Below are 57,671 nucleotides of genomic sequence, written 5' to 3'. Positions count from 1 at the left end.
GAATTGAACATGTTGCAGAGCAAGGTGGCCTCCGCCTAAATCTCGTAGAAATTCCTGCTGGGTTTCCGAAAGAAAACTCACCAAATGCCCATGAGGGGGAAGAGTGTCACCTCGTATTACGCGGAAAACTAGAAGTTCAACACGGAGAAGATATTGCAATTGTAGAAGAAGGTGATTCTTTCTCTTGGAATGCATGTGTTCCTCATATCGTGCGTAATATAGGAGAAGAAACGGCATTATTACTCATCTCTAGTCATGCAGAAAATCGAAAACGTGTTTATTAAATAAAAAAGAAGCCTGTAAATTAGGCTTCTTTTTTATCCCCTTATAACTCCATAGCTTGTCCCAACTAGTACAGTCTTTTCGTGTTGATTGCGATAAACCGACTCGATTGAAACCTTTTTGTATCCTTCCATCTGTTCAACATTTGTTAAAGTCAATTCACAAGTGATCGTATCCCCTGTAAAAACCGGTCTAATAAACTCACTTACTAATTCTCTTGCTATGTAATGTAATTCTTCGCCTACTTTCGTTCCAATACTAGCAGTCAATAAACCATGAACCATTAAACGTCCATTTTCATCATATTCCATATGATGCCTACCTTTATCTCCTGTAATATTTGCAAATTCAAAAACCTCTTCCTCAGTAAATCTTCTTTCGTATTTAAATACATCCCCAACTTTTATACTCATTTTTATCCCCCTAATAATAAACAGAATTTTCTTTTATTTTATCATAAAATGCGTCTTAGTTCAGTTTATATTATTAGAATATCGAGCCTTTTTCTCTTTATCGATGCCCATCTTTTTTTGCTATTTGATACCCATAATACGCACATGTTCCATTGCTCGATAGCTCTCTCACCTCAAAACCACAACTTCTATAAAAATCAAAATTACTCGCGGATGTATGTGCAAACCAGTCGCCATGTGGTAGCTTTTGCAAACAAAGAGCGACAAGTTTCTTGCCTAACCCCTTCCCTCTATATTCATATTTCACAACTAAATTTACTATGTTCGCGACCATGATTCCATCAGAAATGACCCTAACCATTGCAACCATCTCTTCTTCATCCCAAATTGTGAACGCCCATGTTGAATTTTCAAATGCTAGCGTGAATTTTTCAATTTGCCAGGAAGGGATATTATCATTGCTCCAACCGGCATCTTCGAATAAAGTTTTAATTGCATATGCAGGTACACCATTCGTTCCCTCACGAATAATAAGTCCATTATGATAAATATACATGTAATCCCCCCTTTATTTTTATATACCATTCTTCAAAAGATGCAATTTACCCTTTTTCATCCAACATGCTTAATGGAATAAACGAGAACATCCATCCCATGAAATGAAGTTGTTTTCTCATAACTAAGTCCTGTTTTTCTAGCAACAAAGATGGAGGCAGGGTGGTCCGGATTAATAAGAGAAATTAATTTATTCATTCGTAACGCTTGGAAGCCATAGTCTCTAAATGCTGCCGCTGCTTCTTTCGCATACCCTTTTCCCCAATACTGAGGTAGTAGCCAATACCCAATTTCAATTTCCTCTTTTCCATCTATCTGCTGCTTTACTAATCCTGCATGACCAATTCGTATTCCCGTTTCCTTTTCAATCAATACAAATAAACCGAGGCCGTTTTTATAGCTAGGAATCACCCACTCCTCCAAACTTTTTTTACATTGCATATATGTTTTTAACGTCCCATTTCCAATATAGCGCATTACCTTCTCATTTCCCCATAGCGAAGCGTAGAACTGTAAATCATCCATTGTATATTTACGAATTTGTAAACGATCTGTATGAAACATCTCTGCACTCCTTCCCACTCGTTTGTACTTAACTACACGACCATGTTTTGAATATATACTAAATGTTACTGTCTATTATAAAGGAACCAACAATAAAATACAGAATATTCAATCCCGGAAGAATTAAAAAAGGCAGTAGACAAATATTGTCTACTGCATCCATATCATAACTAGCATAAAGAAAACTACAATTGAGGGGGGTGTAGGATTTTCAAATATACTAGATACTTATCCCGTTCTAACGGGCGGTAAACTTTTCAATTATATGAAAGTGAAAAGTTTACCGCACATAAGAACCTTTGCGGTCATTAGGAGAGCACCGTTAAGTACTCAAATACACGCTGTGCTTTTTCTCCACCCATTCGTGCATGTTGAAGCAGAGAAATACCATGTGGACCCGATGCACGCAATGCCTCTGGTTGTGCTACTAAAATAGCTTGTACAACTTCTAATTCCCCAAGCATAGCGGCCGCGAAAATATCCATTCGAGCACCCTTTTCTAGTAAATAGAGAGCAATATCCTTACGACCTACATGTGCCGCTGCTCCTAATGCACTTTCCCAATCTGATCCACCCCAATTGTAAGAGGCATGAAGTAAGCTTGGCGATTCAGCCAACAGTTCTTGTACTTTTTCTAAATCTCCGTGAGCTACCATAACAAATTCCCTTACTAACTCAGTGGTAATACGTTCTTCTGTTCGCATCGCGCCTCTCTCCTTTTAGAAATTCTTTTCGGTGTAAAAAATGGCTTGTCGCTTCCTTGAAAAATATCTACCTCGATGCCGAACACACGTTGAAACATTTCATGACATAACACTTCTTCTGGTATACCGTCATACTGAAGCTGCCCTTGCTTTAATACAAGTAAACGATCGCTATATTGAGCCGCTTGGTTAATATCATGTAAAACCATTACAATTGTCATGCCAAACTCCTCGTTTAATCGTTTCACAAGTTCCATTACTTCCAATTGGTGAACGATATCCAAAAAAGTTGTTGGCTCATCTAATAATAAAACATTTGTACGCTGTGCTAGCGTCATTGCAATCCAGGCACGTTGTCTTTCTCCTCCTGATAAAGATTGTAAAAGACGATATTCATACCCTTCAAGATTTGTAACAGACAATGCCCAATCAACAATTTCTTCATCTTCTTTATTTAAGCGACTGCTCCATGATTTATGAGGGCCTCTTCCAAATTCGATTAATTCTTTCACTGTTAAATCTAATTGATGATCATGCATTTGTGGTAACATCGCTAATTGCTTCGCTACATCGGCACTTTTCATCGTATGAATATTTTTTCCATCTAGAATGATATCACCTTCGCTTTGTTTAAGTAGTCTTGCCACTAAACGAAGCAAAGTAGATTTCCCAGATCCATTCGGCCCAATTAAACTAACGACCTCTCCAGCTTTAATATGTACATTCATATTTTGCATTTGAAATCTTTCAGAATGTGCGTAAAACACTTTGTTAACGGAAATCACTTCGTTTTCCTCCTCTATGAATTAAATATAAGAAGAACGGACCGCCTAAGAAGGATAATAAAATACCAACAGGCAATTCAATTGGATCGAACCAACTTCGAGCTATCGCATCCGCGAAAACAAGTAATATCCCTCCGCCAAGACATGATAATGGCAATAAATATTTATAATCATTTCCAACTAATAAACGTAACATATGTGGTACGACAAGACCGACAAATCCAATAAGACCAGAAACACTAACCGCAATTCCAGCTAATAATGTACTTACGACTATTAAATAAAACCGGCTTCTCTCCACGTTATGACCTAATAATTTCGCCATTTCATCTCCAAGCATTAATACTCGAATATGTTTAATACCAAAGAAGGCTAATATAATAGCGAATATTGCATAATAAATAATCATGTTTAAATGTGCCCAACTTACACCACCAATGCCACCTGCTAACCATGGCAACACGGATTGTACTTTATCACTATGTAATAACATTAACGCTGACGTGGCTGCACCAATTAATGCATTGATTGACACACCTACTAAGACAATCCTTGAAGGTGGTGCCCCCTTTTGCCATGATAAAGCATAAATGACCATCGCCGTTATGAAAGCTCCTAAAAACGCTCCGAGCGGTAAAAAAGCCATATGCTGAGGGAATAAAATCATAATTACAATTGCTACAAGGCCTGCTCCAGATGAAACCCCAATTATACCAGGGTCTGCAAGAGGGTTTCTCATAACCCCTTGTAGCAGGGCACCAGATGCTGCTAAACACGTTCCTACTATAAATCCAACTAGCACTCTCGGTATACGAAGGTCCCATACAATTCGATGAACCGTCGAACCTTCATCTTGTATCCCTGTTAGAATATCTCGTAATGAAAAGGATAAACTTCCTGCGAAAAGGCCGTAAAAAAGACCTAAAATCGTTAATACTACTAAGGTAACTGCTATTATCCATCTTTTTTTCGCAAAAGGATGTTCCTTTTCCCTTACCACTTCACTACTTTCCATACGTATCATTTCCTTACATCTTGTATACTTTTATACATAAAGTCCATCGCTTCTGTAACTTTTGTTCCAGGATTTGATCCAAATAAGTCTGGTGGCAAAATCACTACACGATTTTGTTTTACTGCATCTAAATTTTTCCACGCTTCATTTTTCATCATTTCGCCTTCAAATGCTTTTTTAACGCTATTTGGATCTCCATGTGTAATTAAATAAATCACATCTGGATTTGCCTCAATAATACGTTCTACACTTAGCTGCGCATATTGCGGATATTCCTTCATTTCCGGAAAATCAGCTGCAATATTTTTCCCGCCTGTTTTTTCTAAAATATCACCTGATAAAGATGTTGGTAATGCTGCTAAATACGTACCTGGTGCCCCATACACTAGCAATGCTTTTACATCGCTTTTTTTCTCATATGTCTTCATTTGATCATTAATTTTTTGGTTAAGTTCTTTTGCTTTATCTTCTTTCTTCATAATCGTTCCGTATAGTTCAATATTCTTTTGAATATCTAGTACAGAATTTGCAGAAGAAATCATTACTTTCGTTCCTTGTCTTTCCACCGTTGGAACATTCTTTTGAAACCCATTATTAGCAATAAGTACATCCGGCTTTAAGCTAGCAATTTGCTCAAAATTCGGCTGATGCGCATTCCCGATTACTTGTACTTTCTTTATATCCTCTGGAAGCGTTATTTTTGCATCCGGACGACCTACTATTTTTCCGCCTAACGCATGAATAATATTCATGTCTCCCATACTTAATGTTGCAAAACTCTCTGGCACTTTATCGAATGTTACCTTTCTTCCTGACAGGTCGGTAACTTCGATTTTCTCTTTTCCTTTTTCTGTTTTTGTTGCAGATGCTTTTTCGTTTTCCTTTGCATTGCAACCTATTAACAAGAAAAAAATAGATAAAATCGCTGTGAATAGCGTAATAGATTTTTTCATTCTTCCACCTCTAACTGATAATGATAATCATTAACTACTATTCTACTTTAATTGATAAGGATTATCATTGTCAATATAAAACGCATACATTTTCTAGAAAAAACAAAAAGCGTTACAAAAAAAATTCCTTCTTTTTGTAACGCTCTATTTATCAATATTATTCACATTCGTTTCCCTCTAACTCGTCTCGCATCACTTTCACACGCTGGAAGAAAAAGAAGGATAAACTTAAAAATATAACGATGCTCCCCATCATAACAAAAGATTGTATTGCTTCTTTTGCTCCATTCGGAATCAACAAGCCAACCATTAACAATGTACTTACAGCGAGAAGAATTTGTCCAAACCGAGTATAATCTGCTATTTTTTCTTGTAATTCTTTCATCATATTCTCACTCCTCCATTTCACTGTATCATATTCTATTACACTTAAAGACAAGTAAATACAGACATTCTGGGAGATGTTTTCCAAAAGAAAAAGAGCCGCTTTATTGCGACTCTTTCATAAGCATTACTCTCCTTTATATGCTTCCATATAAATTTCTTTCAGCTCTGAAATAAGAGGTAATTTTGGATTAGCTGTTGTACATTGATCTTCAAAAGCTCTTTCTGCTAATAATCCAACAACCTCTTCAAACTGGTCCTTAGCAACTCCTTGTCCCGCAATACTCATATTAATATTTAAACTTTTTCCAAGTTCAATGATTGCTTGGACGAGTGATTCCACGCCTTCTGTTGTTGAGCCTGCTGGAAGCCCAAGCATTCTCGCAATATGTGCATAGCGTTCATCAGCTACAAAGTACTCATATTTTGGGAACAATGCGTGTTTTCTTGGCTTAATAGCATTATAGCGAACTACGTGCGGCATAAGAATTGCATTCGCACGCCCATGCGGAATATGAAATTCTGGTCCAATTTTATGTGCTAAGCTATGATTAATACCTAGGAAAGCATTTGCAAATGCCATCCCTGCGATTGCAGAAGCATTATGCATTTTTTCTCGTGCTTCTTCGTCATTTCCATCTTTAAATGCTCTTGGTAAATATTTGAATACGAGATCAATGGCCTTTAATGCTAATCCATCTGTATAGTCATTTGCTAGAACAGACACATACGCCTCGATTGCATGCGTTAAAACGTCCATACCAGTGTCTGCTGTTACATGTGGTGGTACTGTCATTACAAACTGTGGATCAACAATTGCTACATCTGGTGTTAATTCATAATCTGCGAGTGGATACTTTATATTATTTTTCTTATCTGTAATAACCGCGAATGGCGTCACTTCTGATCCTGTTCCTGATGTTGTTGGAATAGCAACAAACTGTGCCTTACTTCCTAATTTCGGATATTTACATGTACGTTTTCTTATATCTAAAAACTTCTGTTTAATTCCATAGAATGTTGTTTCTGGGTGCTCATAGAAAAGCCACATCCCTTTCGCTGCATCCATCGCTGAACCACCACCAAGTGCAATAATTACATCTGGCTTAAAACTTCTCATCATTTCCGCACCTTTAAAGACAGTTTCATCTGATGGATCTGGCTCGACCTCAAAGAAAACTTCAACTTTTACATCATTTGCATGTTTACGTAAATAATGCGTAACCGTATCTACATATCCGTGCTCAACCATTCCTGGATCCGTTACAATAAATGCACGTGAAATGTTAGGCATATTTGCTAAATATGCTGTCGCATGTTTTTCAAAATAAATTTTTGGTGGTAATTTGAACCACTGCATATTCTTTTTTCTATTTGCCAACCTTTTTATATTTAATAAATGCGTCGCTGTTACGTTTTGAGAAACTGAGTTTTTCCCATACGAACCGCAACCAAGCGTAAGTGATGGAATAAATCCATTATATATGTCACCGATTCCACCTTGTGATGAAGGGGCGTTTACAATAAGACGGCAAGCTTTCATACGTAATCCAAACTGCTTTTGTACTTCTTTATTTGTAGAATGAATAACTGCTGAATGTCCTAAACCACCAAGGTCTAACATGTCTTCGCAATATGTAAGTCCCTCTTCTAGTGAATTTGCTTTTACACAAGCTAATACTGGACTCAGTTTCTCACGAGATAGTGGATATGCTGCTCCGATACCTTGTATTTCAGCTACAAGCATTTTTGTATTTTCAGGCACAGTAATTCCAACTAATGCGGCAATGTACTGTGCTGATTTCCCTACAATATCACTATTTACTGCACATGTATTTTCATTAATAACAAGCTTTTCTAATTTTCTTCTCTCTTCTTCTGTTACAAAGTAACAATTGTTTGCAATCATTTCTGTTTTCACATCATCATAAATTTCCTTGTCTACAATGATTGCTTGTTCTGATGCACAAATCATACCGTTATCAAATGTTTTTGATAAAATTAAATCATTAACAGCCCGTTTTATATGCGCTGATTTCTCTATATAGCATGGTACATTACCAGGACCTACACCTAGCGCTGGTTTTCCAGTAGAATAAGCTGATTTCACCATACCTGCTCCTCCAGTTGCCAAAACAAGCGCAACACCTTCATGGTTCATTAATTGTTTCGTAGCTTCTACAGAAGGTTTTTCAATCCACTGAATACAATGTTTTGGTGCACCCGCCTTCACCGCTGCATCATATACTGTTTTCGCCGCTGCAATGGAACAGTTTTGTGCTGAAGGATGAAATGCGAAAATAATTGGATTTCTCGTTTTTATCGCGATTAATGCTTTAAACATTGTTGTCGACGTTGGATTCGTTACTGGCGTTACCCCAGCTACTACACCGACAGGTTCTGCAATTTCTATTATTTCTTCATGAGGATCTTCGTGAATAATCCCTACTGTTTTATCTTTCTTTATGCTATGCCAAATATATTCAGTAGCAAAAATATTTTTAATACATTTATCTTCATATACACCACGACCCGTTTCTTCAACAGCCAACTTGGCAAGCGGCATATGTTGATCAACTCCTGCTAACGCCATTTCATGAACAATGTTGTCAATTTGCTCTTGTGTAAAACTTTCTAATGCTTGTAAGGCCTTTTGACCGTTATTCACTAACGTATCAATCATCTCTTTTACTTCCTGCATTTCATTTACAACTTTCTCTTTGACTACCATGTAAATTCCTCCTATTCTGCTATCGTGGACTAAATAAGACCCTATAGGTCATAATAAGTCCCGATTAGCGCAAAAAAAATAGAGTTGCTTTCCTACATGAACCTCATTGTTTGTGAAACATTTCACAAGATTGTTCGTGAGTAACGTTTCATGAACTTAATATACATGAAATTATTTCGTTTGTGTATGTCTATTTTGTGAAATATTTCACAAAACAATATAATAAAAATGCACTGCTCTATATTAGCAGTGCATTTTTATTATGCTAGCGCTTGTGCTAAATCTTCAATTAAATCTTCACCGTCTTCAATACCGACAGAAATACGAATTAATGTATCTGTAATTCCTAATTCTTTGCGGCGATCTGCTGGGATTGATGCATGTGTCATTTGAGATGGGATAGAAATTAAACTTTCTACTGCTCCTAAACTTTCAGCAAGTGTAAAGTATTGTAATTTCTCTAGTACTTCATTTAATGTTTCTTCACTATCTACATCAAATGAGATAATAGCACCAAATCCACTTGCTTGTTCTGTTGCTAATTCATGGTTTTGATGTGATGCAAGACCTGGATAATATACTTTATTTACTTTTGGATGGTTATTTAAAAACTCAGCAATTGCACGTGAATTCGTTTCATGCTCTTCCATTCGAATTCCTAATGTTTTTAAACCACGAAGTAGTAAGAAGCTATCTTGCGGGCCAAGAATGCCTCCTGTTGAGTTTTGTACAAAGTGAAGGTCTTCTGCTAATTGCGGGCTATTTACAACTACTAGGCCTGCAACTACGTCACTGTGACCTCCTAAATATTTCGTTGCACTATGAAGTACAATGTCTGCTCCTAAAGAAATCGGCGACTGCCAATATGGCGTCATGAATGTGTTATCGATAATTGTTAATAAATCTTTCTCTTTAGCAAGAGTAGATATTTTCTTAATATCAGTAATTTTCAGTAATGGGTTCGTTGGTGTTTCCACATAAATCGCTTTCGTATTTGGACGAATTGCTTCTACAACTTCCTCTAAGTTTGTTGTATCTACAAATGTATGCTCAATACCGAAGCGGTTTAATACTTTTGTGATAACGCGGTACGTTCCACCATACACATCATCTGTTAAAATAACGTGGTCACCTTTTGAGAACAACATAATTGTAGCTGTAATAGCAGCCATTCCTGAACCAAATGCAAAACCAGCATGACCGTTTTCTAATACAGCAATCATTTCTTCTAAAGCTGCACGTGTTGGGTTACCTGTACGTGAATATTCATATCCTTGATGCTTACCAACTGCTTCTTGTTTGTACGTACTTGTTTGATAAATCGGTACATTTACAGATCCATTTGAAGGTTCTCCTATGCGAATACCATGAATTAACTTTGTCTTTGCTCTCATTTTTTATTCCCATCCTTTATATATGTCTTTACTTAAATAGCGCTCACTACTGTCTGGAAAAATCGTTACAATATTTGTACCTGGCGCCGCTTTCTCTGCTTCAAGTAAGCTTGCATGAAATGCTGCTCCTGACGAGCTCCCAACAAGCAGTCCTTCTTTTTGGGCTAATTCCTTCACTCGTAAAAATGCATTTCGATCAGAAATTGTATGAATTTCATCAAAATAAGATGTTTTCAAAAATGGTGGGATGAATTCAAGGCCAATCCCTTCTGTTTCATGCGAACCAGCTTTACCACCATTTAAAATGGATCCTTCTGGTTCCACAATAACCGTTTTTATACCTATATTTTTTTCTTTCAAATAAGATGCAGTCCCCATGAATGTACCACCAGTTCCTGCTCCAGCAACAAATATGTTAATCTCTCCGTTCAGTGCATCCCAAAGTTCAGGACCTAGTGTTTTGAAATAAGCACGTGGGTTTGCTTCATTCGCAAACTGACTTGGAGAGTATGAATTCGGTATTTCATTTACTAATTCTTTTGCTTTTGCAATTGCACCGGTCATTCCTTGCTCAGTTGGTGTATGCACGACCGTTGCACCTAGTGCTTTCATTAGTTCTTGCTTTTCAATACTAAATTTCTCTGGTACACAAACAATAACGCGTAAATCATGTTGTAACGCTGCAAGTGCCAGTCCAATACCAGTATTTCCAGCAGTCGGTTCAATAATTGTTCCACCCTGGGTAACAAGCCCTTTTTCTAGAGCATCTTCGATTAATTCTCTTCCTAAACGGTCCTTAACGCTTCCACCTGGGTTATAAAATTCAAGCTTTGCAAATAAACGGACCCCTTCCGGAAGTGAAAAACGAGTAATTTCTACAATTGGTGTATGACCAATCAACTCATGAACTCCACGATATACATTCATCGTGTTCTCCCCCTTATTTGCCAATAAAGAAAAGGCAACTGTATGTATTTTCTTTATATGAGACAGTTGCCTTTTTGTTACATTACTTTAACTCTTCTAGTACTTTTACGATAAAGTTTGTAGAATGAAGAGCTGCTTGATCTAAAAATTGATCAAATGAAACATTTGATTCTTTACCAGCAATATCAGAAAGTGCACGAATAATAACAAACGGAACTTCGTATTGGTGGCATACTTGTGCAACAGCTGCTGCTTCCATTTCTACTGCATAAAGATCTTCAAATTTATCACGAATTGCTGCAACGCGGTTCGGATCACTCATAAATGAATCACCTGTTGCGATCATACCTTTTACAACTTGAATATTTTCTTCTGCCTGCATACATTTCTCAGCTAATGCAACTAATGCTTCATCAGCCTTGAATCCAGGCGGCATTCCTGGTACTTGACCATACTCATAGTTAAATGCTGTTACATCTACGTCATGATGACGAACTTCTGTTGAAATAACTACATCTCCAACATTTAGAGAATGATGGAAGCCACCAGCTGAACCAGTATTAATTACTTTTTCAGGCTTATATCTTTCTAATAAAATTGTCGTTGACATCGCTGCATTTACTTTACCAATACCAGACTTTAACAAGATTACTTCATGTCCTGCTAATTGTCCTTTCGTAAATTCACAACCCGCAACCGTTTCTGTTTCTGCTTGTTCTAATTTGTCACGTAAAATACGTACTTCTTCTTCCATTGCTCCAATTACAGCAATTCTCAATCTAATCCCTCTTTCTATTGCTTAGTTGCCTCCATTACCCAAACGAAATGATTTAATCTCGTAAACGTTACATGGAAGCCATTGTTTTCAAAAATAGACTGCATGACTGGAATACGTGTATAGTATTCCGTTTGCAAATCGTTTGCTAACTGATGAAAACCTCTTTGTTTTGCTGTTTCAACAGTTTTATCATATGCATCTTGATCTGCAAATATCGTATCAGCAAACACTATTTTACCACCTTTGTTTAGCAATTGACTATACTTCGCAATCGCTACATTTTTTTCATCATCTGTTAAATGATGAAATGCATAGGTGCTTACTATGGTATCAATTGAATTTGGGACTTCAAACGAAAGAAAATCACCTTCTGTAATGGAAAACTCTTGCGGTAATTTCTCTTTTGCAATCATACGCATTTCACGTGACGGTTCTATACCGTAAACTGTGCGGCCAGCAAGTAATAATTTATTTGTTAAATTACCTGTACCAACACCAAATTCTAATACATTACCAAATGACTTGTTAACTACATCCTCTAGAATGTCCTCATAACGGGCGAAAACTTCTTTATATTGTATATCTTCGCCTTGTACAAATGAGTCGTACGTATGAGCCCACTCATCAAATAAACCATTAAATTCTGTACCCATAAAAATTCCCCTTTTTCTTATCGGTTTTATCAGTATAATATGCCCTCTTTCCAAAAATGTCAATTGAAATGTACATGGTATTTCCTTCTTTTCTTTGTTACACTATAGTTGATTACATAGGAGAGGGGTCGTCTTCGTGTCATTTACCTTTGAAATGTTAGAAGATAAAGTAGAGTTTTTCGAAGCAGGAGACTTAGCTTCTTTGGAACGAAAAATTAGTGAACAAATCGATAATAATAAAGCACTTATGCTTGAAGTTCATCACATCTCGCATCAAATGGTTATGGATCCGGAAAGCAAAAGACCATATTATAGCGCGGTTGTTCATTTTAAATTAAAGAAATTACGCTAACTAAAAAAGAGAAGCCCCTAAGGAGCTTCTCTTTTTTAGTTTAGAGTTTGAACAAGTACTGGTTTCCAGCCCTCATTGTCTACCCAATCAATATTCACATAATATTTTTTGCCTGATTGTTTATCTTGTACGTTACCGTAAGCTTTATTCTTACCGTTATTTCCAATTCTATGGATAACTAATTGCTCTACTGGAACGTCAATTGCAGCTGAAATAGCTTGATTCATCTCATTCCAATCTGCTGTACCTTTTTTAAACGTCATCGCAGGTGTTGCACCTTGCTCTGTACCTACTGGCTTCCAAGAAGGTTTCGTATAAGCATCAGTTGCCTTTGGCTGTGTTTTTTCAGCTGATACTTTCTCGTTAGCTTTCGCTTCTTCTTCAGCTTTTTTCTGTTCTTCTTCAGCCTTTTGCTTCTCTTCTTCCTGCTTCTTAGCATCTGCCTTATCTTGCTCGTTCTTCTTCGTCTCTTCTTTACCTTTAGCTTTCTCAGCCTTATTCTCTTTCGTTGTTTGCTGAGCTACTTTTTTATCACTAGAAGACGCTTGTTCTTTTCTTTCAGGAACAAACAATTGATATGATACAATAGCTACTAATATTAATACAATTGCAATTGCAATATTTAAAACACCGTTTTGACGACGTTTTTGTTGTTTCTGTTGGAATCTAGATCCTCCTGCCATTCTTCAAACCTCCATGCAGTTTTTCATACTTGCTATTGTAACATTAAATCTAGAAAGGTTGAACATTTACAATAATATTTTCACGAAATGAAAACATTTCACTATGAATTGCAAGATTACTTTTCATTCTCTAATCGATAGATTGATTCTACGATAGCTTTGAAAATAGGTGTAACTTTATTTTCACTACTATTCGTTTCTATATCCACGACAACTAAAGCATATCTTGGATTTTCATACGGAAAATAACCTGCAAACCACCGATTCACTTTCGTCCCTTTTCCTGTTTGCGCTGTCCCAGATTTTCCTGCGACACTTAGTGGCAACGACCTGAATGCTGCTCCTGTTCCTTTCTCCGTTGTTACAACGCCCCTTAATAACTCTTGTAATGTTTTCACCGCTTCATACGAAAGCTGTTTTCCACCTAATGTATGGTCTTCAAAAGTATAAAAGTCCGTTCCATTTTTATACTTTATTTTTTCCACAGCTTTCACTTCCATCTTTTCTCCATCCCTAGCAATCGTCGCCATCATATTTGCAATCGCTAGAGGTGACATACGTACATCTTTCTGTCCAATTGCTGTTTGCGCTACCGCCTTTTTACTATTCTTATTTCCTTCACTATCCCAAATCGTAACCTTCTTCTCCTCTGGCATTTGCTCAAAATGAGTTGTATGAAATACAGAACCTTTCCATCCAATCTTACCAGCGGCTCCTAAAGCTGCTACGTAAGTTTCTAACACCATCTTATCCTTTTGTATTAGCTCATTACCTAACTCTGAAAACGTCCTGTTACAGCTTCTAGCAAAGCTCTCTTTAAAACTAAGTGTACCCATCATAACTTGCGGGTGGTCTTCACCATATAAATCTTGATTACAATTAAATGTACGATTTAACACATTTTCATTTTGATCAATCACTGCCGCTGCAACTATTGTTTTAAAAACAGAACCGGGAAAATGTGGTGTTAACATTTGATTTTCAAGTGTAGTTGTATATAAGCGCTCATCCTTCACCTGCACAGATGGTTTACTGACCATCGCTAAAATTTCATTTTTCTTTACATCAAGTAATACTAGTCCTCCCTTCTTTATTTCGCTTGCTTCAACCACTTCTTCTGCTTTTTGCTGTAACCCGTTATGTAAAGTAGTTTGAATCGTCACTGGATAAAATGGATTTCCTGGCGCAGTATATTTCGCTTGTTTTCCAAAAATCGGTTCTCCTTGTCGGTCCACTTGATACAATACTTTTGCCTCTCCATCGGTCAAAAGAAATTCATCAAATGATTGCTGCAATCCTGAAATGCCAATTGGCGTTTTCCTTGAAATTCTTCTTACTTCTCCGTATCGTTTTTGAAATTCTCTTTCATTCTCCCCTACATTGCCAATTAAATGATTCATCGCGTCAGTTTGCCGTAAACGAACTTCAGCTGCTACAATACCTAATACATTTAATTGATTCACCTTCTCCATCTGCTCTCGTGCCAAGTGAAATGGTCCATCTCCCCTTTGCACGATAAATGCACTTTTCTTGTCTTTCATTTGACTTTCAATCTCTTGTCTCGACACACCAATGATATGCGCAATTTTCTCTAACATGTCATTTTTTATTTGTAGAAATGGAAAAACAATTAAAACAGGATACTTTTTCTCACCTATTTCCTTACCGTTCCGATCTATAAAATGGCCTCGTCCATCATCTACCGTAATGGACTGCGTCCGTTGTGTAACACTTTTTTCAATTAAATTTATCTTACGATCTGTAAATGATTCTGTATCTATAATTTGTATTTGAATTAAACGACAAAGTAAAATAAACATGATACATATAAAACAAATTAAAACAATTGTGATTCTCCGTTTTATTTTCATAAAAAAACACCTCGTCTATTATAGTTTGGACGGAGTGTTTCATCTTTTATACAAATAAAAAAATCACTCGCTTTTACACGAGTGATTTTTTATTATTTTACAGAGATAATCTCTACTTGCATTTCTCCACCTGGAGTTTGGATTGCTACCTTCTCACCAATTTGCTTACCTAATAAGCTTTTTGCAATTGGAGAATCGTTAGAAATTCTTCCTTCAAATGGATCTGCTTCTGCGCTACCTACGATTGTGTAAGATTCTTCATCTCCACCTGGTAACTCTTTAAATGTTACTGTTTTACCTAATGTAACAACTGTAGATTCTTCACCGTTATCTGTGATGATAACTGCGTTACGAATCATGTTTTCTAATTGTGTAATACGTCCTTCTACGAACGCTTGCTCATCTTTCGCTGCATCGTACTCAGAGTTCTCAGAAAGATCCCCGAAGCTACGTGCAATCTTAATGCGCTCTACAACCTCTTTACGTTTTACCGTTTTTAAATCTTCAAGTTCGTTCTCTAGCTTTTGCTTACCCTCTTGCGTCATAGGGTATGTTTTTTCTGTTGCCATATTTTCCACTCCTTTTATATACCAATCCCCCGAAAAAAAGAGGAGTTCCATATGAAAACTCCCCCACTTATATGTATAGCGGAGGTTTCTAGCACGCCTGTACTAGCGGAGTTGTCACATACAACCCCGTATTCCCAATTCTTCTTTATATAAAGAAGATATGTATGGAAAGTTGATATAAATATGCCCTCACCTATATATAGATGAGGTTGCATGTTTCATTGTATTCGATAGGAAGGGAAAAAATCCCTTCCTATCGTATATCTTTTACTATGCTATTACAAATTTACTTTTTGTTCAAGAATTGTTGCAATTTTTGTCACCATAATATCAATTGCAACATGGTTTTGTCCACCTTCAGGGATAATAATATCCGCAAATTTCTTAGAAGGCTCAATAAATTGATTGTGCATTGGACGTACAACACTTACGTATTGATCAATAACTGAATCCATCGTACGACCGCGCTCTTTAATGTCACGCTGCATGCGGCGTAAAATACGAAGATCTGCATCTGTATCAACGAATAGTTTAATGTCCATTAACTCACAAAGACGTGGGTCTTCTAAAATAAGAATTCCTTCTAAAATGATTACATCTTTCGGCTCAACTGGAATAACTTCTTCTGAACGCGTATGCAATGTATAGTCATATACAGGCTTATCAATTTGCTCATATGCAAGCAACTGCTGCAAATGTTCAATTAACAGATCATTATCAAATGCAAGCGGATGATCATAATTTGTTTTTAAACGCTCTTCCATTGGTAAATGGCTTTGATCTTTGTAATAATAATCTTGCTCTAAGATTAAAATAGAATGACCTTTAAAATGGTCAAAAATCGCTTTCGTTACACTCGTTTTACCTGATCCCGAACCACCAGCAATTCCAATTACAACAGGCTTATTCGTCCCCATTCGACTATCAACTCTTTCTTATTGAAGTATGCTTTTGCGCATCATATTATTCACATACACTGGTTGATCCACTTTGAATTTCACGATTTGCAGCGGATGTCTCGCTGCATCTAATTCGTTTCCATCCTCATCCCAAATTTTCTCCACCGTCTGCGTAAAGTTTTCTATTTCTGGTCCAAAGAACTCCACTTCGTGTCCTGGTTTGAAATGATTACGTTGCTCAATCGTTACGATGCCCGTTTCTTCATTATAATCTAACACTAAACCAGCGAAATCATACGTTGTTTTCTTACTATGATTTCCAAACATTTGCTCTTGATGTCCTGGAACCCCTTCAAAGAATGCCGGAGCTGTATCACGATTTGCACATTTATCAAGCTCATCTAACCATTCTTGTTTAAACTCAAAATTATCCGGATCCGCACAATACGCATCAATTACTTTACGGTATACCGTTGCTACAGTCGCTACGTAATGGATTGATTTCATACGTCCTTCAACTTTTAAGCTATCAATTCCAATTTCAATCATTTTCGGAATTGATAAAATTAAATTTAAGTCTTTTGGACTCATTGCAAAGTGAGCATCTTCTTCTTGGAATAGAGGAAGCTCTTTTGCATCTTTATGTTGTGATACTGTTTGAACTAAATCATAGTCCCAACGGCAAGATTGACAACAACCACCACGGTTAGAGTCACGTGCTGTCATATGGTTACTTAACGTACATCTGCCTGAATATGCGATACACATTGCACCATGGACAAATGCTTCAATTTCAATATCCACTTTTTCTTTAATTTCTTTCATTTCTTCATAGCTTGCTTCACGAGCTAACACAAGACGATGTAAACCTTCTTCTTTCCAATACTGTGCTGCTTTCCAGTTGGATAGTGATTGTTGTGTACTTAAATGCACTTCAACAGAAGGCGCTACACGTTTACACGTCTCAATAATAAGCGGATCAGCAACGATAATTCCCGTTACGCCAGCTTTTTCAATCCCTTTTAAATATTCCTCTAGCCCGTCCATATTTTCATTATGTGCAAAGATATTTGTTGTTACATATATTTTTGCTCCATATTTCTTTGCAAATTCAACACCTTCTGCCATATCTTCCAGTGTAAAGTTACCTGCATTCGAACGAAGACCAAATTCTTGTCCACCTAAATATACAGCATCTGCCCCGTAATGGATAGCTACTTTTAATTTTTCTAAGTTACCCGCAGGGATTAACAGTTCAGGTTTCTTCACAATAACGCGTTTGCCATCGATCACTCGTGAAATTTCTTGTACAGTCATTTCCTACACCCTCCTCGTTTAGTAAACCGTCTCTTTAAAGAAGAATCCTGTGTCTAACGGACGATTTACTGGTTGCATTTCTTCTATCTCTTTATATAAATCGTCTTTCACGTCATAATACGCATCACGATTTTCTACACATAAATCAATTGCTTTACGATATTTCTTCGTTACCTCAATAATGTATGCAGAGCTTTTTAGTACACCATCAATTTTTAAACTATCGACTCCAGCGTCAATTAGCTCTTCTAACTCATCGATGAAACAAATATCGTTTGGACTCATAATGTGAGTACCATTTTCATCTTCATAAATTGGATATTTATTGTTACGCTCTGGGTCATATAAGAACATATTCTCTTCATATTTTTTCTTTTCAATGTCAAGATTACGTCCTTGATACTCAAAGTAGTTTCCTACTAATGAACGCTTCGATTGGAACATACAAGTCATACCGTGAATTTGCACTTCAAGTTCCACTTCAGCATTTTCTTTTAATTCAACAATTTCATCCAAGCTAAGCTCACGAGCTAATACAGCACGTTTTGCTCCCCTTTGTCCCCAGTAGTTACAAGTAAACCAGTTTGTTGCTGTTGTTTCTGTATTCCAGTGCAATTGCATATTCGGCGCTACTTCTCGGACCGCCATTAATACTGCTGGATCTCCAAAAACAATTGCATCTACACTTACTTCGTTTAAAAATGCAACATAATCTGTTAATTCGTCTACTTTATCATTGTGAAACATAGCGTTCATTGCTACGTATACTTTCACACCGTTCTCATGTGCAATCTTAACAGCTTGTTTCACATCTTCACGTGAAAATTCCCCTGCTAAACGTAAACCAAACTTTTGCTCACCGATCATTACCGCATCTGCTCCTGCTTTCGCAAGAGGTTCGATATCCGCCACTGCTTTTGGCGTTACTAACAATTCAGGTTTCTTCATACCTTGGTCACCCTCTCTTTTTACTAACAGCTACTCCATCACCAATTGGGAAAATCGTTGTATCATATCCTTCATGATTCATAAGCCATTCATTATACGTCTTAATACGACGGATTAAACCACGTGTACGTCTGTTTTCAATTTTCTCTTTTGTCGTTACAAGCCCATGGTACATAACATTATCTGAAATAATTACGCCACCAGGATTTAATAACGGTTCATATAAGTCAAAAAAGCGACGATATTGTCCTTTTGCTGCATCAATAAAAATAACATCAAATGTTCCATGTTCTTCTACTTGCTCACCTGTTTCTAACGCATCACCGTAAATAACGGAAATACGCTCTTTAACTGGTGAACGTTCTATATATTCAAGCGCTTTTTCATATCGCTCGCGATTGCGCTCAACTGTCACAATGCGAGAATTTGGAATAGCTTGCATCATACGAATACTAGAATAACCAATTGCTGTACCAAGCTCTAAAATGCTTTTTGGTCCAATTAAACGTAAAAATTGCAACATAAATTCCATTCCAAGTCGATCCATAATCGGCACATGATTTTCTTTCGCATAATCTTCCATTTCAAGAATTAATTTATCTTTTGGATCAATAAATGATAATAGGTACTCGTTAACTGCATCCTCCATAATGGTCCTCCTTATTTACATGGAGAAGTGCCTCTATGACGTCTTTTCACACATAGAATGCAATAAAAATACAAGCCAGCTTTACCCTTAGCTTGTACGTCCCGTTTTGATATTAAAAACGATTCTTCTGCCAGTTTTTAACCCGATATATTTTACCACAAAAAAGAGGGATGTGCGACATTTTTCGCTACCCCTCCCCTTTTCACTGTTTTTTCGTAATATATTTTTGCTTTAATGCATTATGCTCTTCTAATGTTTTCGCATAGTACACTTCACCAGTTGGTGCAGCTAAGAAATAATAATAATCTGTTTGCGCAGGCTCTAACGCCGCTTCCACTGAATGTTTACCAGAGTTTGCGATTGGACCAACCGGCAATCCTTTCACAACATACGTATTGTACGGTGAGTTTATCTTTAAATCTTCGTATAATACACGTTGTTTATGCTTTCCAAGTGCGTATAATACCGTTGGATCAGTTTGCAGTGGCATACCTTTCGCTAAACGATTATAAAAGACACTAGAGATTTTTTGACGGTCTGTAAAGCCTGTTGCCTCTTCTTCAATAAGTGAAGACAATGTTAACAGCTGATGAACATCCCAGTTCTTCGCTTTCATTTTTGCCTCGTTTTGAACAATGATTGCATTCGTTTTCTCAAGCATCGGAATTACAATTTCTTCTAACGTCGTATCTTTTTTATAGAAAGAGTACGTCGCAGGATATAAATAACCTTCTAATGGATATTTAATATTGCTATCAAAGATTTTATCCGTTAATAACTTCGGATACTTTTGCTGCATTTTTTGAATAAATGCTTTATCGTTTAATTGACGTACAACATCATCTTTATTCCACTTTAATTCGTTTGCAACCGTTTCTGCAATTTCAGTTACTTGCGCACCTTCTTTTATCGTCACTTTATAAAGAGCTGGACGATGAACGCTACCAGATGACATTTGTTCAATCACATCTGAGGCACTCATTGAAGGATTTAATAAATATGTACCCGCTTGTAAATTTTTAGATTTAGCCTTTGTATAAAAACTAAAAACTGTACCGTTTTTCACAGTACCTTTTTCTTCTAAAATCTCACCAATTTTACTAGTAGATGATCCTTTTGGAATTTCTACTTCAATCTCTTTTTTATTCCCGCTATCAACTGGTCCTAATGCGGATGAAATATACGCATAGACTGAACCACAAACTAAAAGCAGTGCAATAATCGAAAATAAAAAAAGACGTCTACGCTTTTTTTTCACTTGATTCTCTATCAACACTCTTCCTCCTTAATTAAATTGTAGACCGTATGTATATCTTTCTATACAACACGATATAAAAACACAATAAATTTATTTATCTTTTTTTAGATAGACATTTTATTTTTCTACAATCCGTCTCATTATACTACAAAGGATTACACGGTTTCGACAAAAAATCTTTCATTTTACATATAAAAAAAGGTGGACTATATGTCGTCCACCTTTTCAGTACTTATTATTCAGCTTCTTGCTCATCAGCTAGAGTGTTGAACATTTCTTGTACCATTTCCCACTCTTCTTCAGATTCGATTGGAAGTAAACTTCCGCCCTCTTCTTCATTTTGCTCATAAGCCATTGCATCATAAATTGGGTCTCCATCTTCGTCTACTTCACCGATTGGAGAGAAGACTACGTATGATTTTTTGCCAAATTTTTCAGCATCAAAAGTGAAAATAATTTCACATAAATGTTCGTTACCTTTTTCGTCTACAATTGTAATTTGATTTTCTTCCATTTTGGTCACCTCTTATTTACTATCTAAAAATCCTTGTAAGATTACGACTGCAGCCATCTTATCAATTACCTGTTTTCGCTTCTTACGACTCACATCAGCTGAAATGAGCAGACGTTCCGCTGCCATCGTTGACAAACGCTCGTCCCACATTACAACTTCTAATTGTAACAGATTTCGCAGGTTTTCTGCAAATTGCTGGCACGCTTCACCACGTGGGCCAATTGTACCATTCATATTTTTAGGTAAACCTACTACTATTTTGTCCACATTGTACTGCTTTACTAACTCAGAAATACGATCAAAACCAAAGTGACCTCGTTCTTCGTTAATCCTGATTGTTTCCAGCCCTTGCGCTGTCCAGCCCATTTCGTCGCTCATTGCAACTCCGACTGTTTTTGTACCTACATCTAAACCTAATATCCGCATAAACTACTCCTCACGATGATGTTTCAAGTACGACTTCACAAGCTCTTCAATTAACTCATCACGTTCAAGCTTGCGAATGATGCTTCGTGCATCTTTATGGCGAGGTATGTATGCTGGGTCTCCACTTAATAAATAACCGACGATTTGGTTAATCGGATTATAGCCTTTTTCTTGAAGTGCATCATACACAGTTAAAAGTACATCATTTACATGGACACTCTGTTTTTCATCTTGAATGCTAAACTTCATTGTTTTATCAAAACCGTCCATTTCAAGCACCTCACTTATATAGTAAGTATAGGGAGAAGAACTTCTCCTCTCCCTACCATTGTACACTACTATCTCTTTATTTTGAAACAGATTTAACGTACTCTTGTACAAATGCTAAAGCTTCCTCAACTTGCGCTGGGTTTTTACCGCCTGCTTGAGCCATGTCAGGACGGCCACCACCACCGCCGCCACAACGAGAAGCTACTTCTTTCACAAGTTTACCAGCATGGTAACCTTGGCTAATTAAATCTTTTGTTACGCCAGCTAAGATGTTGACTTTATCATCATTTACAGACGCTAATACGACAACTGCAGACTCTAATTTATTTTTCAGGTCATCCATCATCGTACGTAAGTTGTTCATATCTGCAACGTTTACTTTCGCTGCTAATACGTTTACACCATCAACTGTCATTACTGAATCAGTTAAGTTTCCAGCTTCAATATTGCTTAATTTTGCAGCAAGAGATTCGTTTTCTTTTTGAAGTTGTTTTACTTCAGCAAATAAACCATCCACTCTTGTTAAAATATCTTTCGGGTTTGTTTTCATTTTTCCTGCTGCTTCTTTTAATAAACCTACTTGATCGTTCATTAATTCGTATGCAGACTTACCAGTTACCGCCTCAATACGACGCGTTCCTGCACCGATACCAGACTCAGCAACGATTTTGAAAATACCGATAGAAGCTGTATTATCAACGTGACAACCACCGCAAAGCTCTAAGCTGTAATCGCCAACTTGTACAACGCGTACAACATCACCGTATTTTTCACCGAATAATGCCATTGCACCCATTTCTTTCGCTTCTTCGATTGCTTTTTGAGAAATCTCAACATCAATACTTTCCCAAATTTTCTCGTTTACGATACGCTCAATTTTTTCTAATTCGTCAGCTTGTACTTGACCGAAGTGAGAGAAATCAAAGCGTAAACGTTCAGAAGTTACAAGAGAACCTGCTTGGTTAACATGCGTCCCAAGTACGTCTTTTAATGCTTGGTGTAGTAAGTGAGTTGCTGTATGGTTTTTCACAACGCTACTACGGTTTTTCGTGTCGATAATAGCTTTCACAGCCGCATCTTTCGTTAATGTACCTTCTTCAACAACAACTTTGTGTAAGTTTTGACCATTTGGTGCTTTTTGTACGTCTTTTACAAGTACTTTCACGCCGTCAGCAAGAAGGTAACCACGGTCTGCAATTTGTCCACCGCTCTCAGCATAGAATGGTGTTACATCAAGCATTAATTGCCCTTCTTCACCAGCTTGTAAGCTATCTGTGTATTCGCCGTTTTTCACAAGTGCAACAACGTTACTTTCTGTTGCAACTGTACCGTAACCAACGAACTCGCTCGCTACTTTCACTTCTCCAAGGACACCGCCTTGAACTTGCATAGAATCAACGTCTTGACGAGCAGCACGTGCGCGCTCACGTTGTTTTTCCATTTCACTTTCAAAGCCTTCCTGATCAACTGTCATACCAGCTTCTTCTGCATATTCTTCTGTTAATTCAATCGGGAAACCATATGTGTCATATAGACGGAACGCATCTACTCCAGAAATAACAGTTGTTTTTTCTTCTTTTGCTTTTGTGATAACTTCAGCTAAAATTGCTTCCCCATCATGAAGTGTTTCATGGAAACGCTCTTCTTCATTTTTCACAACTTTTGCTATGAAATCTTTCTTTTCAAGTACCTCTGGGTAGAAGTCTTTCATTACCTCTCCAACAACCGGCACTAATTCAAACATGAATGGACGGTTGATGTTTAATTTTTTCGAATAACGAACAGCACGGCGTAATAAACGACGTAATACATAACCACGGCCTTCGTTAGATGGAAGAGCGCCGTCACCAACAGCGAATGTTACTGTGCGGATATGGTCAGCAATTACTTTAAACGCCATATCTTTTTCTAAGTCACCATTACGATACTTCTCACCAGAGATTGATTCTGTTGCACCAATCATCGGCATGAATAAGTCTGTGTCAAAGTTTGTAGGTACATCTTGAACGATAGATGTCATACGCTCTAGACCCATCCCTGTATCGATGTTCTTCTTAGGAAGTGGTGTATATGAACCGTCTGGATTATGGTTAAATTGAGAGAATACAAGGTTCCATACTTCTAAGTAACGCTCATTTTCTCCGCCTGGATATAATTCTGGGTCACTAAAGTCATTACCATAAGCTTCTCCGCGGTCATAGAAAATCTCTGTATTCGGTCCACTTGGTCCTTCACCGATATCCCAGAAGTTTTCTTCTAAACGGATGATGCGCTCTTTTGGAACACCCATTTTCTCATTCCAAATTGTAAATGCTTCTTCATCTTCTGGATGGATTGTAACTGATAGTAATTCTTTATCGAATCCGATCCATTTGTCGCTCGTTAAGAATTCCCAAGCCCAAGTAATTGCTTCTTCTTTAAAGTAATCACCGATTGAGAAGTTTCCTAACATTTCAAAGAATGTATGGTGACGAGCTGTTTTCCCTACGTTTTCAATATCGTTTGTACGAATTGATTTTTGGGCATTTGTAATACGTGGATTTTGCGGGATTACACGTCCGTCAAAATATTTTTTTAATGTCGCTACACCACTGTTAATCCATAACAGAGATGGATCTTCATGCGGAACTAGTGATGCACTAGGTTCTACTGCATGTCCTTTTTCTTGGAAAAAGTCTAAAAACATTTGACGAATTTGTGCGCCTGTTAGTTGTTTCATTGTATTTTCCTCCTTAAATATAAAAAACTCCCGCCCCTATAAAAGGGACGAGAGTTAACTCGCGATACCACCCTAATTATGAATTGATTATTATAACAATCAATTCATCACCTCATGGTGCCGTAACGTGGCAAAACGGCAGTGATTAGCTGCTCTCAGGATTAGCTTTCTGTTACCCTTCATTTAAAGCTTCTTTCAGCCATATGGAAGCTTCTCTCTATAAATGGACTGTAACGTACTTTTTCCGTCATTGATTTAATGTATTATATGACTAAATATAATAGAATTCTCTTAAGTTTGTCAATGTAGATAATCATTTATATTATATCAATCGCTTATTAATCATAGCTATTCTACTAGTCATTCTTAACAGCCTTTTCATATATTATGCATTTTTCAAGAAATTGTACTGCTTCTCTAAACCTTTCTGAATATTTTATTATGGCAACCTTATTGAACAAAGCTAAAAATATGTTAACGAATGACGAAACAATTTTGTTTTACGCAGCATGTTCATTAGATATATTTATTTATCGTTCCGTCGCAAGGCCAGGGCTGTTAATTTTAACGAACAAACGGCTCTTCTTTTATGGACCAGATGTAAGTAAGAACCCAATATTTGAAGAGTACTCTTTTGCAAACATTTCTAATCTAAAAGAGCAAAAGCGGCTTTTCAGCAATCAAATTATATTTATGTACGATAATGAATGGAAAAAAATAAAGCATATTCAAACAAATGATGTAAGCTCTCTCGTTCAACAAATACACGAGCAACTCTCTACATAATGAAAGCCCTCTACTTTTATAAGTAGAGGGCTTTCCTATTACACATTTTCTTTTTTCAAAAGAGGTCTTACATGAACAATCACTGTACGAATAACCGCTAAAATTGGAACTGATATTAATAATCCTACAATCCCAGCTATCTCTCCTCCAACTAGTAATGCAAGCATAATAATAACAGGATGCATACGAAGTGACTTACCAACGATGTAAGGTGATAAAATGTTACTTTCCAAAAACTGCAAAATAGCAATCGTAATTCCCGCCTTAATGAGTAAACTCGTTGATACGGTTGCCGCAATCATTAATGTCGGAATCGCCCCTAAAATAGGACCGAAGTACGGGATTATATCCGTTACCCCAATAATAATGCCGAGTAATAGTGGATATTTCATACCGATAAACCAAAAGGAAAGAACAGATACTCCCCCTAATACTAAGCAAACAAACAACTGTCCTCGAATATAACTTCCGAGTGACTTATCAATTTCTTTCGCCAGCATTTGCCCTGTACTACGCCACTTACTTGGGACTAGTTTCCAAAAGATGTGATAAAATTCACCGTAATCTTTTAATATGTAAAATACAATGAACGGTATTAAGAAAATAATAAGCAACGAATCGAGTACACCACGAGCCGTACTCATCACTTTATTTAAAAGTGATTGTATCTTCGTTTCTACACCAACAAAAATTTGTTTCACCTTTTCATGAATAAATGATGGAAAATTTGCTGTTTGTTCTGTGACGCCATCCATCCAAGAATCATACATTTTTGTAAACTGTGGAAATTGTTCATTAATCTCTTGTAACTGTTTAATAACAACTGGCGTTCCTTTATAAATCCCATAACCAATTCCGCCAAAGAAAAGGATGTAAATAAGCAAGATAGCAAGTGTACGTGGCATCCCTTCTTTATGAATTTTTTCAATTAAAGGATGCAATAAATACGCAATAAAGCATGCAATAAGAAACGGTGTAATTGCCACTTTAAATACAAAAATAATCGGTGCCCATAGCGGCTTAATTTTTAAAAAGACAAGTAAACAAAGAAATACAAGTAACAATAACCCTAAACGATATATCCAAATGATTTTAAGATTCTTCACATGAAAAACCTCCTCCACCTTTATTTTGAAAATAAACAGGGTAGGTTATGTGCAAAAGTTTTAAAATCTTTTCGTGCAGACCATACTGTTTTGTAAAGACATACATATACATAACATAACAAGGACAACCACCCCTGAGAATGCAGCATGAAACAATATAATCAGGAGGGCTAATAATGGTTTTATTTATGCTCGTATTATCAGCACTTTTTATGATTCTTGAATGGGTTTGTATCGGGTTTGGGATTTGGAAAGGTTTCTTTATTCGTTCCTCGCGAAAAGAAAGGGCGAAGCAGTTATTTCATTACGGAATGCTTGGCGTTGGATGTTACGGCCTATCTTATCTCTTCTCTGAAATTGGACTTTTATATTTACATACAAGTGCATAAAAAAACTCCCTTATGATGAAGGGAGTTTTTTGCGCTTATAAATAAGATTTAATCATCTTACGTGCTTTTTTCATATTGCGTTTTGAAAATACATCTTGCTTGCGAGCATATTGATATGCTGCCGCTCCAACACCTAATGCGATTAATGAATTGCGTAGATTCAAAGTAAATCCCCCTTTTCGTTATCCGATCGTTCTTTCGTTCTCATCAAATAAATCATCAAGAGAGCTTAATGAACCATCTTCCTCTACTTGATGCGTATGGATTTTCCCTTTTGAAACCGATAATTCGATATAACAATTCCAGCAATAAAATTGGTTGACACCTATTTTTCCAATGTCTTTCCCTTTGCAATTTGGACAAATGAACATATGGCTTTCATCTCCTTACAGTCTCCCAGATTCTATTCGCCATTATGTCCAAACCGCATTCATTTATACATTACTGGAGCCTTTCAACGATATACGTTTGAAAGTTTCACTATATAATTTCACCTTGTTACATGAAATCATACGGTGAAATGTTTTCCACGTCCATTTCTTCGCCATTAACTGTTACCATCTGTACTTCTCCTTGTGATTCTTGCAAACGATTCGCTAAAGTCGTTTGACGCATTGCATCATCAAGGCGATTTACACCAGATTGGAAAGCTGCTTCCTCCCCGCAAATAATGAGGAACTTTTTACTTCTTGTAATACCAGTGTAAATTAAATTACGACGTAACATACGATTGTAACTTTTCACTATCGGCATAATCACAATCGGAAACTCACTACCTTGCGATTTATGAATCGAACAGCAATAGGCATGTGTAATTTGATTTAAGTCTGGCTTTGTATACGTTACCTCAATTCCATCAAATGAAACGATAATCATATCTTGTTGTTCAACGTTCTCTTTCGCATAAAACACCGAAACAATTTCTCCGATATCACCATTAAACACTTGACTCTCCGGTTGATTAACGAGTTGCAGTACTTTATCGCCTCTTCGGTATACAACATCACCGTAAGCAATTTCTTTACTCTTTTCCCTTTTCGGATTAAACACTTCTTGCAACGCTTCGTTTAGTACATTAATACCGGCAGGGCCACGATACATCGGGGCCAGTACTTGTACATCTCTTGCGCTAAACCCTTTTGTCTTAGCATTTTCACAAACCTTCTTAACAACCTCAACAATTTGAGCTCCTGTACAGCCGATAAATGAACGATCTTTTTGATTTTGCGCTAAATCTGGTGGGAGCGTTCCATTTTTTATCGCATGGGCGAGTTGAATAACAGATGAGCCTTCCGCTTGACGATAAATTTCAGTAAGCTTCACTGTTGGAACTGCACCTGCATTCAATAAATCTTTCAACACTTGTCCAGGTCCTACAGATGGTAATTGATCTTCATCACCTACAACGATAACTTGAATGTTAGTCGGCAATGATTTAAACAGCTGATTTGCAAGCCAAATATCAACCATTGAAAATTCATCAATAATAAGCAATTTCCCTTGTACCGGATCCGTTTCATTACGCTGGAAAGACCCTTCTGGGGTCCAGCCAAGTAAACGGTGAATTGTACAAGCTGGAAGCCCTGTTGATTCACTCATTCGCTTCGCTGCTCTTCCTGTTGGGGCCGTTAATAATATCGGAAATGGATTATCGTCACTGTATTCATTCGGATTTAACGATAGCCCGTGAAGTGACGCATACATTTCAACAATTCCTTTAATAACTGTTGTTTTCCCTGTTCCTGGTCCACCTGTCAATAACATCATCGGTTTATGAAGTGCCGTTTGAATCGCTTCTTGCTGAAACGGTGCATACTGTACATTCAGTTGTTCTTCAATTTGACCTAACGTCTTTAACACTTCTGCTTCAGGAAATGAGGGTGTTTCCTCCTGATTCATAAGCCTGCGAATAGACTTTACAACACCTTTTTCTGAGTAGAATAACGATGCTAAATACACTCGTTCTTCTTCTATGATAACTTTCCCTTCACTTTGCATCATTTCAACGCAAGCTACAATGTCTTCCTCGGTCACTCTTCCTTCTTGATTATTTAAAAGTGACATCGTTTCTCTTACAAGTTGATTTTTCCCCATATAAACATGACCAAGTTGCAATGAAACATTCTCTAACGTATAAAAACAACCCGCACGTACACGGTCATTATGATTACCCGATATACCTAACGCACGTCCTATATCATCCGCTCTTCCAAATCCAATCCCGTCCACTTCTTCAATAAGCTTATACGGATTATTACGAATCACTTCTAATGTCATCTCTTTATATTGCTGGTAAATCTTAATAGAAAGCTTCGTTCCAAAACCGTAACCATTTAAAAAACTCATTACTTTCTCTAGTCCTTGATGTTCAACAATTGTCTCATATATTTCTTGAGCTTTTTGCTTATTGACAACACCATTTAACGCATCCGGATCATCCATAATTTTAGAGATGGCATGTTCCCCAAGATGATCCACAATTTTTTCAGCTGTACGCTTTCCTATCCCTTTAAATAAATCACTCGCTAAATATTGCACCATACCAGCTTTTGTTTGCGGCAATTCTTTCTTAAATGTTTCAACTAAATATTGTTTCCCATACTTCGGATGGTCTTTAAAATGCCCTGTCAATGTAAATACTTCATCTTCATGCATGCGGGGAAAATGACCGTTTATCATCACTTTTTTTTCGTCGTACGTTTCATTCGTCTCAATGACTTTCATACTGACAACGGAATAGAGGTTTTCTTCGTTGTGGAAAATGGTATGAAGAACTTGCGCTTTTATAAACTTTTTATCTTCCTCAAACAAATCCATTGCATGTTGATTTCCCATCTTTCCTCTCCTTTCCGGTTCGTTTCACTTTAATGAGCAGTACATCCCCCACCTATTTAGATGAGGGATAACTACCCATTAAACTATATTTTCATCTTATTCAGCTTCTTGCTCCAATAAACGAACACCATTACCAGCTAAAAAGTGATCTGGCTGAATTTCAGTTGCTTTCTTAAATAAAGTAAGAGCCTTCTCGTTATTTTCTTCAAATACGTACGCAACACCTAAATTATAATACGCATCTGCATGCTCTTCATCCATTTTTAATACCTTTTCAAAATAAGGTTTCGCCTCTTGAATATGTTCTAAACGTGCAAAGCAAAGTCCGCACTGGAACACAGCTTCTACATCGTTTTCATCTAATTCTGTTGCTCTTTGTAAAAATGGCAGCGCAAGACGATCATTTCCAAGTTGAACATGTGTAATACCTAGCATAAATGTTACATCAGCTGATTGTAATCCAGCTTTCATCGCTTGTTCAAATACAGCTTTAGCCTCTGCAAATTGCTCTTGACCGTAATAAACGTTTCCTAATCCATAATAAGCAGCAGCAGATTTATCATCTAACTCTAATGCACGTTTATAAAATAAAATTGCTCTTTCACTATCACCTAGTACATCTAATAAGTTCGCAAAATTAATGTATCCAAGCGCATCTTTCGGGTTTTCTTCGATTGCTTCTGTGAAATTTTTAGCAGCTTCTTCCCAGTTTCCTTCTTGCATATATTGAATACCTGTTTCAAGTTTGTTTGACATGTCCTTCACCTCTACAACAAATTATAACAAAGAATGTATTTTCCAAGCGAACGAAAATTCGCTTTATGTAAAAGAAACCTCTAACCGCGAATCGGCAGAGGCTTCTCGTTTTATCCTAAATAATCCAATTTCTTACCGCTACGGTACACTTCATCAATTGTAGCACCGCCTAAGCACTCATCTCCATCATAGAAAACAACTGCTTGTCCTGGTGTAATTGCACGAATTGGCTCATCACAAAGAATACGAACTGTATTTTCATCAACGATTTGAACCGTTACTTTATTGTCTTCTTGACGATAGCGGAATTTCGCTGTGCACTTAAATTCTTTTTCTTTCGCTTCATTACTTACCCAGCCGATATTCGTAGCAATAACTTCATCACCATATAGAAGCTCGTTATGGAATCCTTGATCAACATATAAAATGTTTTCTTTCAAGTTTTTCCCAACAGCAAACCACGGATCACCGTTACCACCAATACCAAGGCCATGACGTTGTCCAATTGTATAGTACATTAAACCGTCATGCTTCCCTTTCACTTCACCAGATAATGTTTGCATCACACCTGGTTGCGCTGGTAAATAGTTGCTTAAGAAATCTTTAAAGTTACGCTCACCGATAAAGCAAATACCAGTACTATCTTTCTTCGCCGCTGTCGCTAAACCAGCTTCTGTCGCCATTTCACGAATTTGCGGTTTCTTTAATTCACCTAATGGGAACATTGTTTTTGATAATTGCTCTTGGCTTAATTGATTCAAGAAATACGTTTGGTCTTTATTATCATCAACGCCGCGAAGCATTTTATATTCGCCGTCCATATAAGCAACGCGTGCATAATGACCTGTCGCTACATAATCAGCACCAAGCGCAATCGCATGCTCTAAAAATGCTTTAAATTTAATTTCTTTGTTACACATTACATCTGGGTTTGGTGTACGACCAGCTCGGTACTCATCTAAGAAGTACGTAAATACTTTATCCCAGTATTGTTTTTCAAAGTTTACTGCATAATACGGAATGCCAATTTGGTTACACACTTCAATTACATCATTGTAATCTTCTGTTGCTGTGCAGACACCATTTTCATCTGTATCATCCCAGTTTTTCATAAAAATTCCGATTACATCATAACCTTGCTCTTTTAATAAAAGAGCTGCTACAGATGAATCGACGCCACCGGACATCCCGATGACAACGCGTGTTTCTTGAGGTAGTTTGTTCATCATGTCACCTCCCATGCTAATTTTGTGTTAATCGCTTCACGATTTTCACTGTTTCGTACGCCGCTTTCTCAATTTGCTCTTTCGTATTTCCAAGTCCGAAACTAAAGCGTACGGATGAACGTATTTGATCGGAGTCTTTTCCGAACATCGCTACTAATACATGTGATGGATCAATTGAACCAGCTGTACAAGCAGAACCACTTGATACCGCAATGCCAGCTAAGTCTAAGTTCACAAGAAACGGTTCAATGTTCATTCCTGTAAAACTAATATTAAGCACATGCGGTAAGCGATATTCTAAGTTTCCGTTTACCTCGAAAGTAATGTCTTCATTTTTGAAGACAGATACCATTATATCTTTAAACTCTTCGTATTGGGCATTTTTTTGCTCACGAGTTTTTTCAGCTAGCAAAATTGCGTGCTGTAAACCAACGATACTCGGTACATTTTCAGTACCAGCACGGCGTTTTCTTTCTTGCTCCCCGCCTATTAATAACGGTTCAAATTTCACATTTGCACCAGCGAATAAGAACCCTACACCTTTCGGCCCGTTAATTTTATGAGCTGAAATCGATAATAAATCAATGCCGAACTCTTTCACATCTATTTCTACTAATCCGTAAGCTTGTACCGCATCTGTATGGAAATAAGCTTGATGCTCTTTTAATAGCTTACCTATTTCCGCAATTGATTGCATCGTTCCAACTTCATTATTCCCAAACATAACGGATACGAGAATTGTCTCTTCCGTTAATGCCTTTTGTATGTCAGAAACTTGAACGCGTCCTGTTTCATCAACAGGTAAATATGTGACTTCAAACCCTTCACGCTCTAACAATTCACACGTATGCAAAATTGCGTGATGTTCAATTTGCGTCGTTATAATATGGTTACCTTTATGGCGATTCGCACGTGCTACACCGATAAGTGCCAAATTATCAGCTTCTGTACCACCACTCGTAAATATAATTTCATTCGGATTCGCATGAATGCTACGTGCACACACACGTCTCGCCCCATCTACTGCATGGCGCGTTTGACGTCCATAAAAGTGAATACTAGACGGGTTCCCGAATGTTTCTGTCATATATGGAATCATCTTTTCGACCACTTCTGGGTGAGTCGGAGATGTCGCAGCATGATCTAAGTAAATGCGTTCCATTAAATCTCCTTCTTTCCAAATCGTTTCACAAGGAATTAAATGTAAAACATATAGCCCCCGTGATTTTCTTCCTCATAACGTACTAAATCTTCTAACGTTGTACTATCTAACACTTCTTGCACCGCATCACGAACACGCATCCATAATTGGCGTTGTGCTGGTTCTTCTTCTTCTATCATTTCTACAACACTAATTGGACCCTCTAGTACACGGATTACATCCCCAGCTGTAATGTTAGCTGGCTGATCTGACAATACATATCCGCCATATGCCCCGCGCGTACTCTTTACTAGACGAGCGTTACGAAGTGGTGAAATTAATTGCTCTAAGTAATGTTCCGATAAGTCATGTGCCTGCGCAATTGATTTTAAGGAAATCGGACCTTCACCAAACTTTTTTGCAAGATCGATCATAATTGTTAAGCCGTAGCGGCCTTTCGTTGAAATCTTCATCTATTTTGCACCTCTTTTCAAATTTTCACTTCTATTGGTTATATCTTATTTATAAAAGAACACAATTTAAAATCCTATGAAATTATAGCATAATATAGTATTATAAGAAATTTCAACTTGTGTATCAAAATGATAACATAAAATCACATTGAAAAACTCGGAAATTATTACAATTGAAAGAAAAATGAAAATATTCATATTCATTTTTCCCACAAAACGGCATCCTATTTCAAATTCCACTAAAAAAAATGATACGATAGAAAGAGATTATACATTAAGGGAGACGGTAAAAATGAAACAACCACTCGCACATCGAATGCGCCCTACAAATATTCAAGAAATTATCGGACAACAACATTTAGTTGGTGAAGGAAAAATTTTATGGCGAATGGTCCAAGCAAATCATTTTCAATCTATGATTTTATACGGTCCTCCAGGCACTGGAAAAACATCCATTGCGAGCGCAATTGCAGGAAGTACCGGAACCCCTTTTCGCCTATTAAACGCTGTTACTCATAATAAAAAAGATATGGAAGTTGTCGTACAAGAGGCAAAGATGCATCGACACCTCGTTTTAATTTTAGATGAAGTACACCGTCTAGATAAAGCAAAACAGGATTTTCTATTACCTCATTTAGAAAGTGGACTCCTTACCTTAATTGGTGCAACGACGAGTAATCCGTTCCATGCTATTAATTCTGCTATTCGAAGTCGTTGTCAAATCTTCGAATTACACGCATTAACAGAAGATGATCTTTTAATCGGCTTAAAACGAGCACTTGAAGATAAAGAAAAAGGTCTTGGCGAGTATGATGTAACCGTTACGCCTGAAGCATTACATCACTTCGCAAATGCTTCAGGCGGAGATATGCGTTCCGCTTATAACGCACTTGAACTAGCTGTTTTATCTAGCTTTACAACGGATGACAAAGCTGCGGAAATCACACTAGAAATTGCAGAAGAATGCTTGCAAAAAAAGAGCTTCGTTCACGATAAAGGCGGAGATGCTCATTATGACGTATTATCGGCATTTCAAAAATCAGTGCGCGGAAGTGATGTAAATGCAGCACTTCATTATTTAGCACGCCTTATTGAAGCTGGTGATTTACAAAGCATTGGTAGACGTCTTCTTATTATGGCCTATGAAGATATCGGACTTGCTAGCCCGCAAGCCGGACCGCGTACGCTAGCAGCTATAGAATCAGCTGAACGAGTTGGATTCCCAGAGGCACGCATACCACTTGCAAATGCTGTTATCGAGCTTTGCCTATCACCAAAATCAAACTCAGCTTATAAAGCACTTGATGCTGCACTACACGATTTACGTAACGGTCAAACAGGCGACATCCCAAGTCATTTAAAAGATAGTCATTACAAAGGCGCAGAATCACTTGGCAGAGGCATTGGATACTTATATCCACACGACAATCCAAATGGCTGGGTACAACAACAATACTTACCTGATAAAATTAAAAACAAACAATATTATAAACCGAAAACGACAGGGAAATTTGAGCAAGCACTTTCTACTGTATATGAAAGATTACAAAGTTCGAATAAAACGAAAAATAAAGGGTAACATAAGCGAAAACGTCACCATTATGGAGGCTTCGCTTATGAAAACACGTCAAGATGCATGGACAAAAGAAGACGATCTCCTTTTAGCAGAAACTGTTTTACGACATATTCGTAGCGGCAGTACACAAATAAAAGCATTCGATGAAGTCGGCGATACATTGAACCGCACTTCAGCAGCTTGCGGCTTTAGATGGAATGCTGAAGTACGACCGAATTACGAAGATGCGGTGCAACTTGCAAAAAAACAACGTAAAGAATTAAAACGCTCTGAAGCTAAAATAGAAAAAGAGCATTTCACGCAAACGAAACAACTCGTAATCGATGCCGAGTTTTCAGAAGATATTACGCCAAATAAACAAGAACTTACAATGCAAAGTGTCATTTCATTTTTGCAAAACTTAGAGCACAATAACCCTTCACTCGCAAAGTTACAAACTGAAAATGACGTATTACAAGCTCAGCTCACATCCCTGCAAAAAACGAATCATGAACTCGAAGCAAAATTAGCAGTACTCTCAAAAAAACAACAAGCAATCGAAGAAGATTATGCAATGCTTGTTAGAATTATGGACCGTGCTCGAAAACTCGTTTCCGTTGAAGAACAAGAAGAACAGATCGCTCCCATTTTCAAGACAGATCAAAATGGAAATTTAGATATTATATATTCTGCAGAGAATTAGAAAAGGGATGTCACTTTTTTGACTAAGTGACATCCCTGTTTTTCTTCGTTAAAGAGTATGTTGGTACATGAAATTATATCGACGATTCGACAAGGAATATCGATTTACCGACAAAAATTAACGAAATATCCTCCCTTTCATACAAGGAAACTTCTGAAATGAATTGGATATTTTTTACTTAAATATTACTATAAACATATACGTTTGAAGGGAGATGGTTACTATTTCATTCATAGTCTTCAAAATAACACTCGGTGTTCTCGTCCTAACTTTGGCTCTTTTCACCATTAACAGTTTAAAAAAGACGTCCGCCTATAAATCAGATAAATATGATCATTACTTACTAGCCTTACTTACATTTGAACTAGTAGTAATGCAAATATCCCTATTTCTTTAATACATACAAAAAAAGCATATATCCGAAATGGATATATGCTTTTACTTTATTCTTGCCCTACACGTTTCACTTCTACGTTTTTAATGCGTTCACGTACAACGTGACTTGCCATAATTAAGCCTGCCACAGATGGTACGAATGCATTTGATGAAGGTGGTAATTTCGCTTTACGAATTTTTGCATTTTCGTCTGGTACGATTTCTTTACGTACTTCTTCACGAATTACGATTGGGTTTTCGTCAGAGAAGACAACTTTTACACCTTTTTTAATACCCTCTTTACGAAGTTTCGTACGAATTACTTTCGCAATTGGATCTGTATGTGTTTTAGAGATGTCTGCAATACGGAAACGAGTTGGGTCCATTTTATTTGCTGCACCCATACATGAGATAATTTTAATTTTACGACGTAAACATTGTTTAATTAAATGAATTTTGAACGTGATCGTGTCCGATGCATCCACTACGAAGTCTAAACCGTGTTTAAAGAACTCTTCATATGTTTCATCAGTATAAAACATTTCTAGTCCAATTACTTCGCACTCTGGGTTAATGTCTGCGATACGCTCTTTCATTAACTCTACTTTTGAACGTCCTACAGTAGATACTAAAGCGTGAATTTGACGGTTTACGTTTGTAATATCTACAACGTCTTTATCAACTAATACAAGACGTCCTACGCCAGAACGCGCTAACGCCTCTGCCGAAAATGACCCTACGCCGCCAATTCCTAAAATACCGACTGTACTATTTTTTAATATTTCAAGTCCTTCTTTACCGAAGGCTAATTCATTACGTGAAAATTGATGTAACATTCAGCTCTACACTCCTATTACAAAAATGGTCTACCATGTATTCTAGCGTTTTTCCGACTATTTGTATAGAAAAAGTTATAGAATTCCTAAAAATACATATTTCGAGCATAAAAACATAGTATAAACCGGATTTTAGTTCTTCCAAAATATACGTTTAAAAAGGAGGATTTAGAGAACCAAGCAGATCGAGGCGCTGAAGCCAGGAGGAGCACAGTGTAGCGTTTACTACTCGAGCACCGGACTGGCGAAGCAACGACGAGATGCGACTGCCATCTGAACCGGACTTTTTAAACTTCCTCTCAAAAAAAGTCTAGACGGCTATAGTATAACCATCTAGACTTTTTTCTTACTTCTCTTCTTTTAAGCTTAATTTTAAGTTCAACTCTTCAAGCTGTGCTTCTGCAACTGGGCTTGGAGCTTCTGTTAATAAGCAGCTTGCGCTTGCTGTTTTCGGGAATGCAATTGTATCACGAAGGTTCGTACGGCCTGCAAGTAACATAACAAGACGGTCTAAACCTAATGCGATACCGCCGTGTGGTGGCGTACCGTATTCAAATGCTTCTAATAAGAATCCGAATTGCTCTTGTGCTTCTTCTTGTGAGAATCCAAGTGCTTTGAACATTTTTTCTTGTACGTCACGCTCATAAATACGAAGTGATCCACCACCAAGCTCATAACCGTTTAATACAAGGTCATATGCTTGTGCACGTGCTTTTTCTGGTGCTGTTTCTAATAGCTCAACATCTTCACGGAATGGCATTGTGAATGGGTGGTGAGCTGCGAAGTAACGATCTGCATCTTCATCGTACTCAAGAAGTGGCCAATCCGTTACCCATAGGAAGTTAAATTTACTTTCGTCAATTAACTCAAGCTCTTTACCTAGACGTAAACGAAGTGCACCTAAGCTATCTGCAACAACGCTTTTCTTATCTGCTACGAATAGTAATAAATCGCCAGCAGTAGCTTCTAATGTAGCCATTAACGCGTTTGCTTCTTCTTCACCGAAGAATTTCGCAATCGGTCCTTTTAAGCCGTCTTCTTCAACTTTAAGCCAAGCTAGACCTTTTGCACCGTATACTTTTACGAATTCAGTTAATGCATCAATATCTTTACGAGAGTATTTGCTCGCAGCACCTTTTGCATTAATTGCTTTTACTTGTCCGCCGCTTTCTACAGCACTTGTAAATACTTTGAAGCCACAACCTGCTGCAAATTCAGATAGGTCTGTTAGTTCCATTTCAAAGCGTGTATCTGGCTTATCAGAACCGTAACGAGCCATTGCATCAGCGTATTTCATACGAGGGAATGGTGCACTCACTTCTACACCTTTTGCATCCTTCATAACTTTCGTCATCATGCGCTCCATCATATCTAAAATTTCATCTTGTGTTAAGAATGAAGCTTCGATATCGATTTGCGTGAATTCTGGTTGACGGTCTGCACGTAAATCTTCGTCACGGAAACAACGTGCTACTTGATAGTAACGCTCAAATCCGCCGACCATAAGAAGCTGTTTAAATAACTGTGGAGACTGTGGTAATGCATAGAATTCACCATCATGTACACGACTTGGTACTAAATAGTCACGAGCTCCTTCTGGTGTGCTCTTCGTTAAAATTGGTGTTTCCACTTCTAAGAAATCTTCTGTGTCTAAGAAGTTACGAATTGTTTTCGTTACGTCGTGACGCATTTTGAATGTGTTGAACATTACAGGACGACGTAAGTCTAAATAACGATATTTTAAACGCACATCTTCTGATGCATCTGTATCATCAGCAATAATGATTGGCGTTGTTTTCGCTGCATTTAATACGTTTACTTTCGTTGCTTGTACTTCAATACGACCAGTTGCCATATTGTCGTTAATTGCGCCTTCACCACGCTCAACAACTGTACCTTCTACGTGTAATACGTACTCGCTACGAATTGTTTCTGCTACTTCTAGCGCTTCTTTTGATGTTTCTGGGTTAAATACAACTTGTACGATACCTGTACGGTCACGTAAGTCGATAAAGATTAATCCACCTAAATCACGGCGTTTTTGTACCCAACCTTTTAATTGAACTGTTTGTCCAACTGCTTCTACTGTTACTTTTCCACATGCATGTGTTCTTTCAGCCACTGTAAGTTCCCCCTATATTAATTTCTCTGCTACGTATGAAGCAAATACATCTAATGCTACTTCTTCTTGTTCGCCTGTTGCCATATCTTTTAAGTTAATGATGCCTTTATCTAGCTCATCTTCCCCTAATACAGCTACAAATTTCGCTTTTAGACGATCTGCTGATTTAAATTGTGCTTTCATTTTGCGATCTAAATAATCTTTTTCAACTGATAATCCAGCTTTACGAAGATCAAACGCAACTTTCGCAGCATGGTCTTTTGCTTTTTCACCAAGAGCTACAACGTAACAATCGATACTATGTTCAATTGGTAATTCGATGTTTTCAGCTTTTAGTGCCATAATTAAACGTTCAATACTCATTGCAAAACCGATACCTGGCATTTCTGGTCCACCGATTTCTTGTACAAGTCCGTTATAACGTCCACCACCGCTTAATGTAGTGATAGCACCGAATCCTTCTGCTTCACTCATAATTTCAAAAACAGTATGTTGGTAGTAGTCTAAACCACGTACTAAGTTCGGATCTTTTTCAAATGGAACATCCATCATCGTTAATAGTTCTTGAACTTTGTCGTAGTACACTGCTGAATCTTCGTTTAAGTATTCTGTAATAGATGGTGCTGTTCCCATTAATTCATGGTTACGGTCCTTCTTACAATCTAAAATACGAAGAGGGTTCTTTTCTAAACGAGATTGACAGTCAGAACAGAACTCGCCGATACGTGGCTCGAAGTGTGCGATTAACGCATCACGGTGTGCTTGACGGCTCGCCGCATCACCTAAGCTGTTTAATACAACTTTAATATTTTTTAAGCCCATGCCGCGGTAAAACTCTACAGCAAGTGCAATTACTTCTGCATCAATTGCAGGATCGTTACTACCGATTGCTTCAATACCGAATTGTACGAATTGACGATAGCGACCTGCTTGTGGTCTTTCGTAACGGAACATTTGGCCGATATAGTATAATTTTGTTGGTTGTGTTGCGTCACCGAACATTTTGTTTTCAACGTAAGAACGTACAACAGGTGCAGTACCTTCTGGACGTAATGTTAAACTACGCTCTCCACGATCTTGGAATGAGTACATTTCTTTTTGTACGATATCTGTCGTATCACCAACACCACGTAAAAATAGCTCAGTGTGTTCAAAAATTGGTGTACGAATTTCTTTATAATTGTAACGACGGCAAATTTCGCGTGCTTGCCCTTCGATATACTGCCATAACTCAACAGTGCCTGGAAGAATATCTTGCGTTCCGCGTGGGATTTGAATAGACATATTCAGTTCCTCCTCAAATTGTTTTAATTTTAATAAAAATAAAAAAACTCCCGCCTCTACTGTTTGAACAGTAGGGACGAGAGTATTATACCCGTGGTGCCACCCTAATTGAAGCACGAATGCTTCCACTTTTTTAATAACGCTTAAATGTGCGTTCATCCCTACTAAGCATATACGCCGTTCAAGTTGAAACCTCTAGAGTGTCATTCAATCAGTCATCATGTAGAAATGTTTTCAGCCTAAGACATTTCTTCTCTTGCCATGTGTGTCTCATTTACTCTTCTCTATCAACGGTTATATTCATATGTAAATATAAAATTACTATACGTTTGTTGAGTAGGATTGTCAAGTACTCTAAGAGCGTTCAATCTGCTTCTTTAGACGCTTTACATCTTGAAGAGAAATTCCAAACTCAGAAGCGAGCTCCATTGAAGTATTGTTTTGCTCTTTTGAAATAAAATCATGAAAATTCACGTTAAACAATTGATTTGCACCATTTGTAACAGAATGCCCTTTTTCATTCATACGCATACGTATATCCCTCACATTCAATATGGATGTTTTACTTTTTATTGTTCCATATTGATGAGAGAGTTATACATAAACGAAAAAGCTATTGATTTCAAAGTAAGTGAACCTCTCATCCGTGAGGTTCACTGTACACAAATAGCGTGATAAATGAACAAAACATACAACAATGTATAAAAAAGAGAGGATGATACCACCCTCTCTTCTTAAATAACACTATTTACTATCCACAATTAAGGTCACCGGACCATCATTGATTAAAGAAACATCCATCATTGCTCCGAACGTCCCTGTTTCTACATGCAATCCTTGTTTACGAACTTCCTCATTAAAGAAATCGTATAAACGCTCTGCATAGTCAGGTTTTGCAGCATCCATAAAGTTTGGACGTCTTCCCTTGCGGCAATCTCCGTATAATGTGAACTGCGAAATTGATAGAACTTGTCCTTCTACATCAAGTACAGAATGGTTCATCTTTCCGCTCTCATCTTCAAAAATACGTAAGTTCGCAATTTTTTCTGCAATGTAAGTTGCATCTTTTTCTGTATCTTCATGCGTAATGCCAACTAGTAATGTTAAACCGAACGGAATTTGTCCTACGATCTCACCGTCTACTGTGACAGACGCTTCTTTTGATCGTTGTAAAACAACTCTCATCTTTTCTACACTCCCTATTAATGCATCATGCGTCGTACTGCATAAATTTCTGGAACACGTTTAATGCGTTCTACTACTTTTTTCAAATGCTGTAAGTTACGAATAGAGATTGACATATTAATTGTCGCCATCTTATTACGGTCACTTCTACCAGAAACTGCCGAAATGTACGTTTTCGTCTCTGTAACAGCTTGTAATACTTCATTTAATAAGCCACGGCGATCGTAACCTGAAATTTCGATATCAACGTTATACTCAATTTCTTTTTCAGGGCTACCTTCCCACTCTACTTCTAATAAACGTTCTATAGCTTCTTCTGTATGAACATTTACACAATCACGGCGGTGAATCGATACACCTCGGCCTTTCGTAATATACCCAACGATATCATCACCTGGAACCGGGTTACAGCATTTTGATAAACGAATTAATAAATTATCCGCACCACTTACTTTAACGCCAGAATCCCATTTTCGAATTTTCATCGGTTTACGAACTTCTTTAACTTCAACAATCTCTTCTTCTTCACGTTGCTTACGGAATTTGTCCGTTAGTCGCGTAACAATTTGCGACGCTGTAATCCCGCTATATCCAACTGCTGCAAACATATCTTCTTCATTTGCAAAATTGAACTTCTCAGCAACACGTTTTAAATTGTCAGGAGCTAGCACTTCTTTCATCTCATACTCTAAGCCACGTACTTCTTTTTCAACAAGTTCACGGCCTTTTTCAATATTTTCATCTCTACGTTGCTTCTTAAAGAATTGACGTATTTTGTTTTTCGCATGAGATGTTTGGGCAAGTTTCACCCAATCTTGACTTGGTCCATACGAATGTTTCGATGTTAAAATTTCAATGATGTCACCAGTTTTTAATTTATAATCAAGTGTCACCATTTTCCCATTTACTTTTGCACCAATTGTTTTATTTCCAATCTCTGAATGCACGCGATACGAAAAGTCAATCGGAACAGATCCAAGTGGCAATTCCATTACATCGCCTTTCGGTGTAAAGACGAATACCATGTCAGAGAATAAATCAATTTTTAATGACTCCATAAACTCTTCTGCATTAGAAGCTTCATTTTGCCATTCTAATATTTGACGGAACCAAGTAAGTTTCTTCTCTAATGTACCTGTTGTTTCTGCTGTTTTTCCTTCTTTATACGCCCAGTGCGCCGCGATCCCGAATTCTGCAATCTCATGCATTTCTTTCGTACGAATTTGCACTTCAAGCGGATCACCTTTCGGCCCAATTACAGTCGTATGAAGAGATTGATATAGATTTGCTTTCGGCATCGCAATATAATCTTTAAAACGACCTGGCATCGGCTTCCAGCACGTATGAATAATTCCAAGCACTGCATAACAATCTTTAATACTATTGACAACGACACGTACAGCTAATAAATCGTAAATTTCATTGAACTGTTTATTTTGCAGTGCCATCTTACGATAAATGCTGTAAATATGCTTTGGTCTTCCAGAAATCTCAGGTTGAATTGAAACCTCTTTTAATTTCTCACGAATACCAGTCATTACTTCGTCTAAATATTCTTCACGCTCTGCACGTTTACGCTTCATTAAATTTACAATACGATAGTATTGCTGAGGATTTAAATAGCGAAGTGACGTATCCTCTAACTCCCATTTAATAGTACTAATTCCGAGTCTATGTGCTAAAGGTGCAAAGATTTCTAACGTTTCATTCGCAATGCGACGCTGCTTCTCTTGAGGCAAATGTTTCAATGTACGCATATTATGAAGACGATCAGCTAGTTTAATTAAAATAACTCGAATATCTTGAGCCATTGCAATAAACATTTTGCGATGGTTTTCTGCTTGTTGTTGCTCATGAGATTTATATTTAATCTTTCCGAGCTTTGTTACACCATCGACAAGCATAGCAATTTCTTTATTAAATTCCCGTTCAATATCTTCTAATGTAATCTCTGTATCTTCCACTACATCATGTAAGAAACCTGCTGATACTGTAGCTGGATCCATGTGTAAATCAACTAAAATACCTGCAACTTGAATTGGATGAATAATATACGGTTCACCCGATTTTCTATATTGTTCGCTATGCGCATCACGTGCATATTCATAGGCACGTGCCACTAGCTCAATATCTTCATCCGCTAAATATTGACTTGCTTTCTCGAGTACCTGTTCAGCTGTTAGTACCTGCTCATTTGCCATCGAATCACCTTTTATTGAAAATTGACTTTATCTTAATTAAGTAGAATAAATTATATTCTATCATTATAACCTAATGATTGTGAATTGTGAAAAGGAAAAGATTTTACTGACATTTCACCTTATTTTTTTTGTGCAATTATACAAAAGTACCCGCTCCTCTCCAAGAGATTCACGGGTACTTTTTATCACCGTAGTTTTACCTATATAGTGATTAGTATTTTTCTAATACTAATACATCGTAACCATCTAACATTTTACGACCATCTAAGTAAGTAAGCTCTACTAAGAATGCAATTCCAGCTACAACTCCGCCAAGTTCTTCAACTAGCTTAATTGTCGCTTCAATTGTTCCACCTGTAGCTAATAGATCATCTGTAATTAATACGCGTTGACCTGGCTTAATTGCATCTTTATGGATTGTTAAAACATCTTTACCATATTCTTTACCGTAGTCAACTGTAATTACTTCACGTGGTAATTTCCCTAATTTACGAACTGGTGCAAAACCTACTTCTAATGCATAAGAAACTGGGCAACCAATAATAAAGCCACGTGCTTCTGGCCCCACTACAACGTCAATGTCTCTTTTCTTTGCATACTCAACGATCGCATCTGTTGCTGCTTTGTATGCTTTACCGTCGTTCATTAACGGTGTAATGTCTTTAAATACAATACCTTCTTTTGGATAATCCGGTACAATTGCGATATGTTGCTTGAAATCCATATTTCTGAATCCTCCTCAGATCTAAAAGGTTTGTAAATACAAATCCTTTACCCTAACTGTTCTACTTCTTTATGATTACGAATCGTTTCAAACCATGTATATAGTTGCTGATATGTGCTATAAACCAATTCTTTTTCTAATTGTAAGTGGTTCATTTTCTCACGATATGTGTTCGATTCAATTAAATCACGCTTTTGTTTTTTGTCTGCCATAAAAATGACGCCATCTTTTATTGTAACAAATTCTAACTCAAAAAACACCTGTGTCATGAAATTTACTGTATCTTTTGACCAACCTTTATGTTGACAAAGTTGTGCTCCGTATTGTCTTAAAGAAAATGGTGCTTTTTGGCTCAAGAACGAATAGTACCATTTAAAGTGTTCTCTCGTTGGAACAGTACTAAATAAATGATTATTCTCTTGATAAAATAGCGTATAAATTCGCGATGGGAACCCAACTTTAAATAAATCTCGTAATTCATCTGTTCCTTTTGGTAAATCAAGTAACACGATGTATTGATCATCCAATTGGGTTACTTCTGATGCATGCATAATATGCTCTTTATAGTCTTCTAAAGAAAATTTATTCAATACCTCTTCAGAAAAATACACCATCGTAATTTTTTCTTTCGGAAGTTCTGCTACATTCGCTTCTACGTTACGCATACTACGCCAATCAAATAATTGCCACGCTTCTACAGCAATATCTTGTACCATTAATTGCGGCTTCTTAAAATTATTCCATTCATTGATAGATGCTTCTCCTATTACAGATACCTTTGCAACTGGAGAAATTTCTTTCGCATACGCACCAAAACCAAATCCGATTGTATCCAGTGTCGCTTGTCCATCGCGAAGAGCCATTTTCAAATGAGAACCATCTGATCCGATTGCACGAATACTTTCTAGCTCTGCGTCCTTCACTGCAATACGCGGTTTTGGATTTCCAACACCAAATGGCGCTAACTTTTGCATATCTTCAATTGCTGCAAGCGTTACATCTTCCACTTTACAAAAAACATCAACAGCTGTAATTGGAATAAAATCTTCTTCTGTTAAAATTACCTCTGCTTGTTCATTTAAGCGGCGGCGCAATTCAGCTACATCATTCATATGTAGCGTCATTCCCGCTGCCATCGGATGTCCTCCGAAGTGTGGCAATAACTCTCTACAATCTGACAAGTTTGCAAATAAATCAAATCCTGCAATACTACGTGCTGAACCTTTTGCTGTTTCTTTTACAGGATCAATGCATAATACAATCGTTGGACGATAAAAACGTTCAACTAATTTAGATGCGACAATTCCAATTACACCTGGATTCCAGCCTTCTTTTGCCAGTACTAGTACTTTATTGTCTTCTGGTGGGAAATTATTTTCCACTTCAGCGATAGCTTCTTCTGTAATTTGCTTTACAATATCTTTTCGCAGTTTGTTCAGCTCATCAATTTCTTCAGCTAGCTCTTTCGCTTCTTCTGGATCATCTGATAATAAAAGATGTACAGCCGGCGTAGCATCTTCTAAACGTCCAACTGCATTAATACGCGGTGCGAGGGAGAAGCCAATACTCTCTTCTGTAATTTCACTTTGCGAAACGTTAGCAACTTTGAATAGCGCCTTTAGTCCGATATTTTTCGTCATGCGCATATGTTTTAAACCGCGCTTCACTAGCAATCTATTCTCACCATGAAGTGACACTAAATCGGCTACTGTACCAATTACTGCAATTTCTAATAAATGTTCTGGTACACGGCCTAGTAGTGCATGTGCAACTTTAAACGCAACACCTACACCAGCTAAATAGTGGAACGGATACACACCGCCATCTAATTTCGGATGAATAATCGCAAGTGCTTCTGGCAATTCTGGTGGTGGCTCATGGTGATCTGTAATAATAAGATCTATTCCAAGCTCCTTCGCTACCTTCGCTTCATGTACTGCTGCGATACCAGTATCGACAGTAATAATTAGTGAGAATCCTGCGCTATGTGCCCAACGAAATGCTTCTTCGTTTGGTCCATATCCTTCTGTAAAACGGTTTGGAATGTAAAATTCTACGTCTGCACCTAATTCTTGCAAGGCAAGATATAACACAGTCGTACTACTTACTCCATCCGCATCGTAGTCACCAAATATTAATATTTGCTCTCCATTTTGAATCGCCTTATTTACACGTTCTACCGTTCTATCCATTCCTTCTAATAAAAATGGATCATGAAATTCTTGATTTTCTGTATTTAAAAAATCTAAAATCTTATCTTCTGTATCTAGTCCTCTACCGAGGAATAACGAAACGACAAGTGGTGATAATTGTAATTTACTTGCTAATTCACTCACTCGCTCATTATTATATTCTTTTTCTTTCCAACGCGTCTTCGGTTGTAACACGAAATCACCCCTTAACCTGTTCATTATACAAGACAGATTAAGGGGTGACAATATAATGCAAACTACGACGCAATATCTATATACTGAAATGTTAATAATGTTTAATTTGGAGAATACGGATTTATATGTACAAACACATTTTGTACGTTATCTTGTTTCATAAGCGTTTCTTTCACATGCTTTCCAATGCGGTGCCCTTCTTCTACAGTAATGTATGGATCTACAGAAACTTTAATATCAACAATAACGTAATGACCATGCTCCCTTGCATATAAAGAGCCAATTTTTTTCACACCGTCTATTTGAAGTACAGCCTCTCTAAGCGGCACAACATCTTCTTCATGAAGAACATGATCAAGCGTTGCATGAATTGCTTCGGCCCCAATACTCCACGCCATCTTTGCAACAAGAAGTGAAACAAATAATCCTGCAATTGGATCGGCATATACAAGCCAGTCTAATCCGAACTTACCACCAATAATCGCTGCACAAATACCAATTAAAGCTGCAATTGAAGAAAACACATCCGAACGGTGCTCATATGCATTTGCAATAATTGCATCACTATTTACTCTCTTCCCTAATCGGAATTTATATTGAAACATTCCTTCTTTCACGACAATCGAAAGAACAACAGCAAAAATCGTAATTCCTTTCGGTGGTTCTAGTTCTTGCGAAAAAGCTTTTATAGACGAAATTGCTATCTCGATTCCTACAATAAATAATAATACCGCAACAATAATTGCTGAAATCGATTCCGCTTTACCATGACCATACGGATGATCTTCATCAGGCGGTTGCTTTGCTGCTCGCAATCCAAACAGTACAGCGAGCGAACCAATTACATCTGATGCAGAATGCACGGCATCCGCTAATAGTGCTTTACTGTTCCCAATATAACCAATTACCGCCTTTACAATCGCTAATATAATATTACCAACGATCCCGACAATAGCACCAAACTCGGCCTGTTTAAAACGTTCATCTTTTTCCATAATTAAAATCCCTTCTTTTCTTAACCTATCTTTTTATTGTAGCAAAAACAGCGATAACACCACCACTTTCTTCCATCTTCCTTCTGTTAAAAAGTTGCTATCTTATTGTATCCACAAACGAAAAAAGAGATGCCTCATAAAGAGACATCATCTTTTTTATACTTGCGGTTCAGATTCTACTTTCTCAACCTTTTTCTTGTTTTTGCCCTTTTTCAAACGACGGTTTTCAAGCATTAACCAAATTTGAGAAGCAACGAAAACAGAAGAGTACGTACCTACAACTAATCCAACAAGTAATGCAAACGAGAAGTTACGTAGTGACTCACTACCGAAGATAAGTAACGCAATTACTGGGAATAGCACTGTTAATACGGTGTTAATCGAACGACCAAGTGTTTGGCGAATACTTGCATTTACGATTTCTTCTAAGTCTTTTATATCGCGAACTCGTTTTTTCTGTTTGTATAATTCACGGTTTCTATCAAATGTAACAATTGAGTCATTAATAGAATAACCGATGATTGTTAACACTGCAGCGATAAACGTTAAGTCTACCTCTAATTGGAAAATACTAAATATAACAACCATAACGAATGCGTCATGTAATAATGCAAGTACTGCAGATAATGCGTACGTAAATCTGAATCGAATACTTACGTATAAAATGATAACCGCAGAAGCGATTAATACTGCGATAAATGCATTTCGTGCGATTTCTTTACCGATTGTCGGTGAAACTGTACTTACGTTTGGATCTGTACCATATTTATCGTGGAAGAATGTTTTTGTTTTCGCAATTTCATCTTTTGATAGAACACCTAATGTACGAACTGCGAATCCTTTATTGTCATCCCCAGTCGGTACAATATTTTCTTCCTTCACGTCAATTTTCAATTCTTTAAAGTCTTTATGAACATCAGACACAGTAAGTGCTTGTTTTGATTGCAAGTCGATACGTGTACCACTCGCAAAATCAATACCAAGATTCAATTTGAAAATTGGTAGTATAATTGCACCTGCAATTACAACTACAATCGAGAAAACAAGGAATTTATGACCGATATTTACAAAGTTAATACGATCAAATCTTGTCGGTGGATGTACTACACCTTTTGTTAATGGAATAATATCCTTTTGTTTCACACCAAAGTATGCTGGTTTTTTATCGAAGTAACGGCTCTTTACAAGTAAACTTAGTAAGAAACGAGTACCAAATACGTTCGTAACGAAACCAACTAAAATACTTACGATTAAACTTGTTGCGAATCCTTTTACAGAGCTATTACCATAAACGAATAACACGCCAGCTGCTGCAAGTGTTGTAATGTTCGCATCTAGAATTGTTGCTAATGAACGATGGTTACCAGCACGAAATGCTGACATCATTGACTTACCAATTTTCAGCTCTTCTTTCAGTCTCTCGTACGTAATAATATTCGCATCAACTGCGATACCTACCCCGAGCACTAACGCCGCAATACCTGGCAACGTAAGAACTGCATGCATCCAGTTAAAGACAAGTAATGTAACGAAAATATATAAGCCTAACATAATAACCGCTACAATTCCTGGTAAACGGTAGAATACAAGCATAAATAAGAAAATAAGAGCGATCCCAATCGCACTAGCGAAAATTGTTTGTTCTAACGCTTGTTGACCAAATTTCGCTCCAACAGATGTTGAATACATTTCTTTTAAATCAACAGGAAGTGCACCTGCATTTAATAAAGATGAAAGCTGCTTCGCACTTTCAACTGTGAAGTTTCCACCTACAATAGATACTTCAGCTTGATTAAACACTTGGCTTACTGTTGCTGCTGATAAGAACTTCGGATTCGGCTTTGCAGATTCTGCTTTATACGAATCTTTTCCTTCTTCAAAGTCTAGCCAGATTACCATTAAATTCGTTGGTGGTGGCATTTTTGAAATTTTTTCAGTTACTTCACGGAATTTTTCAGCGCTCTTTAGTGTAAGACCTACGCTCGCACGACCTTGCTCATCAAATGTTTGCTTCGCTCCGCCGCCTTTTAAATCCGTTCCGTCCATAAGAAGGTTATCATCTACATCACGGAATGTTAATTTCGCTTGCGTTGATAACATTTCACGTGCTTTTTGCTGGTCTTGTACACCAGCTAGCTGTACACGAATTCGATCTTGCCCCTCGATTTGAATGTTCGGCTCACTTACACCAAGAACATTGACACGATTTTCCAGAGCACCTACTGTACTTACAAGTACGTCTCGATCGATTTTATCACCTTTTTTGGCTGGTTTTACTTCATACAGAATTTCAAAACCACCGCGAAGGTCTAGTCCTAGACTAATTCCTTTTGCTATGTCTTTTCCTGCCGCACCAATTACTCCACCGATTAATAAAACGATGAGGAAAAAGGCGGCAATTCTCGTACCACGCTTTGCCATATGTACCCTCTTTCTGCTACTAACACTTTAAATAAATCTCTTACGATTCACTTTTACACGTGTGCATACGCCTAGTTAGTAGACTTCCTTTCTATAATTTTGCTAGTTCATCACTAGCTGTGTCGGTAAGTTTTTCACAATACCTACACTTTCATTATTTATTTTTTCTCTTCACTACCCCCTTTATATATAATCTTAGACATAATCATTTCCTCATTATCAATACCTATCATTATACTGCAAAAGGAAGAACAAACCAATTGCAGTCGGTTATTTATTTTCATATTCATCAAATGACCAAAGTGGCGCTTGATATGCTTCAACAGTTAAATAAGTCATATATTCATTAGCACTTACTCTTAATACGTCATTAACTAATTCATACAATCTAACATCACTGTCTATCTTCTTCCACTTTTTCACTTTAAGAAACTTCCAAATGTCATCATCTGTTACTCGGTCATAACCGAACATGTGGAACTCTTCTACTTTGCTTTCTAAAACGACTTGTAACTGTCCGCGGTATGATTCTACCAAAGCCTCTTTTTCTAACATACATAACATCTCCTTCTTATTTCAGCACGAAAAGTCGCTTTTAATCCCGCTCTAATGGACAGCAATAACTACTTTCAAGAGCACAATCATACTTCACTCTCTCAAATGCTTGTCATTCTTGTCTCGTACGTGCATATAAATTATTGTAAATCATTCCACTGATTTTGAGAAGGTAGGAGAAGACCATGACGAGACAAAGCTTTTTAAAAGGCGCATTTATTTTAATGATTGCCGGCTTTATTACCAAAATCCTTGGATTTATTAACCGGATTGTAATGGCACGTATTTTAGGAGAAGAAGGCGTTGGCCTTTATATGATGGCCGTTCCTACATTCATTCTAGCAATTACATTAACACAAATCGGCCTTCCTGTCGCAATCGCAAAATTTGTAGCAGAAGCAGAAGCTGTGAATGATAAACAAAGAGTTAAAAAAATATTAACAGTATCATTAGCAGTTACATCCGTTATTAGTATCATTTTAACAATTGGAATTATGCTCCTCACACCTATTTTAGCAAAAACATTATTAACTGATGAAAGAACGTACTATCCATTAATGGCCATTTTACCTGTCGTTCCTGTTATTGCCGTTTCTTCTGTTTTACGCGGCTATTTCCAAGGGAAACAAAACATGAAACCTAGTGCTTACGCCCAAGTTATAGAACAAGTTGTCCGCATTACAATTATCGCTATATGCATTCAGTTATTTTTACCTTACGGTGTAGAATATGCTGCAGCTGGCGCTATGTTATCAGCCGTTCTCGGCGAAGTTGCATCGTTATTATTTTTACTCACTTTATTTCAGCGCGAAAAACATTTATCTATACGCTCTGGATTTTTCACTACTGTAAAGGAAAGCAAAGGGACATTTTATTCTCTTATGGATATCGCTCTTCCGACTACAGGAAGTCGTTTAATCGGTTCCGTTTCATATTTCTTTGAGCCTATCGTCGTTATGCAAAGCTTAGCGATTGCCGGCGTTGCTGCCTCTGTCGCAACCCAGCAATACGGTATATTAAACGGTTATGCCTTCCCGCTATTATCACTGCCAGCCTTTATTACATACGCTCTTTCTACAGCACTCGTTCCATCTATTAGTGAAGCGATGGCCAAAAGACAGCATAAATTAGTGGAACACCGCCTACAACAAGCTCTTCGCATTGCATTAATTACTGGTGGGTGGTCAGTTGTTATATTATACGTGTTTGCTTCTCCTGTTTTAACTCTTATGTATGGATCAGATAGTGCAACAGCATTCATCCAGCTTCTTGCACCTTGCTTTTTATTTCATTACTTTCAAAGTCCACTTACCTCTGTTTTACAAGCTTTAAACTTAGCACGGGCTGCGATGATGAATACATTTATTGGCGCAATCGTGAAATTAATTGTTATTTTTGTACTAGCTTCAAGGCCAGATTTTCAGATGATGGGGGTTGCACTCGCTATCGCTGCAAATATAGTAACGGTAACATTCCTTCATTACGCTACTGTTTTAAAGAAAATTACATTTACCATTTATGCAAAGGACTATATTTTCGGTGGACTTGCTATCGGCATCGCAGGCGCTTTCGGTTTTTACCTTCATAAATATATGATTTTCTCTCATTCACTCGGCGTACAAACATTATGGGAAATCACTTTAACAACAATCGTTTATATTATCCTCCTCTTCACTTTCAAACTCATTCGAAAAGAAGAGTTAAGTCGACTTCCAATCATTCGAAAACTTTCATTTTTGAAGTAAACGGGCTTACTATTTCATATAGTAAGCCTCTAGTTTTCTTTCAAATCAACAAAAAATTGTCCATTTTGAAAGCTGCAGTATAAAATTTGTTTGATATCGTTATAACCTAAGTTTTTTAATTTGCCAATGAGCCATTCGTCTGTATGTTCAATCATTTGTAAATGATTCGATTGAATTTCTCCATCAATAATAAGAGGAAGAGTAAACTGCAATACATCCTGTTTACCTTTTTGTTTTTGAAAGACAGATAACTTCCCAGATGGTTCTAAAATAGCGTATTCTACATCCCGTACATCTCCGACTCCCTGCTCCCTTAACTGCATCATTAAATCATCTATATTATAACGTTGCTTTCTCATCTTCTTTTCATCAATCTTTCCCGCATTTACAAGAATAGCCGGCTCACCTTCTATTAAATGCCGAAATCGTTGAAACTTTAATGAAATGACTGACAAAATGATTTGTATGCACATAAGAAAAGTCATCGGAACTAATTGGTGCCAAAGTGATTTATCGGTATTTTCAATTGCGACTACAGCCATTTCACCAAGCATAATGAATACGACTAAATCTAATACACTTAGCTCTCCAATTTCACGTTTACCCATAAGACGAAAAATAATTAATATGATGATATACAAAAGCATCGTCCGGCCAATGATTGATACCCATTCCATTTCTACATCTCCTTTTTTACATATAGACTCCCCTATAAAAAATAAACTAGTCTAACTTCAGCAAAAAGAAAATATGCTTGTATTAAAAAGGGGGAATGTATAAATGGATGGAACGAAAAAATTATCAACTGCAATCGGCTTTGGTATCATTACCTTATTAATTCTGGCAACAATTATTAGCATGGTTATGGCTCTTTTATTAAAGTTTACAGATATGAATGAAGGCACATTAGCCGTTACTATTTTCATACTTGCTCTTTTATCTATGCTTATATCCGGATTTACTGCCGGCAAAAAGGCACAAGGGAAAGGTTGGCTAGTAGGTTTCACAACAGGTCTTACATTCGCTATACTTGTTTTTCTAGTTAACTATTTAGGCTTCTCTCAAACTTTATCGAACTCACAGTTACTTTATCAATTAGCATTAATGGGGGCGAGTACACTCGGTGGTATTTTCGGGGTAAATATGTCAAAACAAAATAACTAAAAAAAGCCCTGCACATTTCATGCAGGGCCTTCCTCATTAGTTTTTCACAACTTCACGAATCGCATTGCGATCGAAAGTTAAGTGTGAACCACCAGATTTAATAACGATTTTCGTATCATCTACTGATTCGATTGTACCGTGCAAACCACCGATTGTTACGATAGCATCACCTTTTGATAACTCACTTTGCATTTGAGCAACTGCTTTTTGACGCTTTTGTTGCGGGCGAATTAATAAGAAATAGAAAATCGCAAACATCGCAACGATCATAACGATATTCATCATACCTGGATTCATCTTTTTTTCCTCCTTTTAAATTATGTATTAGAAGTTTTTAGCATTCGGTTTATTAAAGCCATACTGTTCAAAGAATTCTTCGCGGAAATCGCCAAGACGGTCTTCACGAATAGCTTGTCTCACCTGCTCCATTAAGTTTAACAGAAAATGAAGGTTGTGATAAGACGTTAAACGAATTCCGAACGTTTCATCACATTTCATTAAGTGACGAATGTACGCACGAGAGTAATTTTTACATGTATAGCAATCGCAATTTGGATCAAGCGGACCAAAGTCTCTTGCGAATTTCGCATTTTTTACAACTAGACGGCCTTCACTTGTCATACATGTACCATTTCGAGCGATACGAGTTGGAAGTACACAATCAAACATATCAATACCACGAATTGCACCGTCGATTAATGAGTCAGGAGAACCTACTCCCATTAAGTAACGTGGCTTATTATCTGGAAGAAGTGGTGTTGTAAACTCAAGTACACGGTTCATAATATCTTTTGGTTCTCCAACAGATAAACCACCTACAGCGTAACCAGGGAAGTCCATTGAAACAAGGTCTTTTGCACTTTGACGACGAAGCTCTTCGAACTCTCCGCCTTGTACGATACCGAATAAGCCTTGATCTTGTGGACGTTCATGCGCTTTTAAACAACGTTCTGCCCAGCGGCTTGTACGCTCTACAGACTTCTTCATATATTCAAAAGTAGCTGGGAATGGTGGACACTCATCAAATGCCATCATAATATCTGATCCTAATGCATTTTGAATTTCCATCGCTTTTTCTGGTGATAAGAATAATTTATCTCCATTTAAGTGATTACGGAAGTGAACGCCTTCCTCTTCAATACGACGGAAGTCACTTAAACTGAATACTTGGAAACCACCAGAATCCGTTAAGATTGCACGATCCCAGTTCATAAATTTATGCAAACCACCTGCTTCACGAATAATTTCGTGACCTGGGCGTAGCCATAAGTGATACGTATTACTTAAAATAATGCCAGAATCCATTGCTTTTAATTCTTCTGGTGACATTGTCTTAACTGTTGCAAGTGTACCAACTGGCATGAATGTTGGTGTATCAAATGAACCGTGCGGCGTATGTACGCGTCCTAAACGGGCACCTGTTTGTTTACAAGTTTTAATAAATTCATAACGAATTGCTGTCATAATTTACTCCTTTTATTTGTTTCCCATTTTAGCGTGAGATGCAACGAACATTGCATCACCAAAACTAAAGAAACGATATTTTTCTTTTACTGCTTCATTATAAGCATGAAGTACATTATCTCTGTTCGCAAATGCACTTACAAGCATAATTAATGTTGATTTCGGTAAATGGAAGTTTGTAATTAAACCATCAATTGCTTTAAATTCATAACCTGGATACATAAAAATGTCTGTCCAGCCCGAAGCAGCACAAAGCTTGCCATCATGATCTGTCGCAATTGTTTCTAGCGTACGAGTTGAAGTCGTACCTACCGTAATAATACGTCCACCACTCTCTTTCACACGATTTAATAATGCCGCTGTCTCTTCAGACATATGGTAATATTCTGCGTGCATATGGTGTTCTTCAATCGTATCGGCAGAAACTGGTCTAAATGTTCCAAGCCCTACGTGAAGTGTAATGAAAGCTAACCCGACGCCTTTTTGTTTTAACTTCTCCAGTAACTCTTCTGTAAAATGAAGTCCTGCAGTTGGCGCTGCTGCTGAGCCGATCTCTTTCGCATATACTGTTTGATAGCGATCGCGATCTTCTAGCGTCTCTTTAATATATGGAGGAAGTGGCATTTCCCCAAGTTCATCTAAAATTTCATAGAAGATGCCGTCATAGGAAAATTCAAGCTGACGTCCACCTTGATCTGCAGTTCCTGTACAAGTTGCTTTTAATTTCCCTTCGCCAAAAGAGATAACAGTTCCTTCTTTTACACGTTTCGCTGGCTTAACAAGCGTTTCCCACGTATCGCCTTCTTCTTGTTTTAAAAGAAGTACTTCAATGTGTGCGCCTGTATCTTCTTTCACACCGTGCAAACGAGCAGGCATAACTTTCGTTTCATTTAAAACTAAGCAATCCCCCTCATGTAAGTAAGAAAGAATGTCCGTAAAATGTTTATGCTCAATATCGCCTGTTTCACGGTCTAACACCATTAATCTTGATGTTTCACGATCTTCTAACGGGACTTGTGCAATAAGTTCTTCTGGTAAATGAAAATCAAACAGATTTATATCCATAACTATATCCACCTATTTCTTATTTGAATCGATTTATTATATACATAATAAAAGATAATACAATACTTAACACAATACATGTAATGATAGGAAAATAAAAGGTAACGTTTCCTTTTTTCACAAAAATATCGCCTGGAAGTCTTCCAATGAACTTCCAAGCTAATCCGACAACAATGAGTAAGATACCTGCTGTAATAAGCAATTTTGGCATCTCCGTCATACTTTTGGCATCTCCATTCCGAAATGCTCATATGCAAGCGGCGTTACAATTCGGCCCCTTGGTGTTCGTTGTAAAAAGCCAATTTGTAATAAATATGGCTCATATACATCTTCAATCGTATGAGATTCTTCTCCGATCGTTGCCGAAACCGTTTCTAACCCGACTGGGCCACCGCGGAATTTCTCAATAATACCAAGCAATAATTTATGATCGATATGATCTAGACCTAATTTATCTACTTGCAGTAGTTCTAACGCCATTTGTGTAATTTCCATTGTAACTGTTCCGTTACCACGAACTTGTGCAAAATCTCGTACACGTCGTAATAAACGATTCGCAATACGAGGTGTACCACGAGCACGTCTTGCAATTTCTAGTGCAGCTAACGAATCAATTTCAACTTCAAACACTTCTGCTGTACGTTCTACAATCTCAGACAACTGATCTACTGTATAGTACTCTAATCTTGAAAGTACACCGAAACGGTCACGAAGCGGCGCTGATAATGCCCCCGCACGCGTCGTCGCTCCAACTAATGTAAATGGCGGTAAATCTAAACGTACAGACCGAGCTGATGGCCCTTTCCCAATTACAATATCAAGGCAAAAATCTTCCATCGCAGGATATAGCACTTCTTCAATCGATCTATGCAAGCGATGAATTTCATCAATAAATAATACATCCCCTGGCTGAAGCGCTGTTAATACAGCTGCTAAATCTCCTGGTCTTTCAATTGCTGGGCCTGAAGTTGTTCTAACATTAACGCCCATTTCATTTGCTATAATATTTGCAAGCGTCGTTTTACCAAGTCCTGGTGGTCCATATAGAAGCACATGATCTAACGTTTCTTCACGCATTTTCGCTGCTTCAATAAACACCTCTAAATTATGTTTCGCTTTATCTTGGCCAATATACTGACGGAGCGTCTGTGGCCGTAATGAATATTCTAAATCCGAATCTTCATATGCAGATTCCCCTGAAAGGAGACGTTCGTCCATTATACTCACCTCTTACCATTTAGTAAAAGACTAAGTGCCTTTTTAATATACTGATCCGTCGTTAATGATTCTTTTAATAACTCTGGTACAACGCGAGAAACTTCTCGTTCTGCGTATCCAAGTGCGCGCAGGGCTTCCAGCGCCTCATCAAGCTCAACTGATGAACCTTTCTTCTCATCAAAACGTTCTGTATCTGAGAATAAATCAACAAATGCATCTGGCACGACATCAGCTAGTTTTCCTTTTAAATCTAAAATCATTTGGCGCGCTGTTTTCTTTCCGACGCCCGGGAATTTCACTAAAAACTTCTCGTCTTCATGTTCAATTGCTTGAACGACCTGTCCTGT

At 37.4% G+C, this 57,671-nt stretch carries 59 protein-coding genes and 2 other annotated features (2 of these 61 cut by a window edge); of the genes, 8 read left to right on the top strand and 51 right to left on the bottom strand.

Annotation, left to right across the window (positions count from 1 at the left end):
* Window positions 1-284, top strand: partial view of a helix-turn-helix domain-containing protein gene (locus K5S59_RS03080; RefSeq protein ID WP_001020698.1) — the 3' portion only. It extends 262 nt beyond the left edge of the window; only the last 284 of its 546 coding nucleotides appear in the window; the start codon falls outside the window, past its left edge; the stop codon is at window positions 282-284.
* A 33-nt stretch (window positions 285-317) separates the two neighbouring features.
* Here K5S59_RS03080 and K5S59_RS03075 read toward each other — a convergent pair whose 3' ends face one another.
* The 13 genes from K5S59_RS03075 to K5S59_RS03015 form a co-directional block, all read right to left on the bottom strand.
* Window positions 318-695, bottom strand: coding sequence for a hotdog family protein (locus K5S59_RS03075; protein ID WP_000025011.1), 378 nt, complete (start codon window positions 693-695; stop codon window positions 318-320).
* Between the two features lie 97 nt (window positions 696-792).
* A complete protein-coding gene (locus K5S59_RS03070; protein ID WP_000276120.1) occupies window positions 793-1,251 on the bottom strand; it encodes a GNAT family N-acetyltransferase in 459 nt (152 codons plus the stop codon).
* Window positions 1,252-1,307: 56 nt separating this feature from the next.
* Window positions 1,308-1,814, bottom strand: a complete 507-nt coding sequence (locus K5S59_RS03065) for a GNAT family N-acetyltransferase (protein WP_000469126.1) — start codon at window positions 1,812-1,814, stop codon at window positions 1,308-1,310.
* Between the two features lie 308 nt (window positions 1,815-2,122).
* A complete protein-coding gene (locus K5S59_RS03060; protein ID WP_001258464.1) occupies window positions 2,123-2,518 on the bottom strand; it encodes an ankyrin repeat domain-containing protein in 396 nt (131 codons plus the stop codon).
* Window positions 2,485-3,303, bottom strand: coding sequence for an ABC transporter ATP-binding protein (locus K5S59_RS03055; RefSeq protein ID WP_120450889.1), 819 nt, complete (start codon window positions 3,301-3,303; stop codon window positions 2,485-2,487). Before K5S59_RS03055 ends, K5S59_RS03060 begins: the two co-directional genes overlap by 34 nt.
* Window positions 3,290-4,318, bottom strand: coding sequence for a FecCD family ABC transporter permease (locus tag K5S59_RS03050; protein WP_002073080.1), 1,029 nt, complete (start codon window positions 4,316-4,318; stop codon window positions 3,290-3,292). Before K5S59_RS03050 ends, K5S59_RS03055 begins: the two co-directional genes overlap by 14 nt.
* A gap of 5 nt (window positions 4,319-4,323) precedes the next feature.
* Entirely contained in the window at window positions 4,324-5,271 is a 948-nt protein-coding gene (locus tag K5S59_RS03045) for an ABC transporter substrate-binding protein (protein WP_000748442.1), read from the bottom strand.
* A 157-nt stretch (window positions 5,272-5,428) separates the two neighbouring features.
* Window positions 5,429-5,656, bottom strand: coding sequence for a YrhC family protein (locus K5S59_RS03040; protein WP_033656403.1), 228 nt, complete (start codon window positions 5,654-5,656; stop codon window positions 5,429-5,431).
* A 126-nt stretch (window positions 5,657-5,782) separates the two neighbouring features.
* The gene (gene adhE, locus K5S59_RS03035; RefSeq protein WP_098237844.1) at window positions 5,783-8,386 is read right to left on the bottom strand and encodes a bifunctional acetaldehyde-CoA/alcohol dehydrogenase; all 2,604 of its coding nucleotides are present in this window, start codon (window positions 8,384-8,386) and stop codon (window positions 5,783-5,785) included.
* 260 nt (window positions 8,387-8,646) lie between these two features.
* Window positions 8,647-9,780, bottom strand: coding sequence for a bifunctional cystathionine gamma-lyase/homocysteine desulfhydrase (locus tag K5S59_RS03030; protein ID WP_212981827.1), 1,134 nt, complete (start codon window positions 9,778-9,780; stop codon window positions 8,647-8,649).
* 3 nt (window positions 9,781-9,783) lie between these two features.
* Window positions 9,784-10,707, bottom strand: a complete 924-nt coding sequence (locus tag K5S59_RS03025; protein ID WP_001103869.1) for an O-acetylserine dependent cystathionine beta-synthase — start codon at window positions 10,705-10,707, stop codon at window positions 9,784-9,786.
* Between the two features lie 82 nt (window positions 10,708-10,789).
* The gene (mtnN, locus tag K5S59_RS03020; protein ID WP_001217038.1) at window positions 10,790-11,485 is read right to left on the bottom strand and encodes a 5'-methylthioadenosine/S-adenosylhomocysteine nucleosidase; all 696 of its coding nucleotides are present in this window, start codon (window positions 11,483-11,485) and stop codon (window positions 10,790-10,792) included.
* A gap of 14 nt (window positions 11,486-11,499) precedes the next feature.
* A complete protein-coding gene (locus K5S59_RS03015) occupies window positions 11,500-12,138 on the bottom strand; it encodes a class I SAM-dependent DNA methyltransferase (RefSeq protein WP_000536334.1) in 639 nt (212 codons plus the stop codon).
* Between the two features lie 136 nt (window positions 12,139-12,274).
* Between K5S59_RS03015 and K5S59_RS03010 the strand changes: the two genes are divergently transcribed.
* Window positions 12,275-12,490, top strand: a complete 216-nt coding sequence (locus K5S59_RS03010) for a YrzA family protein (RefSeq protein ID WP_000010984.1) — start codon at window positions 12,275-12,277, stop codon at window positions 12,488-12,490.
* Window positions 12,491-12,525: 35 nt separating this feature from the next.
* Here the strand turns inward: K5S59_RS03010 and K5S59_RS03005 are convergent, their stop codons facing one another.
* The 12 genes from K5S59_RS03005 to alaS all read right to left on the bottom strand — a co-directional run bounded on the left by K5S59_RS03005 (window position 12,526) and on the right by alaS (window position 24,613).
* A complete protein-coding gene (locus K5S59_RS03005) occupies window positions 12,526-13,173 on the bottom strand; it encodes a YrrS family protein (RefSeq protein WP_061677217.1) in 648 nt (215 codons plus the stop codon).
* Between the two features lie 116 nt (window positions 13,174-13,289).
* On the bottom strand, window positions 13,290-15,044 hold the full coding sequence (locus tag K5S59_RS03000) for a peptidoglycan D,D-transpeptidase FtsI family protein (RefSeq protein WP_120450891.1): 1,755 nt from the start codon (window positions 15,042-15,044) through the stop codon (window positions 13,290-13,292).
* A gap of 92 nt (window positions 15,045-15,136) precedes the next feature.
* Entirely contained in the window at window positions 15,137-15,613 is a 477-nt protein-coding gene (gene greA / locus K5S59_RS02995) for a transcription elongation factor GreA (protein WP_000179964.1), read from the bottom strand.
* 278 nt (window positions 15,614-15,891) lie between these two features.
* Complete coding sequence (udk, locus tag K5S59_RS02990) at window positions 15,892-16,530, bottom strand: uridine kinase (protein WP_000537082.1); 639 nt, start codon at window positions 16,528-16,530, stop codon at window positions 15,892-15,894.
* Window positions 16,531-16,548: 18 nt separating this feature from the next.
* Window positions 16,549-17,829 (bottom strand): peptidase U32 family protein, encoded by a 1,281-nt coding sequence (locus K5S59_RS02985; protein WP_000217964.1) that lies wholly within the window; start codon window positions 17,827-17,829, stop codon window positions 16,549-16,551.
* An 18-nt stretch (window positions 17,830-17,847) separates the two neighbouring features.
* A complete protein-coding gene (locus tag K5S59_RS02980) occupies window positions 17,848-18,777 on the bottom strand; it encodes a peptidase U32 family protein (protein ID WP_000742772.1) in 930 nt (309 codons plus the stop codon).
* Between the two features lie 7 nt (window positions 18,778-18,784).
* Entirely contained in the window at window positions 18,785-19,426 is a 642-nt protein-coding gene (locus K5S59_RS02975; protein WP_000389094.1) for an O-methyltransferase, read from the bottom strand.
* Between the two features lie 202 nt (window positions 19,427-19,628).
* Window positions 19,629-20,699, bottom strand: a complete 1,071-nt coding sequence (mltG, locus tag K5S59_RS02970; RefSeq protein WP_000572150.1) for an endolytic transglycosylase MltG — start codon at window positions 20,697-20,699, stop codon at window positions 19,629-19,631.
* Between the two features lie 220 nt (window positions 20,700-20,919).
* On the bottom strand, window positions 20,920-21,198 hold the full coding sequence (locus tag K5S59_RS02965) for a DUF1292 domain-containing protein (RefSeq protein WP_000392245.1): 279 nt from the start codon (window positions 21,196-21,198) through the stop codon (window positions 20,920-20,922).
* A gap of 12 nt (window positions 21,199-21,210) precedes the next feature.
* A complete protein-coding gene (ruvX, locus tag K5S59_RS02960; protein WP_001221204.1) occupies window positions 21,211-21,624 on the bottom strand; it encodes a Holliday junction resolvase RuvX in 414 nt (137 codons plus the stop codon).
* Window positions 21,625-21,627: 3 nt separating this feature from the next.
* Complete coding sequence (locus K5S59_RS02955; RefSeq protein ID WP_000348590.1) at window positions 21,628-21,894, bottom strand: IreB family regulatory phosphoprotein; 267 nt, start codon at window positions 21,892-21,894, stop codon at window positions 21,628-21,630.
* Window positions 21,895-21,970: 76 nt separating this feature from the next.
* Window positions 21,971-24,613, bottom strand: a complete 2,643-nt coding sequence (gene alaS / locus K5S59_RS02950; RefSeq protein ID WP_048541432.1) for an alanine--tRNA ligase — start codon at window positions 24,611-24,613, stop codon at window positions 21,971-21,973.
* 40 nt (window positions 24,614-24,653) lie between these two features.
* Window positions 24,654-24,873: a binding site (T-box leader), on the bottom strand.
* A 181-nt stretch (window positions 24,874-25,054) separates the two neighbouring features.
* On the opposite strand from alaS, the gene K5S59_RS02945 reads away from it, so the two are divergent.
* On the top strand, window positions 25,055-25,399 hold the full coding sequence (locus K5S59_RS02945) for a PH domain-containing protein (protein ID WP_120450892.1): 345 nt from the start codon (window positions 25,055-25,057) through the stop codon (window positions 25,397-25,399).
* A 38-nt stretch (window positions 25,400-25,437) separates the two neighbouring features.
* On the opposite strand, the gene K5S59_RS02940 is transcribed toward K5S59_RS02945, so the two are convergent.
* The gene (locus K5S59_RS02940) at window positions 25,438-26,505 is read right to left on the bottom strand and encodes an AI-2E family transporter (RefSeq protein WP_000793126.1); all 1,068 of its coding nucleotides are present in this window, start codon (window positions 26,503-26,505) and stop codon (window positions 25,438-25,440) included.
* A gap of 176 nt (window positions 26,506-26,681) precedes the next feature.
* Here K5S59_RS02940 and K5S59_RS02935 point away from each other — a divergent pair, with 176 nt between their 5' ends.
* Window positions 26,682-26,894, top strand: a complete 213-nt coding sequence (locus tag K5S59_RS02935) for a hypothetical protein (protein WP_000242555.1) — start codon at window positions 26,682-26,684, stop codon at window positions 26,892-26,894.
* Window positions 26,895-26,929: 35 nt separating this feature from the next.
* Here the strand turns inward: K5S59_RS02935 and K5S59_RS02930 are convergent, their stop codons facing one another.
* The 7 genes from K5S59_RS02930 to cymR all read right to left on the bottom strand — a co-directional run bounded on the left by K5S59_RS02930 (window position 26,930) and on the right by cymR (window position 33,325).
* Entirely contained in the window at window positions 26,930-27,058 is a 129-nt protein-coding gene (locus tag K5S59_RS02930; protein WP_001053553.1) for a YrzQ family protein, read from the bottom strand.
* Between the two features lie 18 nt (window positions 27,059-27,076).
* Window positions 27,077-27,265 (bottom strand): hypothetical protein, encoded by a 189-nt coding sequence (locus K5S59_RS02925; RefSeq protein ID WP_000469281.1) that lies wholly within the window; start codon window positions 27,263-27,265, stop codon window positions 27,077-27,079.
* Window positions 27,266-27,392: 127 nt separating this feature from the next.
* Complete coding sequence (gene recD2 / locus K5S59_RS02920; protein WP_048541427.1) at window positions 27,393-29,729, bottom strand: SF1B family DNA helicase RecD2; 2,337 nt, start codon at window positions 29,727-29,729, stop codon at window positions 27,393-27,395.
* A gap of 96 nt (window positions 29,730-29,825) precedes the next feature.
* Window positions 29,826-30,485, bottom strand: a complete 660-nt coding sequence (locus K5S59_RS02915; RefSeq protein ID WP_120450893.1) for a tetratricopeptide repeat protein — start codon at window positions 30,483-30,485, stop codon at window positions 29,826-29,828.
* A gap of 110 nt (window positions 30,486-30,595) precedes the next feature.
* The gene (gene mnmA, locus K5S59_RS02910; protein ID WP_001038022.1) at window positions 30,596-31,711 is read right to left on the bottom strand and encodes a tRNA 2-thiouridine(34) synthase MnmA; all 1,116 of its coding nucleotides are present in this window, start codon (window positions 31,709-31,711) and stop codon (window positions 30,596-30,598) included.
* Window positions 31,712-31,727: 16 nt separating this feature from the next.
* Window positions 31,728-32,873: a cysteine desulfurase family protein gene (locus tag K5S59_RS02905; protein ID WP_098258453.1), complete on the bottom strand. Its 1,146-nt coding sequence runs from the start codon at window positions 32,871-32,873 to the stop codon at window positions 31,728-31,730.
* A gap of 35 nt (window positions 32,874-32,908) precedes the next feature.
* A complete protein-coding gene (gene cymR / locus K5S59_RS02900; RefSeq protein WP_000704116.1) occupies window positions 32,909-33,325 on the bottom strand; it encodes a cysteine metabolism transcriptional regulator CymR in 417 nt (138 codons plus the stop codon).
* Between the two features lie 292 nt (window positions 33,326-33,617).
* Between cymR and K5S59_RS02895 the strand changes: the two genes are divergently transcribed.
* Window positions 33,618-34,904, top strand: coding sequence for a replication-associated recombination protein A (locus K5S59_RS02895; protein WP_000812939.1), 1,287 nt, complete (start codon window positions 33,618-33,620; stop codon window positions 34,902-34,904).
* A 37-nt stretch (window positions 34,905-34,941) separates the two neighbouring features.
* The gene (locus tag K5S59_RS02890) at window positions 34,942-35,583 is read left to right on the top strand and encodes an RsfA family transcriptional regulator (RefSeq protein ID WP_000857720.1); all 642 of its coding nucleotides are present in this window, start codon (window positions 34,942-34,944) and stop codon (window positions 35,581-35,583) included.
* 443 nt (window positions 35,584-36,026) lie between these two features.
* Here the strand turns inward: K5S59_RS02890 and K5S59_RS02885 are convergent, their stop codons facing one another.
* From K5S59_RS02885 to K5S59_RS02835, 11 genes are all read right to left on the bottom strand, one after another.
* The gene (locus K5S59_RS02885; protein WP_000903182.1) at window positions 36,027-36,794 is read right to left on the bottom strand and encodes a tRNA threonylcarbamoyladenosine dehydratase; all 768 of its coding nucleotides are present in this window, start codon (window positions 36,792-36,794) and stop codon (window positions 36,027-36,029) included.
* 346 nt (window positions 36,795-37,140) lie between these two features.
* Window positions 37,141-38,916 carry an aspartate--tRNA ligase gene (gene aspS, locus K5S59_RS02880; RefSeq protein ID WP_000840887.1) on the bottom strand — a complete coding sequence of 592 codons (1,776 nt, stop codon included), beginning with the start codon at window positions 38,914-38,916 and terminating at the stop codon, window positions 37,141-37,143.
* 12 nt (window positions 38,917-38,928) lie between these two features.
* Entirely contained in the window at window positions 38,929-40,200 is a 1,272-nt protein-coding gene (hisS, locus tag K5S59_RS02875; protein WP_033656406.1) for a histidine--tRNA ligase, read from the bottom strand.
* A gap of 69 nt (window positions 40,201-40,269) precedes the next feature.
* Window positions 40,270-40,500 (bottom strand) — a binding site (T-box leader).
* Window positions 40,501-40,554: 54 nt separating this feature from the next.
* Entirely contained in the window at window positions 40,555-40,731 is a 177-nt protein-coding gene (locus K5S59_RS02870) for a hypothetical protein (RefSeq protein ID WP_001242605.1), read from the bottom strand.
* Window positions 40,732-40,944: 213 nt separating this feature from the next.
* On the bottom strand, window positions 40,945-41,385 hold the full coding sequence (locus K5S59_RS02865) for a D-tyrosyl-tRNA(Tyr) deacylase (protein WP_001266958.1): 441 nt from the start codon (window positions 41,383-41,385) through the stop codon (window positions 40,945-40,947).
* A 17-nt stretch (window positions 41,386-41,402) separates the two neighbouring features.
* The gene (gene relA / locus K5S59_RS02860) at window positions 41,403-43,586 is read right to left on the bottom strand and encodes a GTP diphosphokinase (RefSeq protein WP_001262800.1); all 2,184 of its coding nucleotides are present in this window, start codon (window positions 43,584-43,586) and stop codon (window positions 41,403-41,405) included.
* Between the two features lie 211 nt (window positions 43,587-43,797).
* Window positions 43,798-44,310: an adenine phosphoribosyltransferase gene (locus tag K5S59_RS02855; RefSeq protein ID WP_000346221.1), complete on the bottom strand. Its 513-nt coding sequence runs from the start codon at window positions 44,308-44,310 to the stop codon at window positions 43,798-43,800.
* Window positions 44,311-44,357: 47 nt separating this feature from the next.
* Window positions 44,358-46,697, bottom strand: a complete 2,340-nt coding sequence (gene recJ, locus K5S59_RS02850; RefSeq protein WP_120450894.1) for a single-stranded-DNA-specific exonuclease RecJ — start codon at window positions 46,695-46,697, stop codon at window positions 44,358-44,360.
* 101 nt (window positions 46,698-46,798) lie between these two features.
* The gene (locus K5S59_RS02845) at window positions 46,799-47,692 is read right to left on the bottom strand and encodes a cation diffusion facilitator family transporter (RefSeq protein WP_000409735.1); all 894 of its coding nucleotides are present in this window, start codon (window positions 47,690-47,692) and stop codon (window positions 46,799-46,801) included.
* 156 nt (window positions 47,693-47,848) lie between these two features.
* Window positions 47,849-50,113, bottom strand: a complete 2,265-nt coding sequence (gene secDF / locus K5S59_RS02840; RefSeq protein ID WP_001119078.1) for a protein translocase subunit SecDF — start codon at window positions 50,111-50,113, stop codon at window positions 47,849-47,851.
* A 270-nt stretch (window positions 50,114-50,383) separates the two neighbouring features.
* Window positions 50,384-50,668, bottom strand: a complete 285-nt coding sequence (locus K5S59_RS02835) for a post-transcriptional regulator (protein WP_000890213.1) — start codon at window positions 50,666-50,668, stop codon at window positions 50,384-50,386.
* A gap of 185 nt (window positions 50,669-50,853) precedes the next feature.
* Here K5S59_RS02835 and spoVB point away from each other — a divergent pair, with 185 nt between their 5' ends.
* Window positions 50,854-52,413 carry a stage V sporulation protein B gene (gene spoVB / locus K5S59_RS02830; RefSeq protein WP_000198303.1) on the top strand — a complete coding sequence of 520 codons (1,560 nt, stop codon included), beginning with the start codon at window positions 50,854-50,856 and terminating at the stop codon, window positions 52,411-52,413.
* 29 nt (window positions 52,414-52,442) lie between these two features.
* Here spoVB and K5S59_RS02825 read toward each other — a convergent pair whose 3' ends face one another.
* Window positions 52,443-53,090, bottom strand: a complete 648-nt coding sequence (locus tag K5S59_RS02825) for a DUF421 domain-containing protein (protein WP_098258092.1) — start codon at window positions 53,088-53,090, stop codon at window positions 52,443-52,445.
* Window positions 53,091-53,193: 103 nt separating this feature from the next.
* Between K5S59_RS02825 and K5S59_RS02820 the strand changes: the two genes are divergently transcribed.
* On the top strand, window positions 53,194-53,577 hold the full coding sequence (locus tag K5S59_RS02820) for a TIGR04086 family membrane protein (RefSeq protein WP_000349143.1): 384 nt from the start codon (window positions 53,194-53,196) through the stop codon (window positions 53,575-53,577).
* Between the two features lie 36 nt (window positions 53,578-53,613).
* Here K5S59_RS02820 and yajC read toward each other — a convergent pair whose 3' ends face one another.
* The 6 genes in view from yajC to ruvA are tightly spaced (at most 27 nt apart) and all read right to left on the bottom strand, a layout consistent with a single transcriptional unit that may run on beyond the window.
* Entirely contained in the window at window positions 53,614-53,874 is a 261-nt protein-coding gene (gene yajC / locus K5S59_RS02815) for a preprotein translocase subunit YajC (protein WP_001068068.1), read from the bottom strand.
* A gap of 27 nt (window positions 53,875-53,901) precedes the next feature.
* Window positions 53,902-55,041, bottom strand: a complete 1,140-nt coding sequence (tgt, locus tag K5S59_RS02810; RefSeq protein ID WP_000125362.1) for a tRNA guanosine(34) transglycosylase Tgt — start codon at window positions 55,039-55,041, stop codon at window positions 53,902-53,904.
* A 12-nt stretch (window positions 55,042-55,053) separates the two neighbouring features.
* Entirely contained in the window at window positions 55,054-56,106 is a 1,053-nt protein-coding gene (queA, locus tag K5S59_RS02805) for a tRNA preQ1(34) S-adenosylmethionine ribosyltransferase-isomerase QueA (protein ID WP_000354021.1), read from the bottom strand.
* 19 nt (window positions 56,107-56,125) lie between these two features.
* Entirely contained in the window at window positions 56,126-56,326 is a 201-nt protein-coding gene (locus K5S59_RS02800) for a DUF2905 domain-containing protein (protein ID WP_000138162.1), read from the bottom strand.
* A complete protein-coding gene (ruvB, locus tag K5S59_RS02795; protein WP_000344467.1) occupies window positions 56,323-57,324 on the bottom strand; it encodes a Holliday junction branch migration DNA helicase RuvB in 1,002 nt (333 codons plus the stop codon). The genes K5S59_RS02800 and ruvB overlap by 4 nt, the downstream gene beginning before the upstream one ends.
* A 5-nt stretch (window positions 57,325-57,329) precedes the next feature.
* A protein-coding gene (gene ruvA, locus K5S59_RS02790; RefSeq protein WP_000464502.1) for a Holliday junction DNA helicase RuvA crosses the window boundary here: on the bottom strand, window positions 57,330-57,671 show its 3' portion. The gene runs 276 nt beyond the window's last position; only the last 342 of its 618 coding nucleotides appear in the window; its start codon lies off the right edge, out of view; it ends in the stop codon at window positions 57,330-57,332.

This window comes from Bacillus sp. BML-BC051 (genome assembly GCF_019656175.1).
GTDB lineage: Bacteria > Bacillota > Bacilli > Bacillales > Bacillaceae_G > Bacillus_A > Bacillus_A mobilis.
The sequence above is the reverse complement of the archived record's forward strand: the minus strand, read 5'-3'. Positions and strand labels throughout refer to the sequence as shown.

Bases quoted from the DNA above. Each gene is read 5' to 3' on its own strand.
- K5S59_RS03075 (WP_000025011.1), bottom strand. From the start codon at position 695: ATGAGTATAAAAGTTGGGGATGTATTTAAATACGAAAGAAGATTTACT.
- K5S59_RS03070 (WP_000276120.1), bottom strand. From the start codon at position 1,251: ATGTATATTTATCATAATGGACTTATTATTCGTGAGGGAACGAATGGT.
- K5S59_RS03065 (WP_000469126.1), bottom strand. From the start codon at position 1,814: ATGTTTCATACAGATCGTTTACAAATTCGTAAATATACAATGGATGAT.
- K5S59_RS03060 (WP_001258464.1), bottom strand. From the start codon at position 2,518: ATGCGAACAGAAGAACGTATTACCACTGAGTTAGTAAGGGAATTTGTT.
- K5S59_RS03050 (WP_002073080.1), bottom strand. From the start codon at position 4,318: ATGGAAAGTAGTGAAGTGGTAAGGGAAAAGGAACATCCTTTTGCGAAA.
- K5S59_RS03045 (WP_000748442.1), bottom strand. From the start codon at position 5,271: ATGAAAAAATCTATTACGCTATTCACAGCGATTTTATCTATTTTTTTC.
- K5S59_RS03040 (WP_033656403.1), bottom strand. From the start codon at position 5,656: ATGAAAGAATTACAAGAAAAAATAGCAGATTATACTCGGTTTGGACAA.
- adhE (WP_098237844.1), bottom strand. From the start codon at position 8,386: ATGGTAGTCAAAGAGAAAGTTGTAAATGAAATGCAGGAAGTAAAAGAG.
- K5S59_RS03030 (WP_212981827.1), bottom strand. From the start codon at position 9,780: ATGAGAGCAAAGACAAAGTTAATTCATGGTATTCGCATAGGAGAACCT.
- K5S59_RS03025 (WP_001103869.1), bottom strand. From the start codon at position 10,707: ATGAATGTATATCGTGGAGTTCATGAGTTGATTGGTCATACACCAATT.
- K5S59_RS03015 (WP_000536334.1), bottom strand. From the start codon at position 12,138: ATGGGTACAGAATTTAATGGTTTATTTGATGAGTGGGCTCATACGTAC.
- K5S59_RS03005 (WP_061677217.1), bottom strand. From the start codon at position 13,173: ATGGCAGGAGGATCTAGATTCCAACAGAAACAACAAAAACGTCGTCAA.
- K5S59_RS03000 (WP_120450891.1), bottom strand. From the start codon at position 15,044: ATGAAAATAAAACGGAGAATCACAATTGTTTTAATTTGTTTTATATGT.
- greA (WP_000179964.1), bottom strand. From the start codon at position 15,613: ATGGCAACAGAAAAAACATACCCTATGACGCAAGAGGGTAAGCAAAAG.
- udk (WP_000537082.1), bottom strand. From the start codon at position 16,530: ATGGGGACGAATAAGCCTGTTGTAATTGGAATTGCTGGTGGTTCGGGA.
- K5S59_RS02985 (WP_000217964.1), bottom strand. From the start codon at position 17,829: ATGACTGTACAAGAAATTTCACGAGTGATCGATGGCAAACGCGTTATT.
- K5S59_RS02980 (WP_000742772.1), bottom strand. From the start codon at position 18,777: ATGAAGAAACCTGAATTGTTAGTAACGCCAAAAGCAGTGGCGGATATC.
- K5S59_RS02975 (WP_000389094.1), bottom strand. From the start codon at position 19,426: ATGGAGGATGCAGTTAACGAGTACCTATTATCATTTATTGATCCAAAA.
- K5S59_RS02965 (WP_000392245.1), bottom strand. From the start codon at position 21,198: ATGGAAGAAAATCAAATTACAATTGTAGACGAAAAAGGTAACGAACAT.
- ruvX (WP_001221204.1), bottom strand. From the start codon at position 21,624: ATGCGGATATTAGGTTTAGATGTAGGTACAAAAACAGTCGGAGTTGCA.
- K5S59_RS02955 (WP_000348590.1), bottom strand. From the start codon at position 21,894: ATGGACGGTTTTGATAAAACAATGAAGTTTAGCATTCAAGATGAAAAA.
- alaS (WP_048541432.1), bottom strand. From the start codon at position 24,613: ATGAAACAACTAACAGGCGCACAAATTCGTCAAATGTTTTTAGACTTT.
- K5S59_RS02945 (WP_120450892.1), top strand. From the start codon at position 25,055: ATGGCAACCTTATTGAACAAAGCTAAAAATATGTTAACGAATGACGAA.
- K5S59_RS02935 (WP_000242555.1), top strand. From the start codon at position 26,682: ATGGTTTTATTTATGCTCGTATTATCAGCACTTTTTATGATTCTTGAA.
- K5S59_RS02925 (WP_000469281.1), bottom strand. From the start codon at position 27,265: ATGTTCATTTGTCCAAATTGCAAAGGGAAAGACATTGGAAAAATAGGT.
- recD2 (WP_048541427.1), bottom strand. From the start codon at position 29,729: ATGGGAAATCAACATGCAATGGATTTGTTTGAGGAAGATAAAAAGTTT.
- K5S59_RS02915 (WP_120450893.1), bottom strand. From the start codon at position 30,485: ATGTCAAACAAACTTGAAACAGGTATTCAATATATGCAAGAAGGAAAC.
- mnmA (WP_001038022.1), bottom strand. From the start codon at position 31,711: ATGAACAAACTACCTCAAGAAACACGCGTTGTCATCGGGATGTCCGGT.
- K5S59_RS02905 (WP_098258453.1), bottom strand. From the start codon at position 32,873: ATGGAACGCATTTACTTAGATCATGCTGCGACATCTCCGACTCACCCA.
- cymR (WP_000704116.1), bottom strand. From the start codon at position 33,325: ATGAAGATTTCAACGAAAGGCCGCTACGGCTTAACAATTATGATCGAT.
- K5S59_RS02895 (WP_000812939.1), top strand. From the start codon at position 33,618: ATGAAACAACCACTCGCACATCGAATGCGCCCTACAAATATTCAAGAA.
- K5S59_RS02890 (WP_000857720.1), top strand. From the start codon at position 34,942: ATGAAAACACGTCAAGATGCATGGACAAAAGAAGACGATCTCCTTTTA.
- K5S59_RS02885 (WP_000903182.1), bottom strand. From the start codon at position 36,794: ATGTTACATCAATTTTCACGTAATGAATTAGCCTTCGGTAAAGAAGGA.
- hisS (WP_033656406.1), bottom strand. From the start codon at position 40,200: ATGTCTATTCAAATCCCACGCGGAACGCAAGATATTCTTCCAGGCACT.
- K5S59_RS02870 (WP_001242605.1), bottom strand. From the start codon at position 40,731: ATGCGTATGAATGAAAAAGGGCATTCTGTTACAAATGGTGCAAATCAA.
- K5S59_RS02865 (WP_001266958.1), bottom strand. From the start codon at position 41,385: ATGAGAGTTGTTTTACAACGATCAAAAGAAGCGTCTGTCACAGTAGAC.
- relA (WP_001262800.1), bottom strand. From the start codon at position 43,586: ATGGCAAATGAGCAGGTACTAACAGCTGAACAGGTACTCGAGAAAGCA.
- K5S59_RS02855 (WP_000346221.1), bottom strand. From the start codon at position 44,310: ATGGATTTCAAGCAACATATCGCAATTGTACCGGATTATCCAAAAGAA.
- K5S59_RS02845 (WP_000409735.1), bottom strand. From the start codon at position 47,692: ATGGAAAAAGATGAACGTTTTAAACAGGCCGAGTTTGGTGCTATTGTC.
- secDF (WP_001119078.1), bottom strand. From the start codon at position 50,113: ATGGCAAAGCGTGGTACGAGAATTGCCGCCTTTTTCCTCATCGTTTTA.
- K5S59_RS02835 (WP_000890213.1), bottom strand. From the start codon at position 50,668: ATGTTAGAAAAAGAGGCTTTGGTAGAATCATACCGCGGACAGTTACAA.
- spoVB (WP_000198303.1), top strand. From the start codon at position 50,854: ATGACGAGACAAAGCTTTTTAAAAGGCGCATTTATTTTAATGATTGCC.
- K5S59_RS02825 (WP_098258092.1), bottom strand. From the start codon at position 53,090: ATGGAATGGGTATCAATCATTGGCCGGACGATGCTTTTGTATATCATC.
- K5S59_RS02820 (WP_000349143.1), top strand. From the start codon at position 53,194: ATGGATGGAACGAAAAAATTATCAACTGCAATCGGCTTTGGTATCATT.
- yajC (WP_001068068.1), bottom strand. From the start codon at position 53,874: ATGAATCCAGGTATGATGAATATCGTTATGATCGTTGCGATGTTTGCG.
- tgt (WP_000125362.1), bottom strand. From the start codon at position 55,041: ATGACAGCAATTCGTTATGAATTTATTAAAACTTGTAAACAAACAGGT.
- queA (WP_000354021.1), bottom strand. From the start codon at position 56,106: ATGGATATAAATCTGTTTGATTTTCATTTACCAGAAGAACTTATTGCA.
- K5S59_RS02800 (WP_000138162.1), bottom strand. From the start codon at position 56,326: ATGACGGAGATGCCAAAATTGCTTATTACAGCAGGTATCTTACTCATT.
- ruvB (WP_000344467.1), bottom strand. From the start codon at position 57,324: ATGGACGAACGTCTCCTTTCAGGGGAATCTGCATATGAAGATTCGGAT.